At 69.7% G+C, this 57,671-nt stretch carries 45 protein-coding genes and 2 pseudogenes (2 of these 47 cut by a window edge); 17 read left to right on the forward strand and 30 right to left on the reverse strand.

Going from position 1 to position 57,671, the window contains the following annotated elements; translation table 11 throughout:
* The 8 genes from OG841_RS08780 to OG841_RS08815 form a co-directional block, all read right to left on the reverse strand.
* Positions 1 to 831, reverse strand: the 5' portion of a protein-coding gene (locus OG841_RS08780) for a ThuA domain-containing protein (protein WP_328641952.1). 513 nt of this gene lie to the left of the window's left edge; only the first 831 of its 1,344 coding nucleotides appear in the window; its start codon is at positions 829 to 831; its stop codon lies beyond the left edge, outside the window.
* Positions 832 to 844: 13 nt separating this feature from the next.
* On the reverse strand, positions 845 to 3,352 hold the full coding sequence (locus OG841_RS08785; protein ID WP_371564320.1) for a PQQ-dependent sugar dehydrogenase: 2,508 nt from the start codon (positions 3,350 to 3,352) through the stop codon (positions 845 to 847).
* A gap of 83 nt (positions 3,353 to 3,435) precedes the next feature.
* Entirely contained in the window at positions 3,436 to 4,440 is a 1,005-nt protein-coding gene (locus OG841_RS08790) for a sugar phosphate isomerase/epimerase family protein (RefSeq protein WP_307080092.1), read from the reverse strand.
* Positions 4,441 to 4,454: 14 nt separating this feature from the next.
* Positions 4,455 to 5,657, reverse strand: a complete 1,203-nt coding sequence (locus OG841_RS08795) for a Gfo/Idh/MocA family protein (RefSeq protein WP_371564322.1) — start codon at positions 5,655 to 5,657, stop codon at positions 4,455 to 4,457.
* 158 nt (positions 5,658 to 5,815) lie between these two features.
* A complete protein-coding gene (locus OG841_RS08800) occupies positions 5,816 to 6,868 on the reverse strand; it encodes a substrate-binding domain-containing protein (protein WP_371564324.1) in 1,053 nt (350 codons plus the stop codon).
* 17 nt (positions 6,869 to 6,885) lie between these two features.
* The gene (locus OG841_RS08805) at positions 6,886 to 7,905 is read right to left on the reverse strand and encodes an ABC transporter permease (protein ID WP_057616217.1); all 1,020 of its coding nucleotides are present in this window, start codon (positions 7,903 to 7,905) and stop codon (positions 6,886 to 6,888) included.
* On the reverse strand, positions 7,902 to 9,422 hold the full coding sequence (locus tag OG841_RS08810) for a sugar ABC transporter ATP-binding protein (RefSeq protein WP_371564327.1): 1,521 nt from the start codon (positions 9,420 to 9,422) through the stop codon (positions 7,902 to 7,904). The genes OG841_RS08805 and OG841_RS08810 overlap by 4 nt, the downstream gene beginning before the upstream one ends.
* 115 nt (positions 9,423 to 9,537) lie before the next feature.
* A complete protein-coding gene (locus OG841_RS08815; RefSeq protein ID WP_371564329.1) occupies positions 9,538 to 10,719 on the reverse strand; it encodes an ROK family transcriptional regulator in 1,182 nt (393 codons plus the stop codon).
* A gap of 197 nt (positions 10,720 to 10,916) precedes the next feature.
* Between OG841_RS08815 and OG841_RS08820 the strand changes: the two genes are divergently transcribed.
* Positions 10,917 to 11,750, forward strand: a complete 834-nt coding sequence (locus OG841_RS08820) for an NAD(P)H-binding protein (RefSeq protein WP_371564331.1) — start codon at positions 10,917 to 10,919, stop codon at positions 11,748 to 11,750.
* Positions 11,751 to 11,755: 5 nt separating this feature from the next.
* On the opposite strand, the gene OG841_RS08825 is transcribed toward OG841_RS08820, so the two are convergent.
* From OG841_RS08825 to OG841_RS08840, 4 genes are all read right to left on the reverse strand, one after another.
* Positions 11,756 to 12,433 (reverse strand): GntR family transcriptional regulator, encoded by a 678-nt coding sequence (locus OG841_RS08825; protein WP_328641945.1) that lies wholly within the window; start codon positions 12,431 to 12,433, stop codon positions 11,756 to 11,758.
* Between the two features lie 121 nt (positions 12,434 to 12,554).
* The gene (locus tag OG841_RS08830; protein WP_328641944.1) at positions 12,555 to 13,493 is read right to left on the reverse strand and encodes a beta-ketoacyl-ACP synthase III; all 939 of its coding nucleotides are present in this window, start codon (positions 13,491 to 13,493) and stop codon (positions 12,555 to 12,557) included.
* A gap of 145 nt (positions 13,494 to 13,638) precedes the next feature.
* Entirely contained in the window at positions 13,639 to 13,776 is a 138-nt protein-coding gene (locus OG841_RS08835) for an MFS transporter small subunit (RefSeq protein ID WP_167368276.1), read from the reverse strand.
* Positions 13,742 to 15,076: an OFA family MFS transporter gene (locus OG841_RS08840; protein WP_328641943.1), complete on the reverse strand. Its 1,335-nt coding sequence runs from the start codon at positions 15,074 to 15,076 to the stop codon at positions 13,742 to 13,744. Before OG841_RS08840 ends, OG841_RS08835 begins: the two co-directional genes overlap by 35 nt.
* Before the next feature lie 164 nt (positions 15,077 to 15,240).
* On the opposite strand from OG841_RS08840, the pseudogene OG841_RS08845 reads away from it, so the two are divergent.
* The 3 genes and pseudogenes from OG841_RS08845 to fdhD form a co-directional block, all read left to right on the forward strand.
* Positions 15,241 to 15,560 (forward strand): annotated as a pseudogene (locus OG841_RS08845) (molybdopterin-dependent oxidoreductase); the annotation flags it as partial.
* Positions 15,500 to 15,859, forward strand: a pseudogene (locus OG841_RS08850) (4Fe-4S binding protein); the annotation flags it as partial. The pseudogenes OG841_RS08845 and OG841_RS08850, both read left to right, overlap by 61 nt.
* 7 nt (positions 15,860 to 15,866) lie before the next feature.
* Positions 15,867 to 16,715, forward strand: a complete 849-nt coding sequence (gene fdhD, locus OG841_RS08855; protein WP_371564335.1) for a formate dehydrogenase accessory sulfurtransferase FdhD — start codon at positions 15,867 to 15,869, stop codon at positions 16,713 to 16,715.
* A gap of 80 nt (positions 16,716 to 16,795) precedes the next feature.
* On the opposite strand, the gene OG841_RS08860 is transcribed toward fdhD, so the two are convergent.
* Positions 16,796 to 17,323, reverse strand: a complete 528-nt coding sequence (locus tag OG841_RS08860) for an isochorismatase family protein (RefSeq protein ID WP_328641941.1) — start codon at positions 17,321 to 17,323, stop codon at positions 16,796 to 16,798.
* Between the two features lie 19 nt (positions 17,324 to 17,342).
* Positions 17,343 to 17,780, reverse strand: a complete 438-nt coding sequence (locus tag OG841_RS08865) for a MarR family winged helix-turn-helix transcriptional regulator (RefSeq protein WP_371564337.1) — start codon at positions 17,778 to 17,780, stop codon at positions 17,343 to 17,345.
* Between the two features lie 89 nt (positions 17,781 to 17,869).
* On the opposite strand from OG841_RS08865, the gene OG841_RS08870 reads away from it, so the two are divergent.
* From OG841_RS08870 to OG841_RS08880, 3 genes are all read left to right on the forward strand, one after another.
* Positions 17,870 to 18,787, forward strand: a complete 918-nt coding sequence (locus OG841_RS08870) for a quinone oxidoreductase family protein (RefSeq protein WP_328641939.1) — start codon at positions 17,870 to 17,872, stop codon at positions 18,785 to 18,787.
* Between the two features lie 104 nt (positions 18,788 to 18,891).
* Positions 18,892 to 20,754 (forward strand): sialidase family protein, encoded by a 1,863-nt coding sequence (locus tag OG841_RS08875; RefSeq protein ID WP_328641938.1) that lies wholly within the window; start codon positions 18,892 to 18,894, stop codon positions 20,752 to 20,754.
* An 11-nt stretch (positions 20,755 to 20,765) separates the two neighbouring features.
* Positions 20,766 to 21,992, forward strand: coding sequence for a DUF4185 domain-containing protein (locus OG841_RS08880; RefSeq protein WP_328641937.1), 1,227 nt, complete (start codon positions 20,766 to 20,768; stop codon positions 21,990 to 21,992).
* Here the strand turns inward: OG841_RS08880 and OG841_RS08885 are convergent.
* A complete protein-coding gene (locus tag OG841_RS08885; RefSeq protein ID WP_328643704.1) occupies positions 21,928 to 22,950 on the reverse strand; it encodes a bile acid:sodium symporter family protein in 1,023 nt (340 codons plus the stop codon). The two genes, OG841_RS08880 and OG841_RS08885, sit on opposite strands and share 65 nt — an antisense overlap.
* A 188-nt stretch (positions 22,951 to 23,138) precedes the next feature.
* Here OG841_RS08885 and OG841_RS08890 point away from each other — a divergent pair, with 188 nt between their 5' ends.
* Entirely contained in the window at positions 23,139 to 24,002 is an 864-nt protein-coding gene (locus tag OG841_RS08890) for a LysR substrate-binding domain-containing protein (protein WP_328641936.1), read from the forward strand.
* A gap of 333 nt (positions 24,003 to 24,335) precedes the next feature.
* Positions 24,336 to 26,162, forward strand: a complete 1,827-nt coding sequence (locus OG841_RS08895) for an AMP-dependent synthetase/ligase (protein ID WP_328641935.1) — start codon at positions 24,336 to 24,338, stop codon at positions 26,160 to 26,162.
* Between the two features lie 7 nt (positions 26,163 to 26,169).
* On the opposite strand, the gene OG841_RS08900 is transcribed toward OG841_RS08895, so the two are convergent.
* Genes OG841_RS08900 through OG841_RS08920 form a run of 5 tightly spaced genes read right to left on the reverse strand, consistent with a single transcriptional unit; the run spans position 26,170 to position 35,699 of the window.
* Positions 26,170 to 28,200 (reverse strand): PQQ-dependent sugar dehydrogenase, encoded by a 2,031-nt coding sequence (locus tag OG841_RS08900; protein ID WP_365122327.1) that lies wholly within the window; start codon positions 28,198 to 28,200, stop codon positions 26,170 to 26,172.
* A gap of 11 nt (positions 28,201 to 28,211) precedes the next feature.
* Positions 28,212 to 30,479 carry an alpha-galactosidase gene (locus tag OG841_RS08905; protein ID WP_371564342.1) on the reverse strand — a complete coding sequence of 756 codons (2,268 nt, stop codon included), beginning with the start codon at positions 30,477 to 30,479 and terminating at the stop codon, positions 28,212 to 28,214.
* On the reverse strand, positions 30,476 to 33,712 hold the full coding sequence (locus tag OG841_RS08910; protein WP_371564344.1) for a glycosyl hydrolase family 28 protein: 3,237 nt from the start codon (positions 33,710 to 33,712) through the stop codon (positions 30,476 to 30,478). The genes OG841_RS08905 and OG841_RS08910 overlap by 4 nt, the downstream gene beginning before the upstream one ends.
* Before the next feature lie 12 nt (positions 33,713 to 33,724).
* Positions 33,725 to 34,516, reverse strand: a complete 792-nt coding sequence (locus OG841_RS08915; RefSeq protein ID WP_059209499.1) for a heparin lyase I family protein — start codon at positions 34,514 to 34,516, stop codon at positions 33,725 to 33,727.
* A 4-nt stretch (positions 34,517 to 34,520) separates the two neighbouring features.
* The gene (locus OG841_RS08920) at positions 34,521 to 35,699 is read right to left on the reverse strand and encodes a glycoside hydrolase family 88/105 protein (RefSeq protein ID WP_328641931.1); all 1,179 of its coding nucleotides are present in this window, start codon (positions 35,697 to 35,699) and stop codon (positions 34,521 to 34,523) included.
* Positions 35,700 to 35,997: 298 nt separating this feature from the next.
* Between OG841_RS08920 and OG841_RS08925 the strand changes: the two genes are divergently transcribed.
* Positions 35,998 to 36,834, forward strand: a complete 837-nt coding sequence (locus OG841_RS08925) for an aldo/keto reductase (protein ID WP_371564347.1) — start codon at positions 35,998 to 36,000, stop codon at positions 36,832 to 36,834.
* 93 nt (positions 36,835 to 36,927) lie between these two features.
* On the opposite strand, the gene OG841_RS08930 is transcribed toward OG841_RS08925, so the two are convergent.
* Positions 36,928 to 37,632: an SDR family oxidoreductase gene (locus OG841_RS08930; RefSeq protein WP_371564349.1), complete on the reverse strand. Its 705-nt coding sequence runs from the start codon at positions 37,630 to 37,632 to the stop codon at positions 36,928 to 36,930.
* A gap of 1,190 nt (positions 37,633 to 38,822) precedes the next feature.
* Positions 38,823 to 39,710, reverse strand: coding sequence for a class I SAM-dependent methyltransferase (locus tag OG841_RS08935; RefSeq protein WP_371564351.1), 888 nt, complete (start codon positions 39,708 to 39,710; stop codon positions 38,823 to 38,825).
* Between the two features lie 112 nt (positions 39,711 to 39,822).
* On the opposite strand from OG841_RS08935, the gene OG841_RS08940 reads away from it, so the two are divergent.
* Complete coding sequence (locus tag OG841_RS08940; protein ID WP_371564353.1) at positions 39,823 to 40,635, forward strand: phytanoyl-CoA dioxygenase family protein; 813 nt, start codon at positions 39,823 to 39,825, stop codon at positions 40,633 to 40,635.
* Between the two features lie 98 nt (positions 40,636 to 40,733).
* On the opposite strand, the gene OG841_RS08945 is transcribed toward OG841_RS08940, so the two are convergent.
* Both OG841_RS08945 and OG841_RS08950 read right to left on the reverse strand, forming a co-directional pair.
* A complete protein-coding gene (locus tag OG841_RS08945) occupies positions 40,734 to 42,449 on the reverse strand; it encodes a glycoside hydrolase family 6 protein (RefSeq protein ID WP_328641925.1) in 1,716 nt (571 codons plus the stop codon).
* 48 nt (positions 42,450 to 42,497) lie between these two features.
* Positions 42,498 to 43,964, reverse strand: a complete 1,467-nt coding sequence (locus tag OG841_RS08950; protein ID WP_371564356.1) for a cellulase family glycosylhydrolase — start codon at positions 43,962 to 43,964, stop codon at positions 42,498 to 42,500.
* A 252-nt stretch (positions 43,965 to 44,216) separates the two neighbouring features.
* Here OG841_RS08950 and OG841_RS08955 point away from each other — a divergent pair, with 252 nt between their 5' ends.
* Positions 44,217 to 47,132 carry a glycoside hydrolase family 48 protein gene (locus OG841_RS08955; RefSeq protein ID WP_371564358.1) on the forward strand — a complete coding sequence of 972 codons (2,916 nt, stop codon included), beginning with the start codon at positions 44,217 to 44,219 and terminating at the stop codon, positions 47,130 to 47,132.
* A 273-nt stretch (positions 47,133 to 47,405) separates the two neighbouring features.
* A complete protein-coding gene (locus tag OG841_RS08960; protein ID WP_328641922.1) occupies positions 47,406 to 50,072 on the forward strand; it encodes a cellulose binding domain-containing protein in 2,667 nt (888 codons plus the stop codon).
* A 43-nt stretch (positions 50,073 to 50,115) separates the two neighbouring features.
* Here the strand turns inward: OG841_RS08960 and OG841_RS08965 are convergent, their stop codons facing one another.
* Together OG841_RS08965 and OG841_RS08970 are read right to left on the reverse strand one after the other, a co-directional pair.
* Positions 50,116 to 51,987 carry a rhamnogalacturonan lyase gene (locus OG841_RS08965; protein WP_371564361.1) on the reverse strand — a complete coding sequence of 624 codons (1,872 nt, stop codon included), beginning with the start codon at positions 51,985 to 51,987 and terminating at the stop codon, positions 50,116 to 50,118.
* A gap of 43 nt (positions 51,988 to 52,030) precedes the next feature.
* A complete protein-coding gene (locus tag OG841_RS08970) occupies positions 52,031 to 52,981 on the reverse strand; it encodes a helix-turn-helix transcriptional regulator (RefSeq protein WP_371564363.1) in 951 nt (316 codons plus the stop codon).
* 40 nt (positions 52,982 to 53,021) lie between these two features.
* Between OG841_RS08970 and OG841_RS08975 the strand changes: the two genes are divergently transcribed.
* A complete protein-coding gene (locus OG841_RS08975) occupies positions 53,022 to 53,501 on the forward strand; it encodes a hypothetical protein (protein WP_328641919.1) in 480 nt (159 codons plus the stop codon).
* Positions 53,498 to 53,974, forward strand: a complete 477-nt coding sequence (locus OG841_RS08980) for a hypothetical protein (RefSeq protein ID WP_371564365.1) — start codon at positions 53,498 to 53,500, stop codon at positions 53,972 to 53,974. The genes OG841_RS08975 and OG841_RS08980 overlap by 4 nt, the downstream gene beginning before the upstream one ends.
* On the opposite strand, the gene OG841_RS08985 is transcribed toward OG841_RS08980, so the two are convergent.
* The 3 genes from OG841_RS08985 to OG841_RS08995 all read right to left on the reverse strand — a co-directional run bounded on the left by OG841_RS08985 (position 53,943) and on the right by OG841_RS08995 (position 56,156).
* Complete coding sequence (locus OG841_RS08985) at positions 53,943 to 54,686, reverse strand: class I SAM-dependent methyltransferase (RefSeq protein ID WP_365122355.1); 744 nt, start codon at positions 54,684 to 54,686, stop codon at positions 53,943 to 53,945. The two genes, OG841_RS08980 and OG841_RS08985, sit on opposite strands and share 32 nt — an antisense overlap.
* A gap of 4 nt (positions 54,687 to 54,690) precedes the next feature.
* Entirely contained in the window at positions 54,691 to 54,996 is a 306-nt protein-coding gene (locus tag OG841_RS08990) for a 4a-hydroxytetrahydrobiopterin dehydratase (RefSeq protein ID WP_328641916.1), read from the reverse strand.
* An 86-nt stretch (positions 54,997 to 55,082) separates the two neighbouring features.
* Complete coding sequence (locus tag OG841_RS08995; RefSeq protein WP_371570627.1) at positions 55,083 to 56,156, reverse strand: ADP-ribosylglycohydrolase family protein; 1,074 nt, start codon at positions 56,154 to 56,156, stop codon at positions 55,083 to 55,085.
* 48 nt (positions 56,157 to 56,204) lie between these two features.
* On the opposite strand from OG841_RS08995, the gene OG841_RS09000 reads away from it, so the two are divergent.
* Positions 56,205 to 57,032 carry a helix-turn-helix domain-containing protein gene (locus OG841_RS09000; protein WP_365122357.1) on the forward strand — a complete coding sequence of 276 codons (828 nt, stop codon included), beginning with the start codon at positions 56,205 to 56,207 and terminating at the stop codon, positions 57,030 to 57,032.
* Here OG841_RS09000 and OG841_RS09005 read toward each other — a convergent pair.
* The gene (locus tag OG841_RS09005; RefSeq protein ID WP_365122359.1) at positions 57,014 to 57,439 is read right to left on the reverse strand and encodes a hypothetical protein; all 426 of its coding nucleotides are present in this window, start codon (positions 57,437 to 57,439) and stop codon (positions 57,014 to 57,016) included. The genes OG841_RS09000 and OG841_RS09005 overlap by 19 nt on opposite strands.
* A 214-nt stretch (positions 57,440 to 57,653) precedes the next feature.
* On the opposite strand from OG841_RS09005, the gene OG841_RS09010 reads away from it, so the two are divergent.
* Positions 57,654 to 57,671, forward strand: partial view of a helix-turn-helix domain-containing protein gene (locus OG841_RS09010; protein ID WP_328641913.1) — the start only. The gene runs 846 nt beyond the window's last position; the window shows 18 of its 864 coding nt (coding positions 1-18); it begins with the start codon at positions 57,654 to 57,656; its stop codon lies off the right edge, out of view.

A 57,671-nucleotide genomic window follows, 5' to 3' on the forward strand; every position in this document is an offset into this window, starting at 1 on the left:
ACCGGCCTGTTTCCAGTCGTCCAGTGACGCGGCCGTGCCGTCGAAGAGCGGACGGTAGCCGTTCTCCGGCCGGCAGTCGGCCGGGGCGTCGCCGATCGCATACCGGATGCCGCCCAGCACATGGCCGAGGAACGCCGGGTCCGCGTACGACTCCTTCGTGTGGCCGAGGCCGGTGTAGAAGGCACGGCCGCCCTGGTAGTCCTGGCACCAGGCGATCGGATGGTCGCCGTTCATCGTGCCGCCGGTGTACGACGACTCGTCGAGTGAGGCGAGGACGTGGGCCCGATCACGGGGATTGGAGCGGTAGTTGTACCACTCGTCGGTCCGGTTCCATGTCGGAGGCAGCCCAGATGTGGACGGGTGGGCCCGGTCCTCGGCCACCACCGTGGCCGGCTGGATCGCCGGGTGCGACTGGAAGTAGGCGCCGACGAGGCCACCGTAGAACGCCCAGTCGTACTCGGTGTCGGCGGCCGCGTGGATACCGACGTATCCGCCGCCCTGCCGGATGTAGCCCTCGAAGGCCCGCTGTTGGGCGGGGTCGAGGACGTCTCCGGTGGTGGAGAGGAACACGACCGCGTCGTACCGGCGCAGGTTTTTCGGGGTGAACGCGTTCGCGTCCTCGGTGGCGTCGACCGTGAAGCCGCCGGTCTCACCGAGCTGCTTCACCGCCGCGACACCGTCGGGGATGGAGTCGTGCCGGAAGCCGGCCGTCTTGGAGAAGACCAGCACCCGTTCGGCGTCCGCGGAGTGCGACGCGGCGGGTTCGGACACGCAGCCGAGGAGCAGCGCGGCTCCCACAACCGCCGTCGTCCATCGTCCAGTTGTGTTCATGCGACCCCTCCTCTCAGCCGGTCGTGAAGGTGAAGTCGTCCACGTCGAACAGGGCGCCGGTGCCGCTCCCCTTGAAGACCAGGTAGAGGGTGGTGGTGCCCCTGGGCGCGCGGGACAGGTTGGCGGTGACGTCCTGGAAGGTCTCCCAGCCGCCGGTCACCGGTACGGTCGCCTTGCCGAGCAGGGTGCCGGTCGCGGATCCCGCGCGGATCTCGAGGGTGCCGCCGGTGCCGCCCGAGGAGACGCGTGCGGTCAGCGACTTGGCGTTGCTCAGGACGTACGGCGTGAAGGCGATCCAGTCGCCGTTGTTGATGTCGCCGACCGTGTTGCCGCCGTGTGCCGTGTCCTTGGCGATGACCGAGACGCCTGAGCCGGTGCCGAAGTGCTCGGCCTGGCGGTGCCTGGGCTGCAGGACGCTCTGGTCGTGGGTGGTCAGCGGGGCCTGGCCGCCACCGCCGTTGTCGGTGTACTCGGCGTCCATCACGCCGAAGATGTTGGCGTCCTCGTCGTGACCGCCGTCGGCGCTGGTCTGGATGGTGCCGGTGCAGCCGTTGGCGGAGGTGACGGGGTGGCCGTGGCTGTCGTGGCCGAGGACGAAGGTGACCTTGACTTTGGTGCAGTCGATGGACCGGCCGTCCTCGGGGTCACTCACGCGCACCTTGAACGGGATCGCGTCACCGAAGCTGAACAGCCGGCCGTCCTGCGGGAGTTCGAGCGTCACCTTGGGCGCGGTGTTCCCGACGACGATCTGCACGCTGGCGCTGCCGGTGCGGCCGCTCGGGTCCTTCGCGGTCAGGGTCGCGGTGTAGGTGCCGTTCTTCTTGTACTTGTGTGTCGGGTTCGCCGCCGTGGACGTGCCGCCGTCGCCGAAGTCCCAGCTGTACGTGAGGGCGTCGCCGTCCTGGTCACTGGTGCCCTCGGAGGAGAACCGCACCCTCAGCGGCGCCTGCCCGGATGTACGGTCGGCCGCTGCCTGGGCGACCGGGGAGTGGCCGTCGGTGGCGTTCTCGATGCGGTACAGGGCGGAGTTCTCGTCGCCGCCGAACCAGGAGACGCCGTAGTCGAGGACGTACAGCGCGCCGTCGGGACCGAAGGCCATGTCCATCACCTGGGTGCCGGTCCACGGGATGTCGTTGATCGACTGGACGGTGCCGTTGTCGTCGCTGGTAATGCGCTTGATCCAGCGGCGGCCGAACTCCCCGGCGAAGAAGTCGCCGTCGTAGGCCTCGGGGAACTTCACGGGTGAGTCGAGCGCGGGGTCGTAGTGGTAGACCGGGCCGCCCATCGGGGACTCGGAGCCGGTGCCGAACTCGGGTACCGATCCGTTGTCGTAGGGGATCCAGGCGGCCTGCGCCGGGGGAAGGTCGGTGAGGCCGGTGTTGTGCGGGGAGTTGTTCTTCGGCGCGGCGCAGTCGAAGGAGGCGCCCGAGGTGCCGGTCGCGAAGTCGTAGTCCACGTAGGCGTCGTTGTCGCCCGTGCAGTACGGCCAGCCGAAGTTGCCCGGGCCGGTCACGCGCGCGAACTCGACCTGGCCGGCGGGGCCTCGGGCCGGGTCGGCGGCGCCGGCGTCGGGGCCGTAGTCACCGACGTACACGATCCCCGTCTGCTTGTCGACGCTGAAGCGGAACGGGTTGCGGAAGCCCATGGCGTAGATCTCGGGCCGGGTCCTTTCCGTGCCGGGCGCGAAGAGGTTGCCGTCGGGGATGGCGTAGGAGCCGTCGGCGTTGACCTTGATGCGCAGGATCTTGCCGCGCAGGTCGTTGGTGTTGCCGGCGGTGCGCTGGGCGTCGAAGGCCGGGTTGCGGTTCGCGCGTTCGTCGATGGGCGTGAACCCGTCGGACTGGAAGGGGTTGGAGTCGTCGCCCGTCGACAGGTAGAGGTTGCCGGCCGCGTCGAAGTCGATGTCGCCGCCGACGTGGCAGCAGATGCCGCGGGTGGCGGGGATGTCGATGATCTTCGTCTCGCTGGCGGCGTCGAGGGTGCCGTCGGTGTTCAGGACGAACCGGGAGAGCCGGTTGACGCCGTCGAAGGGCGCGAAGTCGGCCGCGGTGCCGGTCTCGGGGGCGTCGCCCGCCGGGGTGTTCAACGGGGGTGCGTAGTAAAGGTAGATGAAGCGGTTGGTGGTGAACTGCGGATCCACGCCGACGCCTTGGAGGCCTTCCTCGTCGTGGGAGTAGACGTCGAGCTTGCCGGCCAGCCGGGTGGTACCGGCCGCGTCGGTGATGCGGAGCTCGCCGTCACGGGAGGTGTGCAGGACCGAGCGGTCCGGGAGCACGGCGAGCGACATGGGCTCGCCGACCTCCGGCTCACCCTTGGCGAGGGTGACCTGCTGGAAGTCCTCGGCGGCGGCCTGAGCGGCTCCCTGCTCGGCGACGGATGCGCCTGCCTGGGGAGCGGCGAGGGTGAGGGAGGCGCCGGCCAGCAGGAAGCCGGTGAGCAGTGCCGCCGCTCTGCGCCAGGGGGCGCGTCGTCTGTGGGTCTCGTTTCTGTCGGTAGGGATGGTGCGGTCTTTCCCGTGCACGGATGCCTCCGGAGTGGGGCCGGTTGTACGGGCGGGTGCGGTACGCCGGGATGCGCCGTCATCCCGGAACTGACCAGTGCGGCTTACTCGTTGCCGCCGAACGCCGCGTCGAACGAGGCCGACGGCGGCTCGAAGTCGTACGCCTTGAGTCGGTTCAGTGCCTCCGGTGCGCCCTGGAGCCGGTCCATGCCGGCGTCCTCCCACTCGACCGAGATGGGGCCCTGGTAGTCGATGGAGCGCAGCATGCGGAAGACGTCCTCCCAGGGGACGTCGCCGTGCCCGGCGGAGACGAAGTCCCAGCCGCGGCGCGGGTCGCCCCAGGGAAGGTGGGAGCCGAGGCGGCCGTTGCGGCCGTCCAGGCGTTTGCGGGCTTCCTTGCAGTCGACGTGGTAGATCCGGTCGCGGAAGTCCCACAGGAAGTTGACCGGGTCGAGGTCCTGCCACACGAAGTGGGAGGGGTCGAAGTTGAGGCCGAAGGCCGCCCGCCCGCCGACTGCCTCCACCGCGCGCTGTGTTGTCCAGTAGTCGTAGGCGATCTCGCTCGGGTGGACCTCGTGGGCGAACCGCACGCCCTCCGCGTCGAAGACGTCGAGGATCGGGTTCCAGCGCTCGGCGAAGTCCTCGTAGCCGCGGTCGATCATCGACTCGGGGGCGGGCGGGAACATGGCGACCAGGTGCCAGATGGCGGAGCCGGTGAAGCCGATGACGGTGTCGACGCCGAAGGCGCGTGCGGCGCGCGCGGTGTCCTTCATACGGTTCGCGGCCCGCTGCCGGACCCCTTCAGGGTCGCCGTCGGCCCACACCTCGCCCGGCAGGATGGCCTGATGGCGTTCGTCGATGATGGCGTCGCAGACGGCCTGGCCGACCAGGTGGTTGGAGATCGCCCAGCACTTGAGGCCGTACTTGTCGAGCAGCGCGTGCCGGGAGTCCAGATACGACGGGTCCGCGAGCGCCTTGTCGACTTCGAAGTGGTCTCCCCAGCAGGCGAGTTCGAGTCCGTCGTAGCCGAAGTCGCGGGCGAGGCGGCAGACCTCTTCGAGGGGGAGGTCGGCCCACTGGCCGGTGAAGAGCGTGAACTGACGCGGCATCTTTGGCAGCCTCCTCAGACGGCTATCGGGGTGTAGACGGAGTTCTTCTCGGCGCTCTCCTCCACGGCCGCGAGCACCCGCTGGACCTGGAGCCCGTCGGCGAAGGAGGGTTCGGGGCGGCGGCCCTCGGCGATCGCGTGGACGAGGTCGCGGGCCTGGTGGACGAAGGTGTGCTCGTAGCCGAGGCCGTGGCCGGGCGGCCACCAGGCGTCCAGGTAGGGGTGGTCGGGCTCAGTGACGAGGATGCGGCGGAAACCGGCGTGCGCCGCGGGTTCCGTGCCGTCGTGGTAGGAGAGTTCGTTGAGGCGTTCCAGGTCGAAGGCCAACGAACCGCGCTCGCCGTTGAGTTCGATGCGCAGGGAGTTCTTGCGGCCGGTGGCGTACCGGGTGGCCTCGAAGGAAGCGAGGGCGCCGGAGGTGAAGCGGCCGGTGAACAGGGCCGCGTCGTCCACGGTGACCTGACCGGTGCCGGTCCCGGAGACGGCGGACAGGCCTTTGACGGCGCCGCCGGTCAGCGGGCGCTCCCGTACGAAGGTCTCGGTCAACGCGGAGACTCCGGCCAGTTGCTCTCCCGCCAGGTACTGGGCGAGGTCGACGATGTGCGCGCCCAGGTCGCCGAGCGAGCCCGATCCCGCCTGCTCCCGGCGCAGCCGCCAGGTCAGGGGGAACTCGGGGTCCACGAGCCAGTCCTGAAGGTAGGTCACCCGCAGGTGCCGGAGCGTGCCGAGCCGTCCATCGGCCACCATCCGGCGGGCCAGCGCGGTGGCGGGCACCCGGCGATAGTTGAAGCCGACCATCGCGAACTGACCCCGGTCGAAGGCCTCTTCGGCGGCCCGGGTCATCACCAGGGCCTCCTCGACGGTGTTGGCGAGCGGCTTCTCGCACAGCACGTGCTTGCCCGCGGCGAGCGCGGCGACGGCGATCTCGGCGTGGCTGTCGCCGGGGGTGCAGATGTCGACGAGATCGACGTCGTCCCGCTCGATCAGGGCCCGCCAGTCGGTCTCGGCGGCCGCCCAGCCGTGCCGGTCGGCTGCCCGGCGCACGGCGTCCGCGTCCCGTCCGCAGATCGCGGCGAGCACCGGGCGGCGGGGCAGGTCGAAGACGCGTCCGACGGTCCGCCAGCCCTGGGAGTGGGCGGCGCCCATGAAGGCGTAGCCGACCATGCCGACCCGGAGCGGCGGCACCTCGGCCTCCTCTGACTGCTGCGGCTGTGCCATGCGCGATGTCCTCCTCGTCGTCGTGGCGCGGTGGGGGGTGCAGCCCGGTCCGTCGACGAACCGGGCTCCTGGGACCAGCCGTTCGGACCGGCCGGGCCGGGGCGCACCGCTGCTCGCGGCCGGCCCGGTCGGTAAGTCGGGCCCCGGCTCGGGACGCCTCACTTGAAGCCGGTGGACATGTACTGGTCGACGTTGGTCTTGTCGACGACGGCCGAGTAGAGGGTGAGCGAGGCCGGGATCTCGAACTCGGAGAGGCCGCTGATGCCCTTGGACTGGCCGAGGGCGCGGGCGAGGTCGATCGCGGAGGCGGCCATGGTCGGCGGGTAGAGGACGGTCGCCTTGAGGACGCCGTTGTCCTGCTTGATGGCCTGGAAGGCGGACAGGGCGCCCGCGCCGCCGACCATCAGGAAGTCGTCGCGGCCGGCCTGGTCGATGGCGCGCAGTGCGCCCACGCCCTGGTCGTCGTCGTGGTTCCACAGCGCGTCGAAGCTCGACTGAGCCTGGAGGAGCTGGGCCATCTTGGCCTGGCCGGACTCCACCGTGAACTCGGCGGCCTGGCGGGCCACCTTCCTGACGTTGGGGTAGTTTTTCAGGGCGTCGTCGAAGCCCTTGGTGCGCTGCTTGGTGAGTTCGAGGTTGTCGAGTCCGGCCAGTTCGATGACCTTGGCGTTCGACTTTCCCTTGAGCTTCCCGCCGATGTAGTGGCCGGCGTTGAGGCCCATGCCGTAGTTGTCGCCGCCTATCCAACAGCGGTACGCCTGCGGGGTGTTGAAGATGCGGTCGAGGTTGACGACCGGGATCCCGGCGCGCATCGCCTTGAGGCCGACCTGGGTGAGGGCCTTGCCGTCGGCGGGCAGCACCACCAGGACGTCGACCTTCTTGTTGATCAGGGTCTCGATCTGGCCGATCTGCTGGGCGGTGTCGTTGGAGCCCTCGGTGATCTCCAGGGTGACGTCGGAGTACTTCTTCGCCCGGTTCTTGGCGTTGTCGTTGATGGCGTTGAGCCAGCCGTGGTCGGCCTGCGGTCCGGCGAAGCCGATGGTGACCGGCTTGCCGGACGACTCGGCGGCGGCCGGCTGGTCGTTCGCGGCCGGTTCGTCGTCGCTGGAGTCGTTGCTGGTGCAACCCGTGAGGAGGGCACCGGCCCCGACGGCGGCGGTCCCGAAGAGCAGCCCTCTGCGACTGGTGAAGCGGCTCGTGTGCTGTGGCATGGCGGTGAACCCTTTCCTCAGGTCGTGCTTGCGGTACGGCGCTGGACCAGCACGGCGGCGACGATGATCGCGCCCTTGGCGATCTGCTGGACGTCGCTCTGCAGGTTGTTCAGGGCGAAGATGTTGGTGATCGTGGTGAAGATCAGGACGCCGAGCACGGAGCCGGTGATGGTGCCGCGGCCCCCGCTGAGCAGGGTGCCGCCGATGATCGCGGCGGCGATGGCGTCGAGCTCGTAGAGGTTGCCGTTGGTGTTCTGGCCGGAGCCGGACAGGATGATCAGCAGGAAGGCGGCGATGCCGCAGCACAGTCCGGACAGCAGGTAGAGGTAGAGGCGCTGACGGCGGACGTCGATGCCGGCGAGCCGGGCGGCCTCGGCGTTGCCGCCGACGGCGACCGTGCGGCGGCCGAAGGTGGTGCGGTTCAGCACCAGCCAGCCGATGATCGTCACGACCGCGAAGACGAGGACCAGCGGAGGGATGCCGAGGACATACGCGTCGCGTTCCCCGAGGTCCAGCACGCTGTTGATCGAGACGATCTGCGTCCTGCCGTCGGTGATCTGCAGGGCGAGTCCGCGGGCCGAGGCGAGCATGGCGAGCGTGGCGATGAACGGGACCATCCCGCCGTACGCGATGAGCAGTCCGTTGACCAGGCCGCAGCCGACTCCGACGATCACCGCGGTGAAGAGGATGCCCGCGAAGCCGTACTCCTGGGTGGCGACGGTGGTGGCCCACACCGAGGCGAGGGCGACGATCGCGCCGACGGACAGGTCGATGCCGCCCGAGGTGATGACGAAGGTCATGCCGACGGTGACGACACCGATCACCGAGGCCTGGGTGAGGACGAGTTGGAGGTTGCGGGTGTCGAGGAACTCGTCGGGCTTGGTGATGCCGCCGATGAGGATCAGTACGGCGAGCACACCGAGGAGGGAGAGGGTGCGGACGTCGGCGCGGGCGAACACCCCTCGCCACGCGAACGATTCGCTCGCCGGAGGCACTTTGTCGGCGCTTCCCCTGGGCGGGGACACATGTTGCGTCATGACGCCGGGCTTCCTTCCATGACGAGGTCGAGTACACGGTGTTCGTCGAGCTCACGGGCGGGTGCCGTGTGCACGACACGGCCCTCGCGGAGCACCAGGACGCGGTCGGCGAGGCCGAGCACCTCGGGGACCTCGCTGGAGACCAGCAGCACGGCCAGGCCTTCGTCGGCCAGTCGGCGGACGACCGCGTACAGCTCGGCGCGGGCGCCTACGTCGACGCCCCGGGTGGGTTCGTCGAGCAGCAGGACCCGGCAGCCGCGCAGCAGCCAGCGGGCCAGGACCGCTTTTTGCTGGTTGCCGCCGGACAGGGTACGGATCGGCACGGAGGGGTTGTCGGGGCGCAGCGACAGTTCGCGGGTCGCCGCCCGGGCGGCCCCGAGTTCGGCGCCCCGGTCGATCCAACCGGCCCGGGAGAAGCGGGACATGGAGGAGACGGAAACGTTGCGGGTGACCGACTCCAGCATCAGCAGGGCCTGCGCCTTGCGCTCCTCGGGGGCCAGTCCGATCCCGGCGCGGACGGCGGCTCGGACACTGCCCGGCTTCAACGCCTTGCCGTCCACGACGACGTGACCGGTGGTGGGCTTCCGGGCGCCGTAGACCGTCTCCAGGATCTCGGAGCGTCCCGAGCCGACGAGCCCGGCGAGGCCGACGATCTCTCCGGGGTGGACCGCGAGGTCGAGGGGTTCGAACTCGCCCTGCCGACTGAGCCCTTGGACTTCGAGGAGCGGCCTCTCGCCCTTCGCGGGAGCCGTCGGCCGGTCCGGGAAGACGTACTCGACGTTGCGGCCCGTCATCAGCGCGACGACCTCTCGCGTCGGCGTCGACTTGGCGGGCAGTCCGACGGCGACGGCCCGGCCGTCCTTGAGGACGGTCACCCGGTCCCCGATCCGCCGGATCTCCTCCAGGCGGTGGGAGATGTAGACGACGGCGACGCCCTCGGCGGTGAGGTCGCCGACGATCCGGAAGAGGTTGTCGACCTCGTCCGGGTCGAGGGCGGCGGACGGTTCGTCCATCACGATCAGCCGTACGTCGTGGGAGAGGGCTCGCGCCATGGACACGATCTGCTGCTGGGCCGCCGACAACTCCCCGACCAGGCGCGCCGGATCGATCTCCGGGTGCCCGAGTCGCCGTAGCAGTGCGGCTGTCGACTGACGAGCCGCCTTGCCCCGTACGACGAACCCCGCGGCCGTGGGTTCGTGGCCGAGGTGGACGTTCTCGGCCACGGACAGGTGTTCCACCAGGTCGAGTTCCTGGTAGATGGTGGCGATGCCGAGGCGCATGGCGGCGATCGGCGAGCGGAGCGTGACCTCCTCGCCGCGCCAGCGCAGGCGGCCGGTGTCGGGCTGGTGGGCACCGGCCAGGACCTTGATGAGCGTGGACTTCCCGGCCCCGTTCTGACCGAGCAGACAGTGCACTTCGCCGGCCTGGACATCGAGGTCCACGCCGTCGAGGGCCCGGACTCCGGGGAACGACTTGGTGATGCCGGACATGCTGAGCAGCGGTGGTTCTGGTGCCATGAGGTCCCCTTGGCGGGCGTGCGGGCCGGTTTCAGGGCAGGGCGAAGCAGGAGCGCTGTGCTGGAGGGGCATGTCAGAGGGTGCCGTGGCGGACAGTGCCGTACCGAGAAGTGGCTTACGCGGGTGAGAACAAGTGGTCGCTGATGAGCCGGGCCGCGCCGATGACTCCGGCGGTGGGGCCCAACTCCCCCAGAACGATGGGCAGGTTGCCGGTCGCCAGCGGCAGCGACTGGCGGTAGACCTGGGTGCGGATCGCGGCGAGCAGGGTGTGACCGAGGCCGGTCACCCCGCCGCCGATCACCACCAGGCCCGGGTTGAAGAAGCTGACCAGCCCGGCGATGACCTGGCCGGTCCGGTTGCCGCCCTCGCGGATCAGGTCGAGGGCGGTGGCGTCACCGGCGGCAGCGGCGGCAGCGACGTCGACCGCCGTCACACCGCCGTTCGCCGTGAGGCGTGCGGCGAGCTCCTCGGAGCGCCCCTGCTCGACCGCCTCCACGGCGTCCCGGGCCAGGGCCGCGCCGCTGAAGTGGGCTTCCAGGCAGCCCCGGTTGCCGCAGGCGCACGGGCGGCCGTCGGGCACGGCCTGGATGTGCCCGATGTCGCCCGCGCTGCCCGTCACCCCGCGGTGGACCTCACCGCCGGCGACGATGCCGCAGCCGATGCCGGTGCCGATCTTCACGCAGAGGAAGTCGCCCACGGAGCGTGCAACGCCCGCGTGCATCTCCCCCATCGCCATCAGGTTCACGTCGTTGTCGACCATGACCGGACAGCCGAGTTCCTGGCTGAGCGCCTCCCGCACGGGGAAGCCGTCCCAGCCCGGCATGATCGGCGGAGCCACCGGTACGCCCTCGGGGAAGCGGACCGGTCCCGGGACGCCTATGCCGGCGCCGTCGAAACCCTCCGCGAGCCCCGAGGCCCCCAACTTCGCGGCCATGGACAGGACTTGCTCGAAGACCGCGACCGGGCCCTCGCGGACGTCCATGGGCTGGTTGAGATGTCCCAGGATCTCCAGCTCGGCGTTGGTGACGGCGACGTCGACCGAGGTCGCGCCGATGTCCACGCCGAGGAAACGCAGGTTGGGGGCGAGCCGGATGTTGTGGGAGCGGCGGCCGCCGCGGGAGGCGGCGAGTCCGTCGGCCACGATCAGGCCCGTCTCCAGCAGACGGTCCACCTCCACGGCCAGCTTGGACCGTGACAGGTCGACCTGATCGCCCAGTTGCGCACGGGAGTTGGGTCCTCCGTCGCGCAACAGCTTGAGCAGCCGGGCCTGATGCGCGTTCGCGGGTCGTGCCGTCATGCGTCTCACGAGCCCCTCCCCGCCTCATTCGGCCCCAGTTGCCGTGCTTTCGAGGGGAACGTAGCAGCGGCTGCCGAACCTGGGAAGAAGCTGTGCACAGATTGATACCGACTTTCTCCACTCGCAGGACAAAGACCTGTCGCACTCTGGTGTCCCGGCGCCCGGCCCCGCAGGATGGGCGCAACGGAGGGGAGCACATGTTTCTGGTGACGGGTGCGACGGGGAACGTGGGGGCCGAACTCGTGCGTGCGCTGGCGGAGTCCGGCGAGCGGGTGCGGGCGGTCAGCCGGTCCGGGCGGAGCGAGGGGTTACCGGCGGGTGTGGAGGCCGTGGCGGGGGATCTGAACCGGCCCGAGACCGTACGGGCCGCGCTGGACGGCGTACAAGGGCTGTTCTTGATGCCCGGGTACGGCGGCCAGCGGCAGATTCTGGCGGACGCGAGGGCCGCGGGCGTGCGTCGCGTGGTCCTGCTCTCCGGCCTGTCGGCGGGTACCGGTGACCGGGGGAACGCGGTCGCCGGCTATCTGCTGGACGCGGAGGACGCCGTACGCGATTCGGGCCTCGCATGGACCTTCGTCCGCCCGACGAGCTTCATGACCAACGCGCTCCGGCTCGCGGACCAGATCCGCGAGGGCGACACGGTCCGGGTGCCCTTCCCGGACGCACGGACCACCGACATCGACCCGTACGACATCGCGCAGGTCGCTCTGAGAGCCCTGCTGTCCGACGAGTTCGCGGGCCGCGTTCTCGAAGTCACCGGTCCCGAGGCGCTGTTGCCCGCCGACCGGATCCGGATCCTCGGCGAGACGCTGGGCCGGGACCTGCGTGCGGTGGGACTGGAGCACGAGGAGGCCCGCGCGGAGATGGAGGCGGCCGGCGTGCCGAAGCCGTATGTCGACGCGTTCTTCGGCTTCTTCGTCGACGGCACCCTGGACGAGTCGGTGGTCCTGCCCACGGTGGAGCAGGTCACCGGACGGGCGCCGCGCACGTTCGCCCGCTGGGCCCGAGACCACACGGACGCGTTCCGGTGACGTGACTACGAGCGTCGCCGTGCGTGGTACGACGTCCGCGTGTGCTCGGTGTGCTCCCGCATCAGTTCGGTGGCCCGCCCCTGGTCCCGGTCGGCGATCGCGGCGATCAGTTCACGGTGCTCGATCCAGGACTGACGGCCACGCTGCCGGGCGATCGGCGTGTAATACCAGCGCACCCGACGATCCACCTGCCCCGCCAACTCCGCCAGGACCGCATTGCCCGCCAACTCCATGATCGTGGCGTGCAGTCGGGCGTTCAGGGCCACCGCGGCATCCACGTCGTCCGCGGCGACCGCCCTCTCACCCTGCTCACACAGCTCCTCCAGCACCGCGATACCGGCACTGCCCGCATTCGCCGCCGCCAACCGCGCCGCCTCGGCCTCCAACAACGTCCGCACCGTAAGAAGCTGATCAGCCTCCTCATCCGTCGGCTCATGCACAAACGCACCCTGCGCAGGCCGCAGATCCACCCAACCCTCGGTGTTCAACCGCTGCAAAGCCTCACGCACCGGCTGCCGCGACACCCCCAGATGCCCGGCCAACTCACTCTCCACCAGATGCTGACCCGGCTGCAGAGCACGAGTCGTGATCAGCTCGAGCAGCGCCTCGTACACGCGATCACGCAGCGGACCGGGACGTTCGAGCTTCGGCACGGCTCCCTGCGGCAGACCTGTCGACAACATCGCGGTCCCCCTCCTCGGCGGGCGGACACCCCCGGACACCCCTACCAGTTGCCTTTTGTCTACAGTCTACGGCGCACAGGGGCCAGGTAAACGGCGAGTCGACCTCGTCACATCCCGCACCTCATGGGCAGCGGACGACCTGCCCGGCGTACGACAGGTTCCCGCCGAACCCGAAGAGCAGCACCGGGTCGCCGGTCGAGATCGCGCCCTGCTCGACCAGTTTGGAGAACGCGAGCGGAATGCTGGCCGCCGAGGTGTTCCCGGACTCCGTGACATCCCGGGCCACCACGGCGTTGACCGCGCCGATCTTCTCCGCGAGTGGCTCGATGATCCGCAGGTTCGCTTGGTGCAGCACGACCGCCGCGAGGTCCTCGGGGGTGAGCCCCGCGCGCTCGCAGGCCTGCCGGGCCAGCGCCGGAAGCTTGGTGGTCGCCCAGCGGTAGACGCTCTGCCCTTCCTGCGCGAACCGCGCCGGCTCGCCCTCGATCCGCACGGCGTGCCCCATCTCGGGCACCGATCCCCACAGCACGGGAGAGATGCCGGGCACGTCGGCCCCCTCGACGACCGCCGCACCGGCCCCGTCGCCGACGAGCACACAGGTGGTGCGGTCGCTCCAGTCGGTCACCGCCGACATCTTGTCGGCACCGATCACCAGCGCCCGGGTCGCCGCACCGGCCCGGACGGTGTGGTCCGCGGTGGCCAGCGCGTGGGTGAAGCCGGCGCACACCACGTTGACGTCCATGGCGGCCGGCGAGGGGATGCCGAGCCGGGCCGCGACCCGGGCGGCCATGTTCGGGGACCGGTCGACGGCGGTCGAGGTGGCGACCAGGACCAGGTCGATGTCGGCGGGGGCGAGCCCGGCCGAGGCCAGCGCCTTGGCGGCGGCGTGCGAGGCGAGCTCGTCGACCGGCTCGTCGGGACCGGCGATGCGTCGGGTCCTGATCCCCACCCGGGACCTGATCCACTCGTCGCTGGTGTCGACCAGGCTCGCCAGATCCTCGTTGGTGAGTACCTTGGCGGGCTGGTAGTGGCCGACTGCGGCGATCCGCGAGCCGTTCATGGAGGGTCCCCTCGTTGCCTTGGGTTGGGATCCTCCAGTCTGATCAGTGACTCACGGGTACGAGGGCACGTAAGGCCACAGGAAACGGGCGCCCGAGTTGTCGGCTTCCCTCACACCCTCGGACGCCCGAACACCTTCCGAACAATCACCCGGTGAACAGCTGCGTCGCCTTCTGCACGAGTTCGTAGAGCCCGTAGGCGAGCGGCGCGCCGACCCACACCCAGGCGAGGGCGATCAGCGGGCGCCGGTCAGGCGGACTCTGGCTGCTGTCGGACTGCGGCATCGGCGGCCTCCCTCGGTGCGGGAATGTGGTGGCGGGCACTGACGGGGCGGACCAGCTCGTTGGCGACGAAGCCGACGACGAGCAGCCCGATCATGATCACGAACGACAGGGTGTAGAGGGCGGATCCGCTCTTGCCCGCGTCCTCCTGCCGGTCGGCGATCCAGTTCACGATCAGCGGTCCGAGGACGCCGGCCGTGGACCAGGCGGTGAGCAGCCGGCCGTGGATGGCACCGACCTGGTAGGCGCCGAAGAGGTCCTTCAGATAGGCGGGGATCGTCGCGAAGCCGCCGCCGTAGAAGGAGAGGATCACCAGCGCGCACAGGATGAACAGCGGCTTCGAGGAATCACCGAACAGGGCGATGAGCCCGTACATCACGGCGCCCACGCCCAGGTAGACGCGGTAGATGTTCTTCCGTCCGATCAGGTCGGACGTCGACGACCAGCCGATCCGGCCGGCCATGTTGGCCGCCGACAGCAGCGCGACGAAGCCGGCCGCCGCCGACACCGAGACCGGGGTCGACGTCTCCTTGAAGAAGTCCGTGATCATCGGCGCGGCCTTCTCCAGGATGCCGATGCCCGCGGTCACGTTCATGCAGAGCACGACCCACAGACACCAGAACTGGGGCGTGCGCACGGCGTTGCGCGCCGAGACCTGCGGCCCTTCGAAGGCGCTGGGCGCGCTCTCCACCGGCTTCTCGCTGCGCGGCACGCGCACCAGGAGGACCCCGAGGAGCATGAAGACGGCGTACGACAGCCCGTGCACGAGGAACGCCAGTGCGATCCCGGAACTGTCGGAGCCGAAGGACTCCAGCATCTGCGCCGACCAGGGCGAGGCGATGAGCGCGCCGCCGCCGAAGCCCATGATGGCGATGCCGGTGGCCATGCCGGGCCGGTCCGGGAACCACTTGATCAGGGTGGAGACCGGGGAGATGTAGCCGATGCCGAGGCCTATGCCGCCGACGAAGCCGTAGCCGAGGACGATCAGCCAGTACTGCTCGGTGGCCGCGCCCAGCGCGGAGAGCAGGAACCCGGACGAGAAGCAGATCAGCGCCACAGTCATCGCCCAGCGCGGCCCGTTGCGCTCCACGAGCGTGCCGCCGAACGCGGCGGACAGGCCGAGCATCACGATGCCGAGCTGGAAGGGCAGTGCGCTCTGTGTGCCGCTGAGACCGAGCGCGGACTCGAGCGGCGGCTTGAACACGGACCAGGCGTAGGCCTGGCCGATGGAGAGATGGACCGAGAGAGCGGCCGGGGGGACGAGCCAGCGGCTCCAACCCGGGGGCGCGACAGGGGGACTCATGATCCCGGACGGTAGGAACAAACAAGCTGGTTGAAAAGGCGGCGCGTCGACCGTATGCGATGAGCGGTATCCCGGACGCGACGAACGGTCGAACCGGCCGGTTTCCCGGGCGGGTTGGGTCGCTCCTGCACCTTTGCGCGACCTACAGCCATACTGTAGACAATATTCCGTCGACATCGAACGGGAGCTGCGCCCATGACGACCCCGACGGCCTGCCCCGGCTCACCCACCCCCTGGTCAGGGACACACCCAACGGTCCATTGCGGCAGGCGGGTTGGGAGGAGGCGCGCTGGACCGCGCGGCTCACGGCCTGGGAAGGAACCGTGGCGCCTTCGGCATGTTCTCCTCCGCCCGCGCGACCAACGAGACGCACTACCTGGCGCAGAAGTTCGCGCGGGTCGTCATGGGCACCGACAACATCGACTTGCTGGACGGGGCGCGTCACGCCGCGAGCGTGGCGGGCCTCGCCGCGGCCTTCGGGTCGACGTGCCGCTCGCCGACTCGGCCTGCGTGTTCTGCGGGAACTGCATCGACGTATGCCCGACGGGGGCCCTGTCGTTCAGGTCGGAGTTCGACAGGCGAGCGGCAGGTACCTGGGACGAGGCGTCACAGACCCGCGCGGAAACGGTGTGCGCGCACTGCGGAGTGGGCTGTGACCTCACGCTCCACGTGCAGGACAATGAGGTCGTGAAGGTCACCACCCCGCACGAGCGGACGGTGACCCAGAGCAGCCTCTGCAGCAAGGGCCGTTTTGGCTACCAGCACGTACAGAACCGGGACTGAGACACATATGGGACGAGTCACGGAACGACGCAAGGTGATCCGCATCCGCGACGGGGCCATCTCCTCCCGCCCCGACACCCTGGTCACCGAGGAACCGCTGGAGATCCGCCTCAACGGCAAACCCCTCGCCATCACCATGCGCACCCCCGGCGACGACTTCGCACTCGCCGCCGGCTTCCTCGTCAGCGAAGGCGTCCTCGCCGAGCAGAGCGAACTGCAGAACATCGTCTACTGCGCCGGAGCCACCACCGACGGCTCCAACACCTACAACGTCGTCGACATCACCACCACCCCCGGCACCCCCATCCCCGACATCACCCTCCAACGCAACGTCTACACCACCTCCTCCTGCGGCCTGTGCGGCAAAGCCAGCCTCGACGCCGTACGCACCACCACCCGCTGGCCCATCAACGACACACCCCCCCTCCACATCGAAACCGACCTCCTCACCAGCCTCCCCGACCGGCTCCGCGCCGCCCAACACGTCTTCGACCGCACCGGAGGCCTGCACGCCGCCGCCCTCTTCACCGAACACGGCGAACTGATCGACATACGCGAAGACGTCGGCCGCCACAACGCCGTCGACAAACTCATCGGCCGCGCCCTCCAACACAACCACCTCCCCCTGTCCCGCCTCATCCTCCTGGTCTCCGGCCGCGCCTCCTTCGAACTCGCACAAAAAGCCGTCATGGCCGGCATCCCCGTCCTCGCAGCCGTCTCCGCACCCTCCTCCCTGGCCGTCGACCTCGCCACCGAAACCGGCCTCACCCTCATCGGCTTCCTCCGCGGCCACTCCATGAACGTGTACGCGGGGGAACACCGCCTCGCCCTGCAGTCGACGACCGCCCAGACCTGACCGGCCCGCGTCCCAGGTCAGGGACGCCTACGCGACGACCTGTTCGCGTCCGTCGCCGAGAACCGTTCCGGTCCGAGCGTTCAACCCGCCACGAAGCGCACCTGGTCCACCGTCGCCACCGTTCCCAGGCGCGGGAAGTCGAGCCGTGCCGAGGCCTCGTGCTCGGTGGCGGTGAAGGCGGCCATGGCGTCCTCCACGAAGACGAGGTCGTAGCCGAGGTCGAGGGCGGCGCGGGCGGTGGACTCGACGCCGAGGTTGGTGGCGATCCCGCCGAACGCCAGTGTGGTGACGCCGAGTTCGCGAAGGCGAGCGTCCAGGTCCGTGCCCTGGAAGGCGCCGATGGTCCGCTTCACGATCTCGATGTCGCCGTGCCGGGCGAGGCCGGGCACCAGCCCGCTGCCGGGTGGCTGGTCGGGAACTCCGGGCCGCTCGACGCGCACGAGCACGACGGGCGCGCCGGCGGTACGGAAGGCGGTCGCCAACTTCTCGGCGGCGGCGAGGACTTCGGTGCCTTTGCGGGGTTCCAGGGGCAGCGCGACGATCCGGTCCATCAGATCGACGAGTACGAGGGCGCTGCGCGCGGGATCGAGCGCGAGGGGTCCGGTCATGACGGAACGTTATCCGTCATCAGCCCTGTGTACCGGAGATCCGGATCAACAGGCTCATGAACTGGGCGCGTTCGGCCGCCGAGAGGGGGGCCAGCAGCTCGTCGTTGGCCTCCCGGGCCGCCTTCTCGCAGCGCTTCAGCAGCCATGCTCCCTCGTCCGTGAGAGACACCGCGTTCTTGCGGCGGTCGGTGGGGTCCGGTGCGCGCAGGACGAGACCCGCGGACTGGAGGTCGTTCAGGATGCCGACCAGGTCCTTCGGGTCGAGCCGCACCCCGCGGCCGAGGTCGGCCTGGGCGACGGGGGCGAGGTCACGGACGGCGGAGAGCACCACGTGGTGCCACATCTTCATGCCTTCGGCAGCCAGCGCCTCGGCCACCAGAGCCCGGCCGCGGGCGGCGGCGCGGCCGAGGAGCCAGCTGGGGAGGGAACGGATCGCGGGCAGGGGTGCTTCGGCCATGCGGCCAGCCTAGCCACTATTCATTGGACTTCCCAACGATTGCCGACCTATCGTTGGGATCACCAATGAATTAGCGGGAGGTCCGGTCGATGCGTCGTGTCCGTTACGAGTCCATGGGTGGCCCGCTGTCCCTGGAGGAGGCACCCGTCCCCGAGCCGGGCCCCGGCGAGCTCCTCGTGCGCTGCGAGGCGGTGGGCGTCACCCTCCCGGTCGTCCGCAAGGTCACCGAGGCCGCGCAGCCGGTGCCGCTCGGGGGCGAGCTCGCCGGTGCGGTGGTGGCCGTCGGCGCCGGGGTCACCCGCTTCCGCCCCGGCGAACGCGTCACGGGCCTGTGCTTCGGCCACGGTTACGCCGACTTCGCGCTGCTCCACGAGGCCATGGCCTCCCCGATCCCCGACGGCGCCTCGGCGACCGACGCGGTCGCGCTGGTCCGCAGCGGGCTGGTCGCGCTCGGCGCCCTGGAGGCGGCGCACCCCGAGCCGGGAGAGACGGCGCTGATCACGGCGGCGGCCAGCGGCGTCGGCCACCTCGCCGTGCAGCTCGCGCGGGCCCGCGGCGCCTCCCGTGTCGTGGGCGCCGTGTCCGACCCGGCCAAGACGGATTTCGTGCGCTCACTCGGCGCCGACGCCACCGCCCTGTACACGGACGGCAGTTGGGGCGATCCCGTCGACTACGCCCTCGACGCGGTCGGCGGCGAGCTGCTCACCCCGGCGCTCGCCGCCCTGGCCCCGGGCGGGCGACTGGTGGCGTACAGCTCGGGCGGCGGGACGATCCAGGCGTACGACCTCCTCGTCGGCGCGAAGTCCGTGACGGGCTTCCAGATGGCACGCATCGCCCGTGAGCGGCCGGAGTTGTACGAGCGGTGGCGGCGGGAGCTGTGGCGGATGTTCCTGGACCGCGACCTCCGGCCCGTCGTGCACGGGGAGTTCGCCCTGGAGGACGCGGCGAAGGCGCATGAGGTGATCGAGGCGCGGCGCAACCTCGGAAAAGTCGTACTCCATCCGTGACAGGACACGCGCACGGTTCTTGTGAGGCGCGGGGTGCGGAACTACCGTCCGTGACCCGAAGGTCATATGTCCGGATGTACGACAACGAAAGGGCAGGATCGCCCGTGCCGTCGAGTCGCGCAGGCCCGAGATCCTTTCTGACCGCCGTGTCCACCACCGCCGCGCTGCTCGCCCTGCCGAGCCCCGCTGAGGCCCAACCTCCTTCCGCCGCACCGGGGTTCGAGCAGCAGATCCTCTTCAGGGCGGATCGGGACCCCGGTTACGCCTGCTTCCGCATCCCGGCGATCGTCCGCACCACCGGCGGCACCCTTCTCGCGTTCGCCGAGGGCCGGGTCCTCGACTGCGGGGACGCCGGCGACATCGACATCGTCCTCAAGCGCTCCACGGACGGCGGCCGCACCTGGGGTCCGCTCCAGGTGGTCAGCGAGGGCGCGGGCGACACCCACGGCAACCCGGCCCCGGTCGTGGACCGCGGGACGGGCCGGGTCCTGCTGGCCGAGACGTACAACACGGGCCGTACGGACAGCGGGAATTGCCGGGTGCCCTGCGACCGCGTCCCGCACCTCCAGTACAGCGACGACGACGGCCTCACCTGGTCCGCGTCCCGCGACCTGCGCGAGGAGATCCTGCCCCCGCGGTGGAACTCCTGGTACGCCACGGGCCCCGTGCACGGCATCCGGCTCAGCCACGGACCCCACGCCGGGCGGCTGGTGTTCGGGGTCAACGCCGAGACGTGGGACGGCAGTCGGGTCACCGCCGGTCACGCGGCGCTCGTCGTGAGCGACGACGGCGGCGAGCACTGGAGGATCGGCGCCACCGACTCCTGGCCGGTCGCCGCCGACGGCACCTTCCGGCAGAAGCCCTCCGAGGTGACGCTCACCGAGCGCACCGACGGCTCCGTCCTCGTCAGCGGCCGCGAACAGGACGGCAGCGACCTCGGCCACCGCACCCAGGCCGTCAGCCTCGACGGCGGTGACAGCTTCGGCTCGCCGTTCCGGGCCCTCCCCGACCTGTACGCACCGCAGGTGCAGTGCGCCACCCTCGACCTCGGCGAGCGCATCCTGCTGTCCTGCCCGGGGGACCCCGACCGCCGCCGCACGATGATGATCCGCTCCTCCTACGACGGCGGCCGCACCTGGGACACCCTCGACCGCGGCACGGTCGTCACCACGGACTGGTCCGGCTACTCCGACCTGGTACAGGTCGACGAGGACACGGTGGGCCTGCTGTACGAGGGCGGGGCGGTCGACGCGCGCGACGAGATCCGCTTCGTCCGCTTCTCCGAGGACCGGCTGACCCCGCGCCGCGGCCCCGACCCGACCACCCCCGACCTCGCTCCCCTCGCCCCGCGCGCGGCGGTGCTCGGCGGCGCCCGCGTGACGGCCGGGGTCATCGGCGGAGCCCTGGAGTTCGACGGCACCGACGACGCCGTACGCCTGCCCTATCGCGAGGAACTCCCGCTCGGTACGAAGGACTTCACCGCCTCCCTGTGGTTCCGGTACACGGCCAGGACCGGTGAGCAGCCGCTGCTGTGGATGGGCGGTGTCGGCACGGGGCAGCCACAGGTCTGGCTGCGTGGCGAGCCCGCGAGCGGCCGGGTGCGCGGGCTGATCACCGTGCGGGCGGGCGCGCGGACCGTACGGACGGCGTGGGTGAGCACGAACGGCGCGTACAACGACGGGCGATGGCATCATCTGACCCTGCGCCGGGGCGGTGGCCGGCTCACGCTCTTCGTCGACGGTTCGGCGACCGCTGCTCCGGACGTGTCCGGCTCGGTCAGCCGCAACTCGCCGTTCGGCGTGTACATCGGGCAGCGCGTGGACGGCCGGGCGCACTTCACCGGCGCGATCGACGACGTCCGGGTCCGGGACCGGGCCCTGACCGACGAGGAGATCACCGGCTCGGACGCCGCCGCGGGGGACACCGTCCTGTGGCTGCCCATGGACCGGGTGAGCGACAGCCGCTAACGTCGCGAACCGTGCCCGAGGCCCCACGAGCACGACAGCGAACGGGCATCGGCGTCGGTCTGCTGCTGGCGCTGGTGCTCGGAGCCGTGCTGATCACCGCTCTTCCGGACGGAGACGGGCGGGACACCGGCGACTGCACACCGCGCACCGTCGGCTCCTGGTCGGCGGACGACCGGCTCACCGCCGAGTTCGCCCGCTACGGCGACGACGCCGGCCGCGGCGACGACTGGACCGGCGGCGACGGCACCCACTCGGTACGGCTGCCCGACGGCCGGCTGCTGTGGCTGTTCTCCGACACCTACCTCGGCCAGGTGTACGGCCCGCCGAACCCGTTCGGCGAGTCGCACGCCTGGCGCGACACCACCGCTCCCCTGGTGCGCAACTCGGCGGTGCTGATGCGCGGCGGCCGTCTGGAGACCACCCTCCCCGCGCCCCTGTTCCCGGACCCCGGCCCGAACCAGTGGCGCTGGCCGGTCGCGGCCCGCGTCGAACCCCGCTCCCCGGGCTCGGACGAACAGGTCGTCCGGGTCCTGCTGTGGGTGCGCACCTCCGGCCAGTACCCCTGGATCTACGGCGTCCCGACCGCCACCGAGGTCGCCACGCTCTCGCTGCCCGACCTGCGCGTCGAGTCGATCACGAAGGTTCGCGACGAGCAGCGGGTCAAGGACCCGTCCCGGCGGGTGCTGTTCGGCACGACGCTGGTCGAGGACGGCGAATGGACATACGTCTTCGGGGGTGACGACGGCCAGGCCGCGTCCCGTTCCGCGTCGTCGGCGTATGTGGCCCGGGTGCCGGAGGGCGGTCTCGCGGAGCCGGGCGCCTGGGAGTACTGGGACGGCTCGGCGTGGACGACCGGCGCCCGCCCGCGCCCGGTGCTCGGGGACGGACGGCGCACCGGCGTGGGCAGCGCCTTCTCCGTCGTACGGCAGGACGGGACGTACGTGCTGTTCACGATGGCGGCGGGGACCAAGGGGCTCGCCGCCGTGACCTCGTACTGGGCGTGCTCCCCCACCGGACCGTGGCACGGTCCGGAGAAGGACTTCGCCCCACCCCTGCCCTCGGGTCAGGTCGCCGCCTACAACCCGCAGGCGCACCTCGAACTCAGCGGCAGGGGGCGGCTGGTGCTCAGCTACGACGTCAACTGGCTGGAGACGGCGGCCGCTTCGGCGCAACTCAACCGGAACGTGTCGCTGTACCGACCGAGGTTCGTGACGCTGCGGCTGACTCCGACGCGCTGACCTCCGCGGTCTCCTCCGGGACGGGGTCGTGCGAGCGACGCTTGGCGATCACCGCGCAGACCATCAGCTGCATCTGGTGGAAGAGCATCAGCGGCAGCACGGCGAGGGAGGCGTGCGCGCCGAACAGGACGCTGGCCATGGGGAGTCCGGAGGCGAGGGACTTCTTGGAGCCCGCGAACTGGATGGCGATGCGGTCCTCGCGGCCGAAGCGGAGCGCCTTGGAGCCGTACCAGGTCAGGGCGAGCATCAGGGCGAGCAGGACGCCTTCGACGATCAGCAGCCCGCCGAGCCTGAGCGGGCTCACCTGGTGCCAGATGCCCTGGACCATGCCCTCGCTGAACGCGGTGTAGACGACCAGCAGGATCGATCCGCGGTCCACGAGGCCGAGGACCTTCTTGTGCCGGGTGACGAACCCACCGATCCAGCGGCGCGTCACTTGCCCCGCCACGAACGGCACGAGCAGCTGGAGCACGATCTCCAGGAGTGAGTCGGCCGAGAACCCCCCGCTGCTGCCCAGCAGGGCGGCCGCGAGGAGCGGCGTGACGACGATGCCCACCAGCGAGGAGAAGGAGCCGGCGCAGATCGCGGCGGGCACGTTTCCACGGGCCATCGAGGTGAAGGCGATCGAGGACTGGATGGTGGAGGGGACCAGGGTGAGGAAGAGCAGGCCCTGGTAGAGCGGGTCGGTCAGGAAGACCGGGACGAGCCCGCGGGCGGCCAGGCCCAGCAGCGGGAAGATCACGAACGTACAGGCGAGCACCGTGACGTGCAGCCGCCAGTGCTTGAGCCCGTTCAGGGCCTCACGCGTGGAGAGGCGGGCGCCGTAGAGGAAGAAGAGGAAGGCGATCGCCGCCGTGGAGGCTCCGGAGGCCACGTCCGCGGAGGTCCCGCGTGCCGGTACGAGGGCCGCGAGGCCCACCGTGCCGAGCAACAGCAGGATGTACGGGTCGACCGGCATCCAGGCCGGCCACTTCAGGCGCTTCACGGTGCTCCACTTACTGGTGCTCGACGGCGGTACATGGACACGTGGCCATGACGGGTGCCCCTCAGGACGGGGGATCCCCCTCCATCGTCCCCTTTCATCTCTTGATCAGGAATCCGGCATACCACTCTGACTGTCATCACGTTCCGCGATAACGTGGCGCCATGTACGACCCGTCGCAGCTGCGTACGTTCCTGGCGGTGGCGCAGACCCTGAGCTTCACGCAGGCCGCCCGGCGGCTGGGGCTGCGCCAGTCGACCGTGAGCCAGCATGTACGGCGGCTCGAGGACGCCGCCGGGCGGCAGCTGTTCACCCGGGACACCCACTCCGTGGAGCTGACGGAGGACGGCGAGGCGATGCTGGGGTTCGCGCGCCGGATCCTGGAGGTGCACGACCAGGCCACGGCGTTCTTCACCGGCACGCGCCTGCGGGGGCGGCTGCGGTTCGGGGCGTCGGAGGACTTCGTGCTGACGCGGCTGCCGGAGATCCTCGAGGGCTTCCGGTACGACCATCCCGAGGTGGATCTGGAGCTGACGGTCGAGCTGTCGGGCACGCTGCACGAGCAGCTGGCCGCCGGGAAGCTGGACCTCGTGCTGGCCAAGCGGCGGCCGGAGGATCCCCGGGGAGAGCTGGTGTGGCACGACCGGCTGGTGTGGATCGGGGCGGAACGGCTGCGCCTGGACGCGGACCGGCCGGTTCCGCTGATCGTGTATCCGCCGCCGGGGATCACTCGGACACTGGCCTTGGAGGCGCTGGAGCGGCAGGGCCGCGAGTGGCGGATCGTGTGCACCAGCGGGAGTCTGAACGGGCTGATCGCGGCGGCGCGGGCCGGGTTGGGTGTGATGGCGCACTCCCGGGGGCTGGTCCCGCCGGGGCTGGCGCGGATGCCCGACCGCTTCGCACTTCCCGAGCTCGGGCGGGTGGACTTCGTCCTGGTGCACGGTCGTCGACGAACGGCCGCTCAGGGGGCGGCGGACGCGCTTGCCGCCGCGATTCTGGCAGGTGGGGACCGGTTGCACCGGCAGTGACGGGCCGTATCGGCGTCGGCCGAACAGAGTGACATATTCCGGGTCGGCGGCGCTGAGAGAAGAGAAGACGGCATGCCGTGAATAACCGTTTCACCAAGGCCGCGAGCCGTAGTCGGCTCGTACAGATTCGGTGGAGATTACGGCTGAGAACCTTACTCAACCGTCAGTTTTCTGTCCGACCCTTCCCCATGTGAGCGTATTTTCCCGTACTGACCAGGCCATCCGTGAGCACCGCTCGGCTTCGGCCCCTCTCCCGCCGGATGCCTGGGTGGGGTAGCTTTCACGGCGCTGTGCGGAGCGTCACTGAGCGCCAGGGAGAGCGGGGAGCGGGGTTTGCGCGAGTTCACCAACCCTCCGTTGGCGTTGGCACCCCCGGTGGGCGGACTGGCCGACGTCGTCTTCGAGCATGCCCAGAACGACCCGCTCCACCTCGCCCTCGGCCGCAAGGACGAGAACGGACAGTGGCGGGACGTGACGTCCGCGGAGTTCCGCGACGAGGTCATGGCCCTCGCCAAGGGATTGCTTGCCCAGGGCATCCGCTTCGGCGATCGGGTCGCGATCATGTCCCGCACCCGCTACGAGTGGACCCTGTTCGACTTCGCGCTGTGGACGATCGGCGCGCAGGTGGTGCCGGTGTACCCGACCTCCTCCGCCGAGCAGTGCTTTTGGGCGCTGTACGACTCCGAGTGCACGGCCGCGATCGTGGAGCACGAGGACCACGCGATGACGATCGCCACCGTCATCGACCGGCTGCCGCACCTGCACCGGCTGTGGCAGCTGGACTCCGGCGCGGTGCACGAGCTGTACGACGCGGGCGCGGCCATCGAGGACGAGGTGGTGCACCGCCACCGGCAGGCCGTGACCCCCGACTCGGTCGCGACGATCATCTACACCTCGGGCACCACCGGCCGGCCCAAGGGCTGTGTGATCAGCCACGGCAACTTCATGTACGAGTCGGACACCATGATCGAGCGCTGGGAGCCGGTGTTCCACTCCAAGAAGGGCGACGAGGCGGCGACCCTGCTGTTCCTGCCGCTCGCGCACGTCTTCGGGCGGATGGTGCAGGTGGCCGCGTTCCGTGGCCGGGTCCGCTTCGGCCACCAGCCGCAGATGAACGCGGCCGCCCTCCTGCCCGACCTCGCCGCGTTCAAGCCGACGTTCTTCCTCGGGGTGCCGTACATCTTCGAGAAGGTCTTCAACGCCTCCCGCCGCAAGGCCGAGAAGGAGGGCAAGGCCGGTCCGTTCGAGAAGGCCGTCGATGTGGCGGTGAAGTACGCGGACGCCATGGAGGCCAAGGCCTGGGGGATCGGGCCCGGTCCGTCGGCGGGGCTGCGGATGCAGCACCAGCTCTTCGACAAGCTCGTCTACTCCAAGATGCGGGCGGCCATGGGCGGCCGCATCAAGCAGGCCATGACCGGCGGTTCGGCCATGGACCGCAGGCTGGGACTGTTCTTCGCCGGTGCCGGCGTGCACATCTACGAGGGCTACGGCCTCACCGAGACGACGGCGGCGGCGACCGCCAACCCGCCCGAGCGCACCCGCTACGGCACGGTCGGCCAGCCCATCCCCGGCATGACCGTGCACATCGCGGACGACGGCGAGATCTGGCTGTACGGCGCCAACGTCTTCCAGGGTTACCTCAACAACGAGAAGGCCACCGACGAGACCCTGCACGACGGCTGGCTCGCCACCGGAGACCTCGGCTCCCTCGACGAGGACGGCTATCTCACCATCACCGGCCGCAAGAAGGAGATCCTCGTCACCTCCGGCGGCAAGAGCGTCTCCCCCGGGGTGCTGGAGGAGCGGGTGCGCGACCATCCGCTGGTCTCCCAGTGCATCGTCGTGGGCAACGACCGCCCCTACATCGCCGCCCTGGTCACCCTCGACCAGGAGGCCGTCGAACACTGGCTGGCGATGCGCGACAAGCCGCGGATGTCCCCGGCCCAGCTGGTGCGGGACGCCGACCTGGAGACCGAGGTGCGGCGGGCCGTGGTCGCCGCCAACACCCTGGTCTCCCAGGCCGAGTCGATCCGCACCTTCCGTATCCTCGCCCAGCCCTTCACCGAGGAGCACGGGCTGCTGACCCCGTCCCTGAAGCTCAAGCGCAAGGCGATCGAGACGGCGTACGCGGACGAGGTCGAGGCGCTGTACCGGGCCTGACGGCCTGTCAGCTGATCGTCACGCGAAAGATCTTGTCCGATCCGTCCGCCGCTCCTCCGTTGTTGTCGCAGTTGGTGGTCGACAGCCACAGCTGGTCGGCGCCCGGCACCTTGGTGACCGTGCGCAGCCGGCCGTAGGTGCCCACGTAGTACGCGGTCGGCGTGCCGACGCTCTCGTTGTCGCCGTTGATGGGGATCCGCCACAGCCGCTCACCGCGCAGGGAGGCCATGTAGACGACGTTGCGCACGATCGCGATGCCGCTCGGCGAGGCCTCCGACACGTTCCAGGTGGCTTTCGGGTTGGTCATCCCCGCGGTGGAGCAGGTGCCCTCGCAGACCGGCCAGCCGTAGTTGGCGCCGGGCTTGATCAGGTTCAGTTCGTCCTTGGAGCTGTTGCCGAACTCCGCCTCCCACAGACGGCCGTTGCGGTCGAAGGCGAGGCCCTGCGGGTTGCGGTGGCCGAGGCTGTAGACGTAGGTGCCGAACGGGTTGCCGGGGGCCGGCGCGCCGTCGGTGGTCATGCGCAGGATCTTGCCGTTGAGGGAGCTCTTGTCCTGCGCCAGGTCGGGCGTCTGGGCCTCGCCGGTGGAGACGTACAGGTAGCCGTCGGGGCCGAAGGCGAGGCGTCCGCCGTTGTGGTAGCGGTTCTTCTTGATGCCCTGCAGGAGGACCTTGTACGCGCTCAGCGTGGTCCCGTCGTACGTCATGCGGACCACGCGGTTGCCCTCGGACGCGGTGTGCATGAAGTAGACGTAGTGGTTCGTCTCCCATTTCGGGTCGACGGCGACGCCGAGCAGTCCACCCTCGCCGTTGGTGGTGACGGCGTTCGGGACGGTCCCGACCTGCGTCTTCGTGCCGTCCTTGGTGACCTTCCAGACCCGGAAGTCGTCCCGCTCGGTGACCAGCGCGCTCTTGCCGTCGGGCATCCAGTGGACGCCCCAGGGGATCGTCCAGCCCGAGGAGAGGGCGGAGACCGAGGACGGGACGCCGCCGTCGGTGGCGCAGGCCTTGGTGGTGAAGGTGACCGTGTTGCTCGGCTGGGAGACGTTGCCGGCCGCGTCGCGGGCGACGACGTTCAGGCTGTACGGGCTGTTGCAGGCCAGCCCGGTCAGGGTGGTCGAGGTGCCGGTGGCGACGGACTTGTAGACGGTGGTGTCACTGCGCACGTCGTAGCCGGCGACCGCCCGGTCGTCGGTGGAGGCGCCCCAGCTCAGTGCGGCGCTGTTCGCCGTGACGTCCGCCGCGGACAGGGTGCCGGGTCTCGTCGGCGGGTTGGTGTCGGAGCTGGGCTTGGTGGTGCAGTCGACGACGGGGCTCGCCGGGGACGTGTTGCCGGCCGCGTCACGGGCGATGACGGTGAGGTTGTAAGGGGTGCCGGGGGTGAGGCCGGTGAGCGTCTTGCTGGTCGAACCGCCGGGCGCCTCACCGATCTTGTTGCCGTGCTCGTAGAGGTCGTACGCCGTCACGCCCACGTTGTCGGTGGAGGCGCCCCAGGCCAGTGTGAGCCCGTCCTCACCGATGTCGGAGCAACTGGGCTGCCCGGGACGGCTCGGGGCCTGGGAGTCGGTGGCCGCGTCAACGCCGATGCGGTCGAGGTTGGGGCCTCCGGCGGCGCTGGTGGCGGTCGCGCGGATCTTGCCGGAGCCCGCGGTGAGCGGGACGTCGACGGTCCTGGTGGCCCAGGTGTTCCAGTCGGCGGTGGCCGGGAAGGAGACGGCCGACGCCACGACCGTGCCGTTCACGGAGATGTCCATGGGCCGGTCGGTCGCGGTCCCGTTGGCGTAGCGGAAGGTGACGGCCATGGAGCCCGCGGAGGCGGCACTGACGGTGAACTCCACAGAGGAGCCCTTGACGTTGGTGTAGTCGACGAAGCCGGTGCCCGTGTAGCCGGTGTGGTTGGTGGCCACCGTGCCCTGCACGACGGTCGCGTCCTCCGCCTGGTAGTCGGTGGCCGCGAGCGCGGTGGCCTGGCTCAGGCCGGCGAGGGGCAGCGCGAGGGCCGCGGCGAGGCCGTAGGGCAGAACTCTCTTGATTTTCACGGATGTTCCCTTCAGCCCGTGTACTGGGTGAAAACCTTGAGGTAGTCGTACGGCTGCTGCGTCACACCGCTGCAGGAGTCGCCGTCGGTGCCCGAGCCGCAGGGGCGGTCGCGGTTGACGGACCAGTAGGTGAGGCGCCCGATGTGGTGCTGCTGGGCGTAGGCGAGCATGGTCTTGAAGTCGGCGACGCGGACGCGTTCGCCGGAGTCGTCGGTTTTGCCGTTCATCGAGGACAGCCCGATGTGGGCGTACGCGGTGGCGTCGCTGTAGCCGTACGCCGACTTGACCCGTGCCTTGAGGCCCTCCATGGCCTGCGTGGTCAGGGTGCCCATGTTCGTGGTGCCGCCGCCGAAGTCGAACGGCATGATGCACCACACGTCGTTCGCCAAACCGGAGTTCGCGGCCCGCTTGATCATGTCGACGCCGGTGGAGTCGGGACCGCTGGTGGTGGTGCCGAAGGTGATGACCGTCTTCAGGCCGGGGTTGTTGGCCTTCACCGTCTTCAGGGCGTCGACCACGCGCTGCCGCACCGTCGCGTTCGACCACTCGGTGTTCTCGATGTCGATGTCGAGGGCCTTCAGCCGGTACGCGTCGATCACCTTCTGGTACGCGCCCGCCAGCGCCGAGGCGCTGGAGCACTTCTCACCGAGCTTGTTCCCGCTCCAGCCGCCGACGGAGACCATGACGTCACCGCCGGCGGATTTGATCGCGTCGATCCTCGACTGGTCGGTGCCGCCGGTGAGCGGGCGCGTGCCGTCCCACTTCGGGTTGCAGCCGCCGTCGGAGAGGATGAACGCGAGCGTGAACCACTTGACGCCGGTCGCCGACATCACCGACGTGGGGTTCGGCGGGTTGCCCCAGCCGAGGTACTCGTAGGGGGCGACGGCCATGCCGGGCGAAGCTGCGGCGGCCTTGAGGGAGTTGACCGGCTTCACGCGGATCAGCCGGGTCTCGCCGGGCCGCAGGGTCGCGCTGTAGGAGTCGGCGATCACGCCTTTGTGGGAGCCGGACCACAGATCGGTGACGTCACCGGAACCGGTGAAGCCCACCTGCGACCAGTCCACGGAGACCGCCGCGTTGCCGGACGTGCCGGTGTTGAACAGGGCCACGACGTACTGGCCGTCGCTCTCCTTCTTGCTCCAGACCTGCTTGACCCCGCTGTTCACGATCCGCTTGGCGGCGACGCCGTCCTGGTCGACCGCTATGAGGCGGTCGTTGGTCAGCATCGCCTTGTCGACCGGGTCGAGGTCGGTCAGGTCGGTGCCGAGCAGCAGCGGTGACGCGGCCATGGCCCAGAGGGTGAAGTGGGACCGGCGCTGGTCGGCGGTGAGGCCCACCCGGTCGCCGTTGCCGATCTCCAGGGAGTCGAGGTCGTTCCAACCGCCCGGGCCGGCGTGCGGCTGCCAGGAGGCCGCGGTGTTGAAGCGGGAGGAGACGTGCGACCAGTCGGTGAGCGGATAGCCGCTGCCGTTGGAGCCGGGGCCGCAGTAGCACTCCACGTCGCCCTGAGTGCGCCAGCTGTTCGCCAGTTTCTTCCAGGTGGTGGCATCCGCGATCGGAAGGTTGTTGGACAGCGCGAAGTTGATGGGCCGTCCGGAGGCACGCAGCGCCTTGTCCCAGGCCTGGACGTCGGGGATGTCCTGGCTGCCCACCCCGTCGATCTTCAGGTAGTCGACTCCCCAGGAGGCGAACTGCTTGGCCCAGGAGTTCACGAACTCCTGGGCGCCCGGCTTCCCGTAGTCGATGTAGTACATGTTCTTGCAGTTGTAGTTCTTCTCCGTCCTCGAGGTGTCCGCGATGTCCTTCGCGTGGTACGAGGTCCCCTCGATCGGCGTGTTCTTGGTGACGGCGTTCTTGGCGATGCCGGGCGTCACGTAGAAGCCGAACTTCAGGCCCTTGGAGTGGACGTAGTCGGCCAGCGCCTTGATGCCGGACGGGAACTTGGCGGTGTCGACGGCCCAGCGGCCGTAGGAGTCGACGACGAAGCCGTTGTCGTCGCACTTCTGCCAGAAGTCGTCGAGGTTGATGTAGATGAATCCGTGGTTCTTCAGGCCGCTGGAGACGAGCGCGTCGGCCTGGGCCTTGAGCTTCGCCTCGGTCGGCGAGCGGCGGACGAAGCTCCAACTGCTCCAGCCCATCGCGGGCCGGACCGACTGGCCGTTGTCGGAGGCGGCCGCCGGGCGGGCGGCGGCCAGCAGCGGGATCGCCGAGGCGATCAGCAGCCCGACCAGGGCCACGATCAGTGATCTGACGCGGGTGACACGGGTGATGCCTGTCATGACTGTCCCCTCTTCGCGGGAGTCGCGTACGAGGTGCCGATCCACGCCTCGTCGATCCGCAGCCGCTGGTAGCGGGTCGTGTCGGTGGAGGCGGCCCAGGTGGAGCCGACTTCGAGGCGGACGTAGCGGGCGTTGACCGCGGTCAGGTCGATGCCCTGGACGCCGCGGCGGCTCGGCAGCTGACCGGTCTTCACCGGGCTGCCCCAGGTCGAGCCGTCGGCGCTCAGGTACACCTTGTAGTCCTTGATCCGCGCCGACTGCTCGGTGTCCGAGCGGGCGTAGGCGACGGAGTCCTCGCGCTGGTTGAGCCCGAGGTACTGGACCCTCTTCGAGCTGCCGAGGTCGAAGGTGAGGCTCACCGGAAGGGATTTGTCGTTGTCCCAGTAGGTGCGGTAGTCACCGTCACCGGCGGCCGAGCCCGCGTGACCGCTCGCCGAGGCGCTCGCGCTCACCTTGACGCCGGTGAGGATGCCTTGGCGGCCGGCCGTGGTGACCTTGAACACCGTGTCGTACGGGTCCCAGGCACCGAGGCCGGTGAGAGTGAGTACGCCGCCCGACTGCGACCACGAAACCGCCGCGCCCGTGCGGAGGTTGGTGACCGACGCGACACGGTAGCCGTTGTCGCGGATGCGCAGGGTGCTGGTGCTGGGCGGGGTCAGGACGTGGATGTACTGGCGGTCGGGGTCGGTCTTGCTGATCGTGGTCACGCCGTGGGCGCCGTCGTTCCAGAATCCCGGCTTGAGTCCGCCGTACAGGTAGCCGCCGCCCTCCGTGCCGTGCAGGGACTCCCAGATGGGGTCGAGGTAGGAGTTCGCGAAGTTGTTGAAGTCGGCCTGGTTGGCCGGGAACTTACCGTTGACCTGGGCGGTCTCGGCCATCAGCGCCTTCACGGACGATCCGGTGTTGGTGACGAGGCGGCCGAGGGTGAGCATCTTGTCGACCGACGGGTCGGTGCCGCCGTACCACCAGGCGCCGGTGGAGGGCAGCTTGAAGTCGGCCTCCGTGAGGCGGGGTTGGGCCGTGTAGACCGCCTGCGGGTAGTCGTACCCGGGCGTCATCCCCGTCTTCTGCTCGTTGCTGATCATGTCCATGATCGGCGTGTCTTCGTTGTTGTTGCTGAGCGTGTAGTTCGGACGCTTCTCGTAGATCTGCCGGTAGAGGTCGTGGCTCTCCCAGTAGGCGTTGTCGTTGTCGATCCAGAAGCCGCCGAGGTCGGGATAGCGGTTCATGACCTCGAAGAAGTTGTCGTAACTGAACTGTCCGAAGCCGTCGTTGGTGGTCAGGTCGACGTTCTTGCCCTTGTAGGCGGAGTAGCCGGCCGAGTCGAGCCACTCATGGCCGCCCTCGTCGTGCCACTGGGGGTCGTTGGTCATGTAGAGGATGACCTTCAGCCCCCTGGCCTTCGCGGCGGTGACCAGTTCACCCAGGAAGTCGCGTTGGGTGGAGCAGGAGCCCGGGATCTTCGACGGCCAGGCGCGGGCGTAACCGAGGCGGCTGTGGAAGGAGGCGAGGACGAGGTACTGCGTGTGCAGCTTCTGGGCCTCCTTCACCCAGTAGTCGGCGTTCCAGCCTCCGTTCGTGACGTCGTCCTCCCAGGCGGTGCAGCTGGTGTGGGCGGGCGCGGTGCGCAGACCCCAGTGCAGGAACAGTCCGCCCACCGAGGCGCGGAGGAAGTCCTGGCGGGGGTTGTCCAGATCCAGCGGCTCGGCCGCCCTACCGCAGTCCTGGCCTCCCGAGACCCGCAGGGCGCCGCCGGACGTGTTGTGGCTGTCCGTCAGGCAGCTGCCCGTCACGTCCTGGAAGCCCACGTCGAACGGGGAGCCGCCGCCGTTCTGCGCGGTGAACCGGGTGAGCCGGATGCCCTCTGCCGCGTTGGCGAGGATCGCCGGGCGGCCGTCGTCCGCGGCGAACTTCACCGAACTGTCGGTGAAGCGGATGTCGTCGGCGTTGTGGAGGTACCAGCCGTAGGCCGGCCGGGTGCCGATGGCCTTGGGGTTGTAGTCGTTCGGGTCATTGCCCGGCACACCGGTGGACATGGTGCCGTTGCCGCCCGGGACCGTGATGTCGACGTGGTTGAAGGTCACGCCCTTGATGCGGTGGCCGGTCTCGCCCCACAGGGTCGGACTGAAGGACGGGCTGCTGCCGGCGGCCGTGATGGTGTCGTACGTGATGTCGCTGATCGAGCCGACACCGGGGCTGTTGCCGCACCGCTTTCGCGTGCCGATCTTCTGCATGATCGGCGAGTGGACGTTCGTCATCGTGATGTCGCGGTAGTGGACGTCGGAGATCTTCGCGCCGTCCATGGACACCATGCCGAGGCCGGACTTGTCGGCACCGTCGATACGGATGTTCTCGAACCGGTAGTCCGAGAAGTCGCCGCACGTTTCCGAGCCGAACATGAGGGCGTTGCAGCAACGGGCGGACAGGAAGCTGTCGTTGACGCGGACGTGGCCGTTGGGGAGCTTGGCGCCGAGGGCGTAGTCGCTCTTGAAGACCAGGGCGTCGTCGTTGGCCCTGATGTTGGCGTTCGTCACCGTGACGTTCGTCGTGGAGATGATGTTCCAGCCGTCGCGGTCGCTCGCGGTGTCGATGGTCAGGTGGTCCGACGTCACGTTCTTGCAGCCGTTGATGAGCGCCGCGAAGTGGCCGCCGCGGCGGAGGGTGAGGCCGTCGCCGATCGTGAGTCCGTCGCACCGGGTCAGGGAGATGATCTTGTCGGCCTCTCCGGACTTCGGGTTGCCGGTGATCAGGTTGCCCATGCCGTCGATGACTCCCTGGCCGACGAAGCCGATGTCGGTCAGCCTGTCGCCGTGGATCATCGCGTCGCGGAAGTGGCTGTGCCCGTAGTCCTGGTAGTCGTCGTAGGGGTTGGACTCGGCCTTGTCGTAGGTGTCGGCGCTGGAGCCCTGGAGGGTGGCGCCCTTGTCGAGCCGGAGCGTCACATGGCTCTTCATGTGGACGGTGTTCCTCGCCTTGTAGTCACCGGGCGGGAAGCGGACGACTCCGCCGCCCGCCGCCGAACTCGCCGCGGTGATCGCCTTGTTGACGGCGGGGGTGTCGTTGGCGGAGCCGTCCCCCTTGGCGCCGTAGTCGCGTACGTCGAAGACGGTGGCGGCTCGGGGTGGCGCCTGCGGGGTGGCCGGGGCCGCCGGGTGGCTGAGTCCGAGGACGACGGCGACGACGAAGAGGACGATCGCCGCCGCTCGGGAGCGTGGGGCTGTGGGGGGTTTCAAGGTGACGGCTCCTCAGACCAGTTGGTAGCCGCGGAGGTTGCTGAGCAGCAGATAGGTGTTCTGGAGGGAGCCGGAGGTGTCGCCGAGGGAGCGGTAGATGCCCCACTTCGGGCGGACCCGGTCGGCCAGGAAGGTGTCGACGCCGGTCTTCGACGCGTCGATGACGGTCGAGCCACCGGACTTGAGGATCCAGCGGACCGAACCCGCCGAGCCGTCGCCGACCTTGATCTGGAAGTCGACGTCGGTCCACTTGTCGTGCAGCGGGTCCAGGTCGGTGCGGCCGACGAGGATGTCGTCGATGGCGAGTTTCAGCTCGATGGTCTGCTTGCCGTTCACCCGGCGCAGGGACTGCACGACGATCGGCGAGGTGCCGCTGCCGGGCTGCTTCATCTGCATGATGTGGGTGAAGGTGGTGGTCGCCTTCAGGGAGCTCGGGATGTACATCGAGTAGGTGACCCGCCAGGTCTGTCCCTTCGTCCACTTCAGATAGTTGCTTCCGCTGCCGTTGCGCAGCCCTGTGACCTCCTGGCGCTGGCGGTCGGTCGAGGTGTCGCGGTCGACGGTGTGCATGTCGAAGCGCCAGTTGTTGCCGGTGGCGTAGATGTGCGGCTGCCCGGCGGAGTGCGAGTCGGCGCGGTCGTCCTCGATCGTCTCGAAGGCGCCGAGGCCGTCGCCGCTCGCGGAGGGGGCCCACTTCTGCTGCCAGGAGGCGGCGTGGGCGGTGGTCGCCGTCGGCAGACCGACCGCGGCCGCCGTGGCACCGCCGAGCGCGGCGCCCAGCAACGACCTTCTGGATGTGTTCATGACACTAATCACCTCGCAGCTGTTCGTTCATGATCAGGAAGGCGCCCAGGCCGTGGAAGTCGTTGGTGGCCCGGTCGCGAGCGATGTAGTACGCGTAGTCGCCGACGTTGGTACCGATGGAGATGTCGGCGAGGTTCGTGCGCCCGTCGGAGCCGACCGAGAGCTTGGCGAGCACGCCCTGGTAGCCGCGGTGTGCGACGGCCTTGAAATGCTGGTCCAGGTATCCCTGCCGGGCGCCGCGCGAGAGGGCGTAGGTGAACATGCTGGAGCAGGACGTCTCGGTCCAGTTGTCGCCGCGGGCGCCCTTGTCGATCACCTGGAACCAGCGGCCGGTCGCCGGGTCCTGGTACTTCTCCAGTCCGGCCGCCAGCTTGCGGAAGACGCCGAGCAGCTGGGCCCGGCGCGGGTGATGCTGCGGAATGCCGTCCAGCACGCCGACGATCGCCATGGAGTACCAGCCGACCGCACGGCACCAGTGCTCGGGGGCGAGCCCGGTGCGCGGGTCGGCCCAGCCGGCGCTCTTCGACTCGTCATAGGCGTGCTCGAGCAGTCCGTTCGCGACCTGGAGGTGGCTTCCGTAGACGGCGAGCTGTTTCGCAGCCTCGTCGTCGGTGTACGAGCTGTCGCCGAACTCCTCTCCGTACTCGACGAGGAACGGGTTCACCATGTAGACGCCGTCCGCCCAGAGTTGGTGGGCGCGGCTCGCGGTGTCGGCGTGCCAGAAGCCACCGTCGCTCGTGCGGGGATAAGTGGCCAGGCGGTCGACGATCTTCTTCGCCGCCTTGCGGTAGCGGTCCTGGCCCGTCTCGTGGTGCAGGATCACCAGGAGCCGGCCGGCCTGCATGCTGTCCAGGCTGTTGAAGGACTGGCTCATCGAGCCGTCGCTCTTCACGAAGCGGTCGACGTAGTCCTTGATGTAGGTCAGGTAGCGGGTGTCATGGGTGCGCTCGTACGCGAGGTACTGGCCGTAGAGGTACAGGCCGACCGGGTAGGACCAGCCACCGATGCTGCTCGGTGTGAAGCGGGCCATGGTCGACTCGACCATCGCCACGGACCAGTCCCGGTCCGGGGACGGGCCGGTCGGGGAGCCGGCGGCCGGGGGTGCGGCGGCCGGCACTGTGACCAGGGTCGCGGCGGCGAGCGCAAGGGTCGTCAGAGCCGTGCGAAGACGACGGCGTCTCATGTTCCTCCCTCTCCGTGAGCCAGGAGACACGGGAAACATCGGATGAAAGCCAGAGTGGATTCACATCTGTGAACTGAGTTCAGGATTCCGCCCGTTGGCGCGATCCAGAGTCGCGGTAGGACCGTCGGCGGTCAATGGTCTGTACCGAAGAGGTCGGATGCATTTCCGGCCAATTTCAGCCACCGCCCACTGACTGGCGGGTCTGTTCGGACGGATTCCGCGGTCAGGAATGCATCACGGCTCGTGATCGTTGACGATAGGAGTGCCATCTGACGACAACCGTAAGGATCAAGAGCTCGTGAGCAGCAAGGTCCCCCCGATCATCCTCAACAACGGTGTCGAGATGCCCAAGCTGGGTTTCGGCGTCTGGCAGGTGCCGGACGACGAGGCCGAGCGCGCGGTCGCCACGGCGCTCGAGGCCGGGTACCGCAGCATCGACACAGCGGCGATCTACGGCAATGAAGTGGGCACCGGAAAGGCGATCGCCTCCTCCGGAGTGGCCCGCGAGGACATCTTCGTCACCACCAAGCTCTGGAACAGCGACCAGGGCTACGACTCGACCCTGCGCGCTTTCGACACCTCGCTGGAGAAGCTCGGCCTGGACTACGTGGACCTGTACCTCATCCACTGGCCCACACCCTCCCGTGACCTGTACGTCGACAGCTACAAGGCGTTCGAGAAGCTGCATGCCGACGGCCGGATCCGAGCCATCGGCGTCTCCAACTTCGAACCCGACCACCTGGAGCGGCTGATCGCCGAGACGTCCGTCGTCCCGGCCGTCGACCAGATCGAGCTGCACCCGCACCTTCAGCAGCACGCGGCCCGTGAGTACCACGCGGAGCAGGGCATCGCCACCGAGGCCTGGTCGCCGCTCGGCTCCGGCAAGGGTCTCCTGGAGGTCCCGGCCATCGTGGCCATCGCCCGCAAGCACGGCCGCACTCCGGCCCAGGTCGTGCTGCGCTGGCACCTCCAGCTCGGCAATGTCGTGATCCCGAAGTCCGTGACCCCGTCCCGGATCAAGGAGAACATCGAGGTGTTCGACTTCAGCCTGGACGCCGAGGACCTGGCGGCGATCAGCGCGCTCAACGAGGACCGGCGTCTCGGCCCGGACCCGTCGACGTTCAACGCCGCCTGACGACACACCGGTTCGGCCGACGGTGCGGTCCCCGTCGTAGGGACCCCACCGCCGGCCGTCGTGTGTCCGGCGTCAGCGGGTACGCTCCGCGCGTCAGACGGGCTGCCCGATCGGCCGTACGACGACGGTGTTGATGTCGACGCCCTCCGGCTGCCGTACGGCCCACACCACCGAGTCGGCGATCTGGTCCGCGGTGAGCAGGTGCCCGGGCGGGAGACTGCCGTAGCTGTCCCAGAACGGCGTCTCCACACGGCCGGGGGCCACCAGGGTGACACCGACACCGAACTCGGTGACCTCACGGCGGGCGTTCTCGGCGAGCCCGGTCACCGCCCACTTCGTCGCCCCGTAGATGTTGCCGGGGCCGTGGACGAACCCGGCGACGCTGCCGATCAGCACGATCCGGCCGCGGGTCTCCTTGAGCGCGTCGATCGAGGCGCGGATGAGGAGGGCGGGGCCGAGCACGTTGGTCAGCACCATCTCGGTCCAGCCGGCGGGGTCACCCCCGGCGACGGTGTCATGGGTGGCGAAACCCGCGTTGGCGACGACCGTGTCCAGTCGGCCGAACTCCTTGAGCGTGCCGTCCACCGCGGCCCTGATGTCGCCGTATTCGGCGGCGTTGCCGACGAACGTCAACAGGCCGTCCGGATTGCCGAGTTCCTCGGCGAAGGCACGCAGGCGCAGCTCGCCGCGCCCGGTGACGGCCACCCGGTGCCCGGCGTCGAGCAGTTGCCGTGCGACCGCGGCGCCGATACCGCTGCCGCCGCCGGTGATGAGCGCGACCGGTGAATCGTCGGACATGGCTTCCCCCTGTGTTCCCCTGCGAACTCGTGGACGGCGGGGAGTACATCAGTTGAAGCGTTCTCGAAGTCAAGTACCGCAGGTTCGGCGGTAGTCGGCCGACGGGAAGTAGCGCCGCCACTCCCTCTCGGTGAGACCGGTCGACACCCGGTCGCACACCCTCCGCGCGGCCCGCTCCGGGCCGAGGGGAGGGCCCGGTCACTCAGATGAGGTGTGGCGATGTGCAACTCGCCGCCGTCCCTTGTGAATCCGAGGGCGAGCACCGAGGAGTCCCCCACGGGCAGGGACGCTGCGGGCAGAGCGGGCGTGGCCGTCTCCCAGACGTTCACCACTCCGTCGGGGTCGCTCGCGGCCACCAGGACGCCGTCGGCGGAGAAGCCGAGCGCCGGATCATGGCGGTTGGAGCCGCCGCTCCTCAGGACGGCCAGCCTGCGCCAGCTGTGCGCGTCCCACAGGGTGAGGCGGCCCCGGACGTCGGCGGCGGCGAGGTACCGGCCGTCGGGACTGAAGGCGCCCTCGGTGAGATAGTCCTCGCCCTCCACTCCCCTGATCCCCTTGAGCCGCTTGCCCGTCGAGACGCTGACGAGCATGCCCTCCGAGGTCAGCGCGGTGCGGCCGGTCGGGTCCGCGGTGACGGTGTCCCGCCGGCCGACCGCCGGGGCCCTCCTCGCCCGCACCGGCCGGCCCCGGCTGTCGAACGCGGCGGTCCGAGCCGCCCGGTCCCGCCAGGCGCTGCCGGTCAGTCCCTGGAGCGAGGGGGTGTGCACCGAACTGGTCCGGCCCTGTTCCCGGTAGCGCAGGACGCCCGCGTCGAGGTCAAGACGCAGGTCGCCCACCGCCGACGAGTCGACGGCAAAGGTGAGCAGCGGCTCGCGCGCGCTGTCGTCCGCGGGGTCGGGCAGGCCCGGGCGCCACAGGGCGAGGGCACCCAGGGTCCAGGTCAGGGCGTAGTCACCGGCGAACTCCACGCGGTATCCGCCACCGGCCAGGGGCAGCCGGGGCCGTTCCCGTCCGGCGCGGAAGTCCCAGGTGACGACACCTCCGGTGGTGACGCTCGCCACGGCCCGGCTGTCGGCGGTGAAGGTGAGCTCGTCGCCCCGGCACACGACCCGTGCGGTCGCGGCGGGCACCGTGGTGGCGACGGGGCGCGGCTCGCCGGCACGTCGGGGGAGCACTGATCACCGAGTACCTCAACCGGTCCGCACCGCGGTGTGCACCGTGTGCACCGCCAGCACGAACACATCCGCCCGCCGATGCACACTCGCCGCGTCCTCAGGATCGAGCAGCCGGTCGAGCGTGTCACGGTCGTCCGCATCCAGCCGCTCGGCAAAACCTTCCCGCAGCCGCCCCAGCGACGCGGCGATGTACGCACGGGCCCGATCGGTCGTCGGCGCCGGAAGATCCAGCATGAAGCTGCGCGTACCGGTGTGCCGCAGCCCGGCGGAGGCCATCAGCGCGGGCCAGTCCTCGACCTCGGCGACGGAGTCGGTCAACTCCGTCCGCATCTGCGCGAACCGCTCCTCCTCCAGCGCGTCGAGCCGCGCCTGGAGCCCCGGCCGCCCGATCCCGATGTCCCGGGGCAGGAAGCGTGCGGGCAGCCCGCCCTCCATCAGCGCCAGCGTGCCGCCCCGCGCCAGGCGTGCGGCGAACGCGGCGATCCCGGCGCGTTGGTCCCCGAGGTGGTGCAGGCTCCGACTGGCCCAGATGAGGTCGGCGGGGTAATCCAAGTCGTCGAGGATCGCGGGCAGTTCACCGGCGAGGGTCCCGAAGCGGTCGGCGACACCGAGCCGCGCGGCTCGGGCCCCGGCCCGCTCAAGCAGCGGTTCGGCCCCGTCGACGGCGACCACTCGGGCCCCCGGAAACGCCTCGGCGAGCAGACAGGACAGCACCCCTGGCCCACTGCCCGCGTCCACGATCAGCCCCGGCTCGGTCTGCTTGTGCCCGAGCCAGGCCAGCGCCCGCTCGTACAGCGGCGTGAACAGTTCCGCCTGGGTTTCCAGGTGCGCGGCCATCCTGGACCAGTCGATGTCGGTGTGGTCGTGGCGATGGTGACCGTGGGTCTCGTGATCGTGCGCCATGCTGCCAGCCTCTCCTCGGGATGCGGCCAGCGTGCTCCGACGCACCGCGAAGACGCCAGCGATGTTGCCACGACAGCAAAAAACACGGCAAAGCGGACGCGAAGAAACGGGGATGCGTCCACCCCGGCCGATCCCCCACGATGACTCCATGGACGATGAACTGGTGGAGCGTTTCCTCGAAGACGGATTCGTGAGGATCGAGGGCGCCTTCCCGCCACGCGTCGCCCAGCACTGCGCGTCGCTGCTGTGGCGGGAGACGGGCTACGACCCCGAGGACCCGGCCTCCTGGAAGGATCCGGTGGTCTGGGTGCCCGGAATGGCACAGGGCCCGTTCGCGGCGGCCGCCAACTCTCCGGTGCTGCACGAGGCGTTCGACCTGCTGGTGGGCGAGAACCGCTGGCAGCCCCGCTACTCACTGGGCACGTTCCCTTTGCGGTTTCCGCACGCGGAGGAACCGGACGACGCGGGCTGGCACATCGAGGGCAGCTACCTCCCCGAGGACGCGCCCGCCGGCATGTACCACACCAACCTGCGCTCCAGGGACCGCGCCCTGCTGATGCTGTTCCTGTTCAGCGAGGTCACCGAGACCGACGCCCCGACCCGTATCAGAATCGGCTCCCATCTCGACGTACCGCCGGTCCTGGAGCCGTACGGCGAACAGGGCGCCTCCTTCCTGGAGTTGGGCCCGAAGGTGGACAAGGCCTCGGCACACCGCCCGCTCGCCCACGCCACCGGCAGCCCCGGGGACGTCTACCTCTGCCACCCCTTCCTGGTCCACGCGGCCCAGCCCCACCACGGCACCAGCCCGCGTTTCATGGCCCAGCCGCCCCTGCTCCCGGCGGTGCCGTACGAGTTGAGCAGAACCGACGGCGACTATTCAGCGGTGGAGTTCGCAATCCGTCGGGGCCTGGCCCAAGAGAACTGACCAGACCCCGGGCGGCGTGATTCTTTCAGGGGCGCGGGGAACCGCGCGACCAGCCGCAACGGACCCGCAGCCGACATCGCACAGCACCCCGCATTTCCTCAGAGCGCCGGATACGCGTTCTGCATCAACTGCTGGAACTGCGCCGAGAACCAGTGCCCCGACAGCGGAGCGTTCGGCAGCGCACCGGACATGTTGTTGTTGTTCCGCGGGTTGCCGGTGTACGTCGGGTCGCACATCCGGTCGAAGCCCTTGCCCTCGTCGTTGGCGATCGCCGAGCTGGACCCGTCCGACTCACCCGGAGGCTTGATCCACACGTAGGCGTCGATCCCGGCGGCCGGGCTGGCCTTCGGGCGCTCACCGAGACCGGCACCCGACTGGTTGCACCAGTTGCCGACATGGATACGCCGGTCGAGCTTGCCGCCGTTGACGTAGGTGTCCACGTCCGTCATGGCACCGGGGCCGGTGGGCCGGGCGGAGCCGCCCCAGCCGTTGCGGCTGGTGTCGATCAGCATGCCGACGCCCGCGGGGAAGCCCTGGTTCACGGCCTCCTGCCGGAACGCCTGGGCGTAGGAGAGCTCGTCGACGTACCGGTTCCAGTCCACCCACTTGGACTCGCGCACGGACTTGCCGTTCACGGAGTCGTTGATGGTGAAGTTCTGCTCCTTCAGCGCGCTGTAGTTGGCGGTGTTGGTGATGAAACCCTGCACGTCGTTGACCGTGGCGCCCTCGGCGGTGGCCGCCTGCTTGATCGTCTGGACGGTCGCGGAGAAGTTGTCGTCCCAGCCGAGCCAGCCGTGATGCCCGGCGTCCACGTAGTTGTAGACGTTGGGGGCGTCACCGAGCTTGTTGAGCGCGTAGCCGACGCCCTTGACGTAGTTGCCGTTGGCCTTCATCGTGTCGCAGTTCGCGGTGGCCGTGGCTCGCGGCGTGACGTTGGTGACGAGGTTCGGCAGCGAGTCGAGCTCGACCGTGTTGACGATCCGCAGCGAGGCGTACTTGGGGTCGGCGAGGATCGCCGCGATCGGGTCGATGTACTGCGTCTTGTACTTGTCGATCTCCGTCGGGCCCAGTTCGCCGTTGGAGGCGAGGGCCGAGCAGTCGCGTCCGGGCAGGTCGTAGATGACCAGCTGGACGACGAGCTCTCCCGAGCCCTTCTGCTTCAGCGCCTCGTCGAGATGGGCGCGCAGGCCCATCTTGCCGCCGGTGCCGTTGATCGCGGCGATCCGGTCCAGCCACACGCCGGTGGGCTGGTTGGCGACGCGGCTGCCACCCGGCTCGGCGGCGGCGTTGGCGGACCACTCGGGGTTCACGTACACCTTGGAGCCGGCGTACGGGTTGTCGACCCGGGTGCCGGGGGTGCCGGGGTCGGTCGGGCCCGGGTCGGTGGGGCCGCCGCCGTCGACGTTGCAGGTCACACCGTCGAGGGTGAAGGTGGCCGGGACGGCGTTGGTGCCGCTGTAGCTGCCCTGGAAGCCGAAGCTGACCGAACCGCCGGTGGCGAGCGTGCCGTTGTAGGACTCGTTCGCCGCGGTGACGGCCGTCCCGCTCTGGCTGATCTTGGCGTTCCAGCCGCTGGTGACCTTCTGGTTTCCGGCGTACGCCCACTTCAGCGACCAACTCGACTTGGCCGTGGTGTTGTTGGTGACGGTGACGGCGGCGGTGAAGCCGGTGTCCCACTGGTTCTGCACCTTGTAGTCCACGGTGCAGGGGACGGCCGCGATGCCTGCGTCCCCGGGGGCCACGGCTAGCGCGGTCCCGGAGGCCCCGGCGACGAGCGCCAGGGCAGCGAGGAGCGCTGTTCTCGTACGACTCATGAGTGCGGGTTTCCTTCTCGTTCGCGGATGGTGTCCGTTGGGCGGGTGCTATCCGTTCAGGGCGCGCAGATGGTCACGCAGCCCGGTGCCGAACGCTGTGGGTGTGCCGTCGTAGCTGCTGATCAGGGACGGACCGGAGGAGCAGTCCCAGGTGTTCCAGGTCCAGCCGAGATACGACAGACCGCGGTCGTCGAACCACTTCATGACCTGGTCGATGAAGCCGTGCGCGCAGGTGTTCTCGCCGATCTCCCCTGCCACGAGGGGGACTTGGGCGGCCACCGGAGCGAGCGTGGAGTTCCAGCAGCTCTCGTTGGCGCAGGTGTTGAAGTTGTACACGTGCCAGGCGGCGGCGAGATTGCCCGCCGGGTCGGCCGGTTTGTACGTCAGCCACTGGCTGAGGTCGTTGGAGTAGGCGATCCCCCCGGCCAGGATCAGGTTGGTCGCGCCGGTGCCCCGGACGCTGTCGACGAGATCCTGCATACCGGCGACCTCGTACCCGATGCCCGGGCAGCTGCCGCCGTCCCGCCAGCACTGCCACGCCTGGGTGGTCGTGGAGGTGGCGCGGTCCGGGTAGGGCTCGTTGAACAGGTCGAAGACGACGGTGCGGTCGTTCTTGAAGGTGTTGGCCACCGAGGCCCAGAAGGAGGGCGTGTACCGCATGTCGGGCATCGGTTTCTGGCAGCTTGCGTGCACGTCGGAGCAGCCGGCGGAGTTGCCGGTGTACTGCCCGTAGGTCCAGTGCAGTTCGACCACGGGTGTCATGCCGTGCGCCTTGACCTTGGCGACCAGGTCCTTGACGGCGTTGATGTAGTTCGTCCCGGCGTAGGCCGGGTCGATGGTGGACAGGCCCAGCCAGCACTCCTCGTTGAGAGGGATGCGGACCGTGTTCGCCTTCCAGTCGGCGATCGCCTTCACGGAGGCGTCGTCGACCGGGCCGTCGAAGATGCCGCGGCCCTGGACGCACATGAACTCGCCGCCGGACCGGTTCACTCCGAGCAGACGGCGGGTCGCGCCGCCGGCGTCCACGAGCTTGTTGCCCGACACGTGGAGGACGGGGGGCCCGTCTTCCGCGGGACCCGTCGGCGCCGGCGTGGGCTCGACGGCTGTGTTGCAGCTGGTGCCGTTGAGCTTGAACGAGGTCGGAACGGCGTTGCTCCCCGACCAGGACGCGATGAATCCGGCGCTGACGCTCGCTCCGGTGGCCAGGGAGCCGTTGTAGCTCTCACTGGCCGCGGTGACCGTCGTACCGGACTGGGACCATTTCGCGTTCCAGCCCTGGGTGAGCTCCTGACCGCCGGCGAAGTCGAAGGCGAGGCTCCAACTACTCATGGCGGCCGTGTTGTTGGTGATTCTCACGGCACCCTGGAAGCCACTGTCCCACTGGCTGGTGACGGAGTACTCCACCGAGCAGGCAGGGGCGGCGCCGGACGCCGTGACCACCGGCACCGTCACGGACCCGAGGAGGGCGGCCGCGCCGGCAACGGCTGCAAGTACTGAACGCGGGGGGTGTCGCATGAGCGACTCCTTGCAGATCAGCGCGCCGTTACGGACGCGTCGACTGATGGAATCGCTCCCACTGGTGTCAAGGAAGGTAGCGCCAAGTGACGGCAAAGAACAGAGGGGTCACTTGACTTTCCCTCAGTCCCGTTCGTCGAATCTTTTCGACTCTTCAAGAGCCTTGACCCCTTGAATGGTCGTCTCCACTATGGGAGCGCTCCCACTGGTTCAAGCCTTGACTTCTCCGAGCCGCACAAGGAGGAACCAGCAATGCCCCCCACCAGGAGACGCCGGGCCGTCCGGCGATTGTGGACCGCTGTCGTGGCGGCCATGGCACTGCCGTTCGCGATGCTGAGTGCGGCTTCAACTCCCGCACAAGCAGCAGCAGTTCAGTGCAGCGTCGACTACAAGACCAATGACTGGGGTTCCGGTTTCACCGCGGATCTGACGATCACCAACCGCGGCACGGACGCCATCAACGGCTGGACCCTGACCTACGGCTACACGGGCAACCAGAAGCTGAGCAACGGGTGGAACGGGACCTGGTCCCAGTCCGGCCAGACGGTCACGGTCAACAGCGCCACGTACAACGCGAACATCGCCGCGGGCGCCGCCGTCACCACCGGCGCGCAGTTCAGCTACAGCGGCAGCAACGCGGCGCCGACGAACTTCGCGATCAACGGCACCTCGTGCACCGGCGCCCACCAGCCGCCGATCACCGTGCTGACCAGCCCGGCCGCGGGCGCGGTCTACACCCAGGGCAACGCGGTCCCGCTCGCCGCGACGGCCGCCGCCGCGGACAACGCGACCATCAGCAAGGTGGAGTTCTACGACAACACCACGCTGCTCGGCACCGACACGACGTCGCCGTACTCGCTCTCGGTCTCAAGCTTGACCGTGGGCAGTCATTCGCTGCTCGCGAAGGCGTACGACAGCCTGGGCGCGTCCGGGGAGTCGACACCGGTCGGCATCACGGTCGCCTCGGGTCCGGCGGTCGTCGCCTCGGCCACCCAACTCGCCGTCCAGCAGGGCAAGACGGGCACGTACACCGTGAAGCTGTCGACGCAGCCCTCGGCCAACGTGACCGTGGCGACCGCCCGCACCGGCGGCAACACGGGTCTCTCGGTGACCGGCGGGGCCTCGCTCACCTTCACCCCGTCGAACTGGAACACCGCGCAGACGGTGACCATCACCGGCAACGCCTCCGGCACCGGCGCGGCGACCTTCGAGTCGACGGCGACCGGCCACGCCAAGGCCTCGGTGACGGTCACCCAGATAGCGGCGACGGGCACCTACAACGCCCGCTTCCTGGATCTGTACGGCAAGATCACCAATCCGGCGAACGGCTACTTCTCCCCCGAGGGCATCCCCTACCACTCGGTCGAGACGCTGATCGTCGAGGCGCCGGACTACGGCCACGAGACCACCTCGGAGGCGTACAGCTACCTCCTGTGGCTCCAGGCCATGTACGGCAAGGTGACCGGCGACTGGTCCAAGTTCAACGGCGCCTGGGACATCATGGAGAAGTACATGATCCCCACCCACGCCGACCAGCCCACCAACTCCTTCTACAACGCCTCCAAGCCGGCCACCTACGCGCCCGAGCTGGACACGCCGAACGAGTACCCGGCGAAGCTGGACTCCTCGGTTTCGGTGGGTTCGGACCCGCTCGCCGGTGAGCTGAAGTCGGCGTACGGCACGGACGACATCTACGGCATGCACTGGCTCCAGGATGTCGACAACACCTACGGCTACGGCAACTCGCCCGGCAAGTGCGAGGCGGGACCGACGGACACCGGACCGTCGTACATCAACACCTTCCAGCGCGGCGCGCAGGAGTCGGTGTGGGAGACGGTGCCGCAGCCGACCTGCGACCAGTTCAAGTACGGCGGCAAGAACGGGTACTTGGACCTCTTCACCGGTGACTCCTCCTACTCCAAGCAGTGGAAGTTCACCAACGCCCCGGACGCCGACGCGCGCGCCGTGCAGGCCGCGTACTGGGCCGACAAGTGGGCGAAGGAGCAGGGCAAGGGCTCCGACGTCTCCGCGACCGTGGGCAAGGCCGCGAAGATGGGCGACTATCTGCGCTACGCCATGTACGACAAGTACTTCAAGAAGATCGGCAACTGTGTCGGCCCGTCCACCTGCGCGGCCGGCACCGGCAAGGACGCCTCGATGTACCTGCTGTCCTGGTACTACGCCTGGGGCGGCGCCACCGACACCTCGGCGGGCTGGGCCTGGCGCATCGGATCCAGTCACGCGCACGGCGGCTACCAGAACCTCATGGCCGCGTACGCGCTGAGCTCCTACGCCGACATGAAGCCCAAGTCGGCGACGGGCGCGGCGGACTGGAACACCTCGCTGGGCCGGCAGCTGGAGTTCTACCGCTGGTTGCAGTCCGACGAGGGTGCCATCGCGGGCGGTGCGACCAACAGTTGGGCGGGACGTTACGCGACTCCCCCGGCCGGGAAGTCGACGTTCTACGGCATGTACTACGACGAGCAGCCGGTCTACCACGACCCGCCCTCCAACCAGTGGTTCGGCTTCCAGGCCTGGTCCATGGAGCGGGTCGCCGAGTACTACCAGCAGACGGGGAACGCGCAGGCCAAGGCGGTCCTCGACAAGTGGGTCAAGTGGGCGCTGTCCAAGACCACGATCAACCCCGACGGCACCTACCAGATCCCCTCCACCCTCCAGTGGTCGGGCCAGCCCGACACCTGGAACGCGTCAAGTCCCGGCGCCAACAGCGGACTTCACGTCACCGTCGCCGACTACACCAACGACGTCGGCGTGGCCGCCGCGTACGCCAAGACCCTGAGCTACTACGCCGCCAAGTCCGGTGACACGGCGGCGAAGACGACGGCCAAGGCGCTCCTGGACGGCATGTGGACCAACTACCAGGACAGCCTGGGCATCGCGGTCCCGGAGAACCGGGCGGACTACAACCGGTTCGACGACTCGGTGTACGTCCCGAGCGGCTGGACCGGGACCATGCCGAACGGTGACGCGATCAACTCCTCGTCGACTTTCGAGTCCATCCGGTCCTTCTACAAGAACGACCCGGCCTGGTCGAAGATCCAGGCGTATCTCGCGGGCGGCGCGGTGCCGTCGTTCACCTATCACCGGTTCTGGGCCCAGGCGGACATCGCCCTGGCCATGGGGTCGTACGCGGAGCTTCTCGAATAACCAGCCCCCGCCGGGCGCTCCGCGGGTTGGACCGTTGTCGACTGCGGGTCCGTTGTGGCTGGTCGCGCAGTTCCCCGCGCCCCTGAAAGGGGCGCACCAGGCACCGTTCCCTCCCCGGAGCCGCTCGAAGGCTCCGCGTATAAGGCTCCGCCACCGGACGGCGGGGCCGCAACGGCCGGGCGGCCCCCTCCCGCACTGGGGGTCGCCCGGCACCTCTCGCACCGCAAGGAAAGCGCTTACCCCCCACGCCCCCTTTCCGGAAAGGACCCTCCCGTGCGAAGAACCCGCATCCTCACGGCCGCGCTCGCGCTCGCGGCCGGGCTGCTCGCCGGCACGCCACCCGCACTGGCGGCCGACAGCACCGCGAAGGTCTCGCTCGCCGCCGACACGTATACCTGGAAGAACGCCCGGATCGACGGCGGCGGTTTCGTGCCCGGCATCGTCTTCAACCGCAAGGAGAAGAACCTGGCGTACGCCCGCACGGACATCGGCGGGGCCTATCGCTGGCAGGAGTCGACGAAGACGTGGACGCCGCTGCTGGACTCGGTCGGCTGGGACGACTGGGGGCACACCGGCGTGGTCAGCCTGGCTTCCGACACCGTGGATCCGAACAAGGTGTACGCGGCCGTCGGGACGTACACCAACAGCTGGGACCCGAAGAACGGCGCGGTCATGCGCTCCTCGAACCGGGGCGCGAGCTGGCAGAAGACCGACCTGCCCTTCAAGCTCGGCGGCAACATGCCGGGGCGGGGCATGGGCGAGCGGCTGGCGGTGGACCCGAACAAGAACAGCGTGCTGTATCTCGGGGCGCCGAGCGGCAAGGGGCTGTGGCGGTCGACGGACTCCGGGGTCAGCTGGTCGCAGGTGGCGAACTTCCCCAACGTCGGCAACTACCAGCAGGACCCGAGCGACACCAGCGGCTACGCCAGCGACAACCAGGGCATCGTCTGGGTGACCTTCGACGAGTCGACGGGCACGTCCGGCAACGCCACCCGGGCGATCTACGTCGGCGTCGCGGACCTCCAGAACTCGGTGTACCGGTCGACGGACGCGGGCGCGACCTGGACGCGGCTCGCCGGCCAGCCGACGGGCTACCTGGCCCACAAGGGTGTCCTGGACGCGGCGGGCGGCTATCTGTATCTCTCCTACAGCGACAAGGGCGGGCCGTACGACGGCGGCAAGGGCCAGGTGTGGCGGTACGCGACGGCGACCGGCACCTGGACGAACATCAGCCCGGTCGCGGAGGCCGACACCTACTACGGCTTCAGCGGACTGACGGTGGACCGGCAGAAGCCCGGCACGGTCATGGCCACTGCCTACAGCTCCTGGTGGCCGGACACCCAGATCTTCCGCTCCACGGACAGCGGGGCGACGTGGACGCGGGCGTGGGACTACACGTCGTACCCCAACCGCGCGAACCGCTACACCATGGATGTCTCCTCCTCCCCGTGGCTCACCTGGGGCGCGAATCCGTCGCCGCCCGAACAGGCGCCGAAACTCGGGTGGATGACCGAGTCGCTGGAGATCGACCCGTTCAACTCGAACCGCATGATGTACGGGACGGGGGCGACGCTCTACGGCACGGAGAACCTCACGAACTGGGACTCCGGCGGGCAGTTCACGATCAAGCCGATGGTCCAGGGCCTGGAGGAGACGGCGGTCAACGACCTGGCGTCGCCGCCCTCCGGCGCCCCGCTGCTGAGCGCGCTCGGTGATGTCGGCGGCTTCCGGCACACGGACCTCACCAAGGTGCCGTCGATGATGTTCACGTCCCCGAACTTCACCACGACCACGAGTCTGGACTTCGCGGAGACGAACGCGAACACGGTGGTACGGGTCGGCAATCTGGACTCGGGTCCGCACATCGCGTTCTCGACGGACAACGGGGCCAACTGGTTCGCCGGGACCGACCCTTCGGGAGTCAGCGGTGGCGGGACGGTGGCCGCCGCGTCGGACGGCAGCCGGTTCGTGTGGAGCCCGGACGGCACGGGCGTGTACAACACGACGGGCTTCGGTTCGTCCTGGTCGGCGTCGAGCGGCATCCCGGCCGGGGCGATCGTGGAGTCGGACCGGGTGGACGCGAAGACCTTCTACGGCTTCAAGTCCGGGAAGTTCTACGTCAGTACGGACGGCGGGGCGACGTTCACGGCGTCCGCGGCCACCGGACTGCCGAGCGGTGACAGCGTGCGCTTCAAGGCACTGCCCGGCGTGAAGGGTGACGTCTGGCTCGCGGGCGGGGCCACCGACGGGGCGTACGGCCTGTGGCACTCCACGGACGGCGGCGCGAGCTGGACGAAGCTCTCGAACGTCGACCAGGCCGACGCGATCGGGTTCGGGAAGGCGGCCACGGGGGCGTCGTACCAGACGCTCTACACCAGCGCGAAGATCGGTGGCGTCCGCGGCATCTTCCGCTCGACGGACAAGGGCGCGACCTGGACCCGCATCAACGACGACGCCCACCAGTGGGGTTGGACCGGAGCGGCCATCACCGGTGACCCGCGGGTGTACGGCCGGGTGTACGTCTCGACCAACGGACGGGGCGTGATCTACGGCGACACGTCCGACACGAGCGGCGGAGGCGGCACCGACCCGACGGACCCGCCCGATCCCACACCCACGGGCGCCTGCGCGGTGACGTACAAGATCACCAACCAGTGGTCGGGCGGTTTCCAGGCGGACGTCCAGCTGAGCAACACGGGCTCGAGCGCCTGGACCGGCTGGTCACTCGGCTGGGCCTTCCCCAACGCCCAGACGATCTCCCAGACCTGGAACGCCGAGTCCACCCAGTCGGGCTCGACGGTCACGGCGAAGAACGTCGGCTGGAACGCCAACGTCGCCGCGGGCTCCTCCGTGAGCTTCGGCTTCACCGGGAGCTGGTCGGGGACGAACGGGAAACCGACCGCGTTCAAGCTGGGTGAGCAGGCCTGCACGGTGGCCTGACCCGACGACAGGGCGGCTGCCCGCAGCCGCCCTGTCGCTCAGGTCACGGCGTGTACACCGCCGGCCTCGGTGCCGTCGCCATCCCGTTGCCGATGAAGAAGCTCGGGTGCGGGGGCTGGTTGTAGGCCGTGTTTTGCCAGGCCAGGCCGGTGCGGTACATCGTGTCGTGGAGCAGGGTCGTGATCTTCGTCGACGTCTCTATCGGGGTCGAGTAGATCCGCAGCGCCTTGTTGTCCGACGTCGGCCAGACGACCTCCTCGCGCCAGTCGCCGAGGATGTCGCCGGACAGCGACGGGGTCGCCTTGGTGCCGTTGTTGGAGTGGACCGACGCTCCGGTGAGGAGGCGGGTGTCCGACGAGGTGCCGTACTTGTCGATGTGGGTGCCGTCGAGGAGTTCACGGACCGTGTCGCCGTCCCACCAGGACAGGAAGTTCACCGAGGACGGCTCGCGGCCCTTGGTGGCACCGGCCTCGTCGCGGATCGAGGTGTCGGAGGCCGACCAGACCTCGGCCCCGTCGTTGCCCGCCCAGATGTCACCGGCCACTCCACGACCGTTGTCGCAGCACGCGGCCAGTTTCCAGTTCACCGTGCCGTTCGCCGGGTTGATGTACAGCTCCGCCGGCTGTGAGGCCGACTCGGAGACCTTGAAGTACTCCAGGCCCGCGTGGGAGGGGTCGAGGTCGCCGAGGTGCTGGGCGTCACCGTGCCCGGTCTTCGTCGTCCACAGCCCGTTGCCGTTGTCGTCGACCGCCATCGCCCCGTAGACGATCTCGTCCTTGCCGTCACCGTCCACATCCCCGACGGACAGGCTGTGCGAGCCCTGGCCGTCGTAGCCCTTGCCGCTGTTGGTCGAGGAGTTGGTGTCGAAGGTCCAGCGGCGGGTGAAGGCACCCCCTCGCCAGTCCCAGGCCGCGATCACCGTACGGGTGTAGTAGCCGCGGGCCATGATCAGCGACGGGCGGGCCCCGTCCAGGTACGCCGTCCCCGCGAGGAAGCGGTCGACCCGGTTGCCGTACGAGTCGCCCCACGACGACACCGTGCCGCGCGCCGGGACGTAGTCGACGCTCTGCATCGCCTTGCCGGTGAGGCCGTTGAACATCGTCAGGTACTCGGGGCCGGACAGGACGTAGCCGCTGGAGTTGCGGTGATCGGCCGACGAGCTGCCGATCACCGCGCCCGTGCCGTCGACCGTGCCGTCCGCCGACTTCATCGCGACCTCGGCCTTGCCGTCGCCGTCGTAGTCGTACGCCTGGAACTGCGTGTAGTGGGCGCCGGAACGGATGTTGCGGCCCAGGTCGATCCGCCACAGCCGGGTGCCGTCGAGCTTGACGCCGTCCAGGATCGTGTTGCCGGTGTAGCCGGACTGGGAGTTGTCCTTGGCGTTGGTCGGCTGCCACTTGAGGACGAAGTCCAGCGCGCCGTCGCCGTCGAGGTCGGCCACGGACGCGTCGTTGGCCTCGTAGGTGTAGGCGACGCCGTCCGGAGTCGTGCCGCCGGCCGGCGGGCTGATGGGCACGTCCTTGTAGCCGGTGCGGAGTTGGACCGCGTGGACCGAGTCGGTCTGCTCGACACCGCCCACGATCGCGCGGACCGTGTAGTCGGCCTCGGCGGGCGCGCCGGAGTGGAAGAAGTTCGTCGAGCCGGTGACCGGGGTCGAGTTGACCTTCGTGCCGGCGCGGTAGACGTTGAAGGACACGTCGTTGGGGTCGGTGCCGAGCCAGCGCCAGCTGACCAGGTTGCCGCTGCCGGTGTGCACGCTGACGACTCCCCGGTCGAGCTTCTCGACCTGGCGGGCGGTGGCGGCCTCGGCCGTACCGGGCGACAGCGCGGTCAGACCGGCGGCCACGAGGGCCACGGCGGCGGTCGTCGCCGAGAGGAGGACTCGGCGTCTGCGGTGCGGGTGCGGGTGCTGCACGGGGTGAACCTCCGAAGCGGTGGGGACGGACGGGTTCCGCTCCTCAGTCGCCGCAACGGGAAGTGGAGTTGCCGTACCTTTCGGCCAGTTCGGCGATCGTGCGGGCCATCCGTTCGCGCAGCTCGGCGGGTTCCAGCACCTCGATGTCGGCGCCCAGGCGCAGGAATTCACCCTGCGCGTGCCCGAGGGACTCGATGGGGACCCGGGCGAGGGTCCAGCCGTCGGCGTCGACGCGGTCGTGGACCGCCCTCGGCAGCCGTACGCCCGGCGCCACCCGCACGACCGCTTCGCTCCGGTACAGCCGGTCGTAGAAGTCCCGCTGGTAGGCCGTCCAGTAGGCAGCCAGGTCGAAGTCCTCGGGTCGGGTGAACTCCTCATCCGAGGAGGTCAGTTCGAGGATCTGGTCCACGCGAAAGGTGCGCGGCCCCGGCCCCGCGACCACGTACCAGCGCCCTGCCTTCAGCACCAGGCCGTACGGCTCCAATCGGCGCTCCACGTCGGTCGGTTCGGCCCAGCGGCGGTACACCACCGTCACCACCCTGCCGTTCCACACCGCCTCCGCCACCTGCGGCAGGTACGGCGCCTGCTCGGCCTGCGCGTACCACCCGGGCGTATCGAGGTGGAAGCGTCCGCTGATCCGGTCCGCGTGGGCCCGCAGCTCCGCCGGCAGCGCGGCCCGTACCTTGAGCTGGGCGGCGGCGAGGACGGCACCCAGCCCCAGCTCGGCGGCGGGACCGGGCGCTCCGGCGAGAAAGAGCGCCTCGGCCTCCTCCGGGGTGAGACCGGTCAGGCGGGTGCGGTAGCCGTCGAGGAGGCGGTAGCCGCCGGCGTGGCCCGCGTCGCCGTACAGCGGGACACCGGCCGCGCCCAGCGCCTCGACATCCCGGTAGACCGTGCGGACGGACACCTCCAGCTCCTCGGCGAGCTGGGCGGCGGTCATCCGGCCCCGGGTCTGGAGCAGGAGGAGGATCGAGACAAGTCGGCCGGCTTTCACTGACACAGGATGTCAGTGAAGCGGGCCTAGCGTCCTGAGCATGGCTTTCACCGAGAAGCTGCTGACCGTGCCACCGCCGATCGAGGTCGCCGGACGGCACGTCAAGCGCTACCACGTCACCGCCGATCCGGCCGGCATCGCGCCCGAGGTCGAGAAGGCGGCGTACGACATCCTCCCGGAACTGCTGCCGGAGCCGGACGGCACCCCGCCCGCGACCTTCGTCGTGCTGCACCGGGGCGCGGACACCGGCGCCTACCTCAACGCCTACAGCTGGGTGTGGGACAACGTGCTCCACTTCCGGGGCGCCGCCGCCGGGCAGCCGGCGCTCCGCTGTCCGGACGTCGATCCGACGCACTTCGTCCGGCCGGACCTGCCCTGGATCGGCTGCGTCTGGGAGCTGCCGCCGATCCTGCACGAACGGGACGCCTGGGTACGGCATCTGCTCGCACCCGAAGTCCCGGACCTCAAGGCCTACTTGGCCGATTCGCTGCCCGAAGGAACCACAGGAGACCGCTCATGAGCAGTCCGCACGACTTCGACTTCTTCCACGGCGAATGGGAGGTCATCAACCGCCGCCGCACCGACTTCCTCGATCCGGACAGCCCTTGGGAGGAGTTCCCGGCCACCAGCCGCTGCCGGCCGCTGTTCGACGGGGCGGCGAACATCGACGAGATCGACATGCCGCGCCTGGAGGCGAAGGGCGCGACCCTGCGACTCTTCGACCGGGATACCGGGCAGTGGTCGCTGAACTGGGCCGCGAGCCGCAGCGGGAAGCTGTTCCCGCCGGTCGTAGGAGGGTTCGGGAACGGTCGCGGCGAGTTCCACGGCGACGACACGTACGACGGGAAGGACGTGCGGGTGCGGTTCGTGTGGGCCGGCATGTCCGGGGCCGCGGCCCACTGGGAGCAGGCGTTCTCCGTCGACGGCGGGGAGACCTGGGTGACCAACTGGACCATGGACTTCAGCCGGCCTTTTGGAACGACCGGACACTGAACACCGGTTCGGGGCGCGGGAGTTCCTGGTCGGGCAGCTTCTCCAACCGCTCGGCGAACCGTTCGGTGAGCGGGTCGCCGGGCGGCAGCCGGGTGAACCAGCCGCGTCGCAGGTCGGCGGCGGTGCGCCGGGGGCTGCGGCCCTGACCGCGGCCCGGGAAACGCGTCCGGCCTGCCGGACGCAGGAGGTGGGCGGCGGCGTACGACTCGACGAGCGGTGCCGCGTCCGGCGCCGGGCGGCGCGGGCGCGGGGCGAGGACGGCGTCGATGTCGCTGCCCACGTCGTGGGCGGCGGCCTTGTCGACGGTGGTGACGTACACCCCGCCCGGCCTCAGGACCCGGGCGCACTCGGCGACCACGGCCCGGACGTCCTCGGGCCGGCCGAGGAGGTGCAGCAGCCACACGCTGGTGACGGCGTCGAACACCGCGTCGGGGAACGGCAGCGCCCGGCTGTCGGCGAGCACGATCGCGCCGGGCAGCCGTACGGCGGCCGTGCGGGCCATGCCGGACGTCAGGTCGGCGCCCGTGACGTAGGCCGCGGGCCGGGCGGCGGCGAGCCTGCGGGTGACGATCCCGGTGCCGCAGCCCACGTCGAGGAGGCGCCGGGTGTCCGCCGGGATGAGGCCGAGCACGGCGTCGGCGGCCGCGGCGGCCCTGGGCTCGCCACCGCGGCTGGCGTCGTAGGCGTCGGCCTCCTTGTCGTAGTCGAGCACGGGCTCACTGCGCTCCGTGGCCCGCGGCGAGGGCCTCCACCCGCTGCGCGAGCTCGAAGTCCTTCTGCGTGAGGGCGCCGCCCGCGCTGTGCGTGTGCACCGACAGCGCCACCGTGTTGTAGCCGAGGGTGAGGTCGGAGTGGTGGTCGAGTTCCTCCTGGACCTGGGCGACGTGGACGACCATCGCCGTGGCGGCGAAGTGGGTGCCGAGGCGGTACGCGCGGGTGAGCTTGCCGTCGTCGACGGACCAGCCCGGCAGCTCCGCGAGCCGGTCCTCGATCTCCTTCTGCGACAGGGGTTCGACGGGCATGACCTCGCTCCTTCCACGGGTGGGGGTACCTGTCCAGGCTCCCACAAGGCGACTGCCGCGGCCCTGGTCAGAGGGTTCCCCGGGGGTCAGAGGCGGACACACGCCCCGGCAAGGTCGTCCGCGACCGCGGCGATCGCGCCCCGCCCCTCCACTCGCTCCACCCACTCCTGCGGCAGAGCGACGTCGCCGTGGCGCGCGCCGACCAGGTTTCCGCAGATCGAACCGGTGGAGTCACTGTCACCGGAGTGGTTGACGGACAGCAGGAGCGCATGCCGGACGCTGCGGAGGTGGGGGTGGGCCAGGGCGCTGTAGACGCCGATGGCGAGTGCCTCCTCGGCGACCCAGCCGGCGCCGAGGGACTCGACCTTCTCGGCCGTGGGCTCACCACCCTGCGCGGCAAGGTCGACGGCGCGTCCCAGTGCGGTCGAGGTCTCCTCATGGCCGGGGTAGCGGGCCAGCAGCCGCATCGCCCGCAGCACCGCGCCCTCCAGGGAGTCGCCGGCGACGAGGTGCGCGACGATCACGGCGAACGCGCCCGCCGCGTAGTAGCCGGTCGGGTGGCCGTGGGTGATCTGGGCGCCGCGGGCGGCCTTCTCGAAGGCTTCGTGTCCGGTGTCGCACAGGCCGAAGGGAGCCGAGCGCATGACCGTGCCGCAGCCCTTGGAGTCGGGGTTGACCTGGCCGGGCTTGCCTTCGAGCGCGAGCCACGGCTCGGGGTGGTACCGCTGGGCGGTCCCGGAGAGACAGGCGTTGCCGGGGGCGCGCCGGGAGTAGAGCCACGCCTGGTCGATCAGGCCGCCGCGGGGGCTGTCCTCCGGCACGGTGGCGTGCTCGGGGCCCGGCTTGCCCTGGGTTTCCAGCCACCGCTCGTAGCTCCAGCTCAGCAGCCGGGACCAGGCGCCGCTGACACCGCGCTCCCGCTCCCGCCGGACGGCCTGGGTGAGGGCCTCGGCGGTGAAGAGGGTCATCTGGGTGTCGTCGCTGATCAGCCCGACCGCGCCGTACGCGCCGGGCAGGAAGCCGGTGACTCCGCGCTCGCCGTGGGTGGAGCGGATTCGGTCCAGAGAGGCGAACTCGATCGGGTATCCGAGGGCGTCCCCGATCGCCCCGCCCAGCAGGCAGCCCCGCACCCTGGCGCAGTACACCGCCGCGCTCTCCATCGTCCACGGCCCGATCAACGCACCCACTCCTCGACTACGGTCGTATGCATGGCCATTATTCCCTCCGCCAAGGTCACCTCCGCCTCCGACCAGGGCGTCGGTCCGCTCCTGCGCGCCTGGCGGGAGCAACGGCGGGTCAGTCAGCTGGAGCTGGCCCTGCGGGCGGACTCCAGTGCCCGCCACATCAGCTTCGTCGAGACGGGGCGCTCCCGCCCGAGCGAGGAGATGGTGCTCCGGCTCGCCGAGCATCTGGAGGTGCCGGTGCGGGAGCGCAACGCGCTGCTGCTCGCGGCCGGTTACGCCCCGCGCTTCCCGGAGACCCCGCTGGACGATCCGGCCCTGGACGCCGTGCGCGAGGGGATCGAGCGGCTCATCCAGGGCTACGAGCCCTACCCGGCCCTGGTGTTCGACGCCGCGTACCACGTCGTGGCCGCGAACCGGGGGATCACGATGCTGCTCGACGGCATCCCGGAGTCCCTGCTCCAGCCCCCGCTCAACACCATGCGGCTCACCCTGCACCCGCAGGGTCTCGCCCCGCGCATCCGCAACCTGCGGGAGTGGCGCGGCCATCTGCTGGAGCAGATGCGGCGGCAGATCGCCCTGCGCCGCTCGGAGTCGCTGCGGGCCCTGTACGAGGAGGTGGCGGCGTACCCGGTGACGGTCTTCGGGACCGAGGACAGCCTCGAACAGCCGGAGCCCGTACCGTACTTCGCGCTGCCGATGCGGATCGAGCACGAGGGGCGGACCCTGTCGTTCATCTCGTCCACGTCCACCTTCAACACCCCCATGGACGTGACCGTCTCCGAGCTGGCCATCGAGACGTTCCTCCCGGCCGACCCGGCGACGGCCAAGTACCTTCACACGCTGCTGCCCTGACGGGCCTTCAACGCGGCGTACTGGAGCAGCGCGAACCCGGCGACGGTGATCGCCTGCACCACGGTCCACACCGCACCGGCCGTGCTCGGCGCCAGCCACAGTCCGAGGGCGGCACAACTCACGGCGGCCCACAGGAGGTTGGCCTCGACCACGGCACGCACGGCGAGTGCCCGCGGACGGCCGCGCGAGGCGAGGACGCCCACGACGACGCCGTACGCCACGAGGAAGACCCCCAGTCCGAGCAGCAGTCCGGAGCCGACGCCCAGGAACCGGCCGACCGGTCCGGACCCGAGGAGGTACACGAGACCGTTCGCACCGGTCACCGCCGCGTCCAGGGCGAGGAAACGGCGCAGCATGGTGTGCGGGTCGGAGGTGCGGGCGAGCACGGCGAGCTGGGTCGCGGACATGATGAATCACCCTCCGTCGAGGTCGGAACGGGGAAGCGGACAGCGGGCCCCGGACCGGAGTGCGCCGGCCCGGAACCCGTGACCACCACGATCCCGGCCGCCCGGGTCCTGGTCGATTACCCGGGAGGTAAGGAAGAAGCGGTCGTGACCGGTGAGCCCGGCACGGGAACATGGCACACTGCACGCAAGCTTCGACGCGTAGGGGAGGCGTGGCGTGAGTGAGCGGCGACCT

The sequence above is a fragment of the Streptomyces canus genome, assembly GCF_041435015.1.
Classification (GTDB): domain Bacteria; phylum Actinomycetota; class Actinomycetes; order Streptomycetales; family Streptomycetaceae; genus Streptomyces; species Streptomyces canus_G.

Excerpts from the sequence above, each read along its gene's own strand:
- OG841_RS08915 (WP_059209499.1), bottom strand. The coding sequence starts at position 34,516 with ATGAACACATCCAGAAGGTCGTTGCTGGGCGCCGCGCTCGGCGGTGCC.
- OG841_RS08955 (WP_371564358.1), top strand. The coding sequence starts at position 44,217 with ATGCCCCCCACCAGGAGACGCCGGGCCGTCCGGCGATTGTGGACCGCT.
- OG841_RS08815 (WP_371564329.1), bottom strand. The coding sequence starts at position 10,719 with ATGACGGCACGACCCGCGAACGCGCATCAGGCCCGGCTGCTCAAGCTG.
- OG841_RS08865 (WP_371564337.1), bottom strand. The coding sequence starts at position 17,780 with ATGGCCGAAGCACCCCTGCCCGCGATCCGTTCCCTCCCCAGCTGGCTC.
- OG841_RS08950 (WP_371564356.1), bottom strand. The coding sequence starts at position 43,964 with ATGCGACACCCCCCGCGTTCAGTACTTGCAGCCGTTGCCGGCGCGGCC.
- OG841_RS08820 (WP_371564331.1), top strand. The coding sequence starts at position 10,917 with ATGTTTCTGGTGACGGGTGCGACGGGGAACGTGGGGGCCGAACTCGTG.
- OG841_RS08840 (WP_328641943.1), bottom strand. The coding sequence starts at position 15,076 with ATGAGTCCCCCTGTCGCGCCCCCGGGTTGGAGCCGCTGGCTCGTCCCC.
- OG841_RS09005 (WP_365122359.1), bottom strand. The coding sequence starts at position 57,439 with ATGTCCGCGACCCAGCTCGCCGTGCTCGCCCGCACCTCCGACCCGCAC.
- OG841_RS08920 (WP_328641931.1), bottom strand. The coding sequence starts at position 35,699 with ATGAGACGCCGTCGTCTTCGCACGGCTCTGACGACCCTTGCGCTCGCC.
- OG841_RS08930 (WP_371564349.1), bottom strand. The coding sequence starts at position 37,632 with ATGTCCGACGATTCACCGGTCGCGCTCATCACCGGCGGCGGCAGCGGT.
- OG841_RS08790 (WP_307080092.1), bottom strand. The coding sequence starts at position 4,440 with ATGCCGCGTCAGTTCACGCTCTTCACCGGCCAGTGGGCCGACCTCCCC.
- OG841_RS08885 (WP_328643704.1), bottom strand. The coding sequence starts at position 22,950 with ATGCCGGTCGACCCGTACATCCTGCTGTTGCTCGGCACGGTGGGCCTC.
- fdhD (WP_371564335.1), top strand. The coding sequence starts at position 15,867 with ATGGGACGAGTCACGGAACGACGCAAGGTGATCCGCATCCGCGACGGG.
- OG841_RS08870 (WP_328641939.1), top strand. The coding sequence starts at position 17,870 with ATGCGTCGTGTCCGTTACGAGTCCATGGGTGGCCCGCTGTCCCTGGAG.
- OG841_RS08800 (WP_371564324.1), bottom strand. The coding sequence starts at position 6,868 with ATGCCACAGCACACGAGCCGCTTCACCAGTCGCAGAGGGCTGCTCTTC.
- OG841_RS08805 (WP_057616217.1), bottom strand. The coding sequence starts at position 7,905 with ATGACGCAACATGTGTCCCCGCCCAGGGGAAGCGCCGACAAAGTGCCT.
- OG841_RS09000 (WP_365122357.1), top strand. The coding sequence starts at position 56,205 with ATGGCCATTATTCCCTCCGCCAAGGTCACCTCCGCCTCCGACCAGGGC.
- OG841_RS08890 (WP_328641936.1), top strand. The coding sequence starts at position 23,139 with ATGTACGACCCGTCGCAGCTGCGTACGTTCCTGGCGGTGGCGCAGACC.
- OG841_RS08995 (WP_371570627.1), bottom strand. The coding sequence starts at position 56,156 with ATGGAGAGCGCGGCGGTGTACTGCGCCAGGGTGCGGGGCTGCCTGCTG.
- OG841_RS08795 (WP_371564322.1), bottom strand. The coding sequence starts at position 5,657 with ATGGCACAGCCGCAGCAGTCAGAGGAGGCCGAGGTGCCGCCGCTCCGG.
- OG841_RS08810 (WP_371564327.1), bottom strand. The coding sequence starts at position 9,422 with ATGGCACCAGAACCACCGCTGCTCAGCATGTCCGGCATCACCAAGTCG.
- OG841_RS08975 (WP_328641919.1), top strand. The coding sequence starts at position 53,022 with ATGGCTTTCACCGAGAAGCTGCTGACCGTGCCACCGCCGATCGAGGTC.
- OG841_RS08830 (WP_328641944.1), bottom strand. The coding sequence starts at position 13,493 with ATGAACGGCTCGCGGATCGCCGCAGTCGGCCACTACCAGCCCGCCAAG.
- OG841_RS08990 (WP_328641916.1), bottom strand. The coding sequence starts at position 54,996 with ATGCCCGTCGAACCCCTGTCGCAGAAGGAGATCGAGGACCGGCTCGCG.
- OG841_RS08980 (WP_371564365.1), top strand. The coding sequence starts at position 53,498 with ATGAGCAGTCCGCACGACTTCGACTTCTTCCACGGCGAATGGGAGGTC.
- OG841_RS08905 (WP_371564342.1), bottom strand. The coding sequence starts at position 30,479 with ATGACAGGCATCACCCGTGTCACCCGCGTCAGATCACTGATCGTGGCC.
- OG841_RS08935 (WP_371564351.1), bottom strand. The coding sequence starts at position 39,710 with ATGGCGCACGATCACGAGACCCACGGTCACCATCGCCACGACCACACC.
- OG841_RS08860 (WP_328641941.1), bottom strand. The coding sequence starts at position 17,323 with ATGACCGGACCCCTCGCGCTCGATCCCGCGCGCAGCGCCCTCGTACTC.
- OG841_RS08835 (WP_167368276.1), bottom strand. The coding sequence starts at position 13,776 with ATGCCGCAGTCCGACAGCAGCCAGAGTCCGCCTGACCGGCGCCCGCTG.
- OG841_RS08825 (WP_328641945.1), bottom strand. The coding sequence starts at position 12,433 with ATGTTGTCGACAGGTCTGCCGCAGGGAGCCGTGCCGAAGCTCGAACGT.
- OG841_RS08940 (WP_371564353.1), top strand. The coding sequence starts at position 39,823 with ATGCGTCCACCCCGGCCGATCCCCCACGATGACTCCATGGACGATGAA.
- OG841_RS08945 (WP_328641925.1), bottom strand. The coding sequence starts at position 42,449 with ATGAGTCGTACGAGAACAGCGCTCCTCGCTGCCCTGGCGCTCGTCGCC.